Annotated in this window: 55 protein-coding genes, 1 pseudogene and 1 riboswitch (1 of these 57 cut by a window edge); of the genes and pseudogenes, 23 read left to right on the forward strand and 33 right to left on the reverse strand. The window is 70.3% G+C overall.

Translation table 11 applies throughout. The features are described from left to right. A pseudogene (locus AB0M56_RS42225) lies at positions 1-186 on the forward strand (IS630 family transposase); the annotation flags it as partial. 396 nt (positions 187-582) lie between these two features. Here the strand turns inward: AB0M56_RS42225 and AB0M56_RS42230 are convergent. The 4 genes from AB0M56_RS42230 to thiO all read right to left on the reverse strand — a co-directional run bounded on the left by AB0M56_RS42230 (position 583) and on the right by thiO (position 3,729). Continuing rightward, a complete protein-coding gene (locus tag AB0M56_RS42230) occupies positions 583-1,014 on the reverse strand; it encodes a MarR family transcriptional regulator (protein ID WP_220244679.1) in 432 nt (143 codons plus the stop codon). Positions 1,015-1,694: 680 nt separating this feature from the next. After that, complete coding sequence (locus AB0M56_RS42235; protein ID WP_364186823.1) at positions 1,695-2,450, reverse strand: thiazole synthase; 756 nt, start codon at positions 2,448-2,450, stop codon at positions 1,695-1,697. A gap of 2 nt (positions 2,451-2,452) precedes the next feature. Then, positions 2,453-2,653, reverse strand: coding sequence for a sulfur carrier protein ThiS (thiS, locus tag AB0M56_RS42240; RefSeq protein ID WP_285972039.1), 201 nt, complete (start codon positions 2,651-2,653; stop codon positions 2,453-2,455). Continuing rightward, the gene (gene thiO / locus AB0M56_RS42245) at positions 2,653-3,729 is read right to left on the reverse strand and encodes a glycine oxidase ThiO (protein WP_364186825.1); all 1,077 of its coding nucleotides are present in this window, start codon (positions 3,727-3,729) and stop codon (positions 2,653-2,655) included. Before thiO ends, thiS begins: the two co-directional genes overlap by 1 nt. Then, positions 3,723-3,828, reverse strand: a riboswitch (TPP riboswitch). It overlaps the preceding gene by 7 nt. Positions 3,829-3,858: 30 nt before the next feature. On the opposite strand from thiO, the gene thiE reads away from it, so the two are divergent. Continuing rightward, entirely contained in the window at positions 3,859-4,524 is a 666-nt protein-coding gene (thiE, locus tag AB0M56_RS42250) for a thiamine phosphate synthase (RefSeq protein WP_364186828.1), read from the forward strand. Here the strand turns inward: thiE and AB0M56_RS42255 are convergent. After that, the gene (locus AB0M56_RS42255) at positions 4,521-5,312 is read right to left on the reverse strand and encodes a hypothetical protein (RefSeq protein ID WP_364186831.1); all 792 of its coding nucleotides are present in this window, start codon (positions 5,310-5,312) and stop codon (positions 4,521-4,523) included. The genes thiE and AB0M56_RS42255 overlap by 4 nt on opposite strands. 154 nt (positions 5,313-5,466) lie before the next feature. On the opposite strand from AB0M56_RS42255, the gene AB0M56_RS42260 reads away from it, so the two are divergent. The 3 genes from AB0M56_RS42260 to AB0M56_RS42270 all read left to right on the forward strand — a co-directional run bounded on the left by AB0M56_RS42260 (position 5,467) and on the right by AB0M56_RS42270 (position 8,420). Beyond that, on the forward strand, positions 5,467-6,411 hold the full coding sequence (locus AB0M56_RS42260; RefSeq protein WP_364186834.1) for a threonine/serine dehydratase: 945 nt from the start codon (positions 5,467-5,469) through the stop codon (positions 6,409-6,411). A gap of 162 nt (positions 6,412-6,573) precedes the next feature. Next, entirely contained in the window at positions 6,574-7,332 is a 759-nt protein-coding gene (locus AB0M56_RS42265; RefSeq protein ID WP_364186836.1) for an SDR family oxidoreductase, read from the forward strand. A gap of 188 nt (positions 7,333-7,520) precedes the next feature. Next, positions 7,521-8,420, forward strand: a complete 900-nt coding sequence (locus AB0M56_RS42270) for an AraC family transcriptional regulator (protein WP_364186838.1) — start codon at positions 7,521-7,523, stop codon at positions 8,418-8,420. A 157-nt stretch (positions 8,421-8,577) separates the two neighbouring features. On the opposite strand, the gene AB0M56_RS42275 is transcribed toward AB0M56_RS42270, so the two are convergent. Both AB0M56_RS42275 and AB0M56_RS42280 read right to left on the reverse strand, forming a co-directional pair. Beyond that, positions 8,578-10,131 carry an MFS transporter gene (locus tag AB0M56_RS42275; protein WP_364186841.1) on the reverse strand — a complete coding sequence of 518 codons (1,554 nt, stop codon included), beginning with the start codon at positions 10,129-10,131 and terminating at the stop codon, positions 8,578-8,580. A 113-nt stretch (positions 10,132-10,244) separates the two neighbouring features. Continuing rightward, the gene (locus AB0M56_RS42280) at positions 10,245-10,997 is read right to left on the reverse strand and encodes a GntR family transcriptional regulator (protein ID WP_354867163.1); all 753 of its coding nucleotides are present in this window, start codon (positions 10,995-10,997) and stop codon (positions 10,245-10,247) included. 155 nt (positions 10,998-11,152) lie between these two features. On the opposite strand from AB0M56_RS42280, the gene AB0M56_RS42285 reads away from it, so the two are divergent. Further along, a complete protein-coding gene (locus AB0M56_RS42285) occupies positions 11,153-12,196 on the forward strand; it encodes an SIS domain-containing protein (RefSeq protein WP_364186844.1) in 1,044 nt (347 codons plus the stop codon). Next, positions 12,193-13,194: a BadF/BadG/BcrA/BcrD ATPase family protein gene (locus tag AB0M56_RS42290; RefSeq protein ID WP_364186847.1), complete on the forward strand. Its 1,002-nt coding sequence runs from the start codon at positions 12,193-12,195 to the stop codon at positions 13,192-13,194. The genes AB0M56_RS42285 and AB0M56_RS42290 overlap by 4 nt, the downstream gene beginning before the upstream one ends. Positions 13,195-13,301: 107 nt before the next feature. Here the strand turns inward: AB0M56_RS42290 and AB0M56_RS42295 are convergent, their stop codons facing one another. Further along, on the reverse strand, positions 13,302-13,970 hold the full coding sequence (locus AB0M56_RS42295) for a DUF3159 domain-containing protein (protein ID WP_364186850.1): 669 nt from the start codon (positions 13,968-13,970) through the stop codon (positions 13,302-13,304). A gap of 277 nt (positions 13,971-14,247) precedes the next feature. Here AB0M56_RS42295 and AB0M56_RS42300 point away from each other — a divergent pair, with 277 nt between their 5' ends. The 6 genes from AB0M56_RS42300 to AB0M56_RS42325 all read left to right on the forward strand — a co-directional run bounded on the left by AB0M56_RS42300 (position 14,248) and on the right by AB0M56_RS42325 (position 19,030). Next, positions 14,248-15,075 carry an SGNH/GDSL hydrolase family protein gene (locus tag AB0M56_RS42300; protein WP_364186853.1) on the forward strand — a complete coding sequence of 276 codons (828 nt, stop codon included), beginning with the start codon at positions 14,248-14,250 and terminating at the stop codon, positions 15,073-15,075. An 84-nt stretch (positions 15,076-15,159) separates the two neighbouring features. Continuing rightward, entirely contained in the window at positions 15,160-15,900 is a 741-nt protein-coding gene (locus AB0M56_RS42305) for an OmpA family protein (protein ID WP_364186855.1), read from the forward strand. 5 nt (positions 15,901-15,905) lie between these two features. Continuing rightward, positions 15,906-16,352, forward strand: coding sequence for a LapA family protein (locus AB0M56_RS42310; RefSeq protein ID WP_364186858.1), 447 nt, complete (start codon positions 15,906-15,908; stop codon positions 16,350-16,352). 93 nt (positions 16,353-16,445) lie between these two features. Further along, on the forward strand, positions 16,446-16,922 hold the full coding sequence (locus tag AB0M56_RS42315) for a hypothetical protein (protein ID WP_364186861.1): 477 nt from the start codon (positions 16,446-16,448) through the stop codon (positions 16,920-16,922). Next, positions 16,919-17,803: a hypothetical protein gene (locus tag AB0M56_RS42320; protein WP_364186863.1), complete on the forward strand. Its 885-nt coding sequence runs from the start codon at positions 16,919-16,921 to the stop codon at positions 17,801-17,803. Before AB0M56_RS42315 ends, AB0M56_RS42320 begins: the two co-directional genes overlap by 4 nt. A 564-nt stretch (positions 17,804-18,367) precedes the next feature. Next, positions 18,368-19,030, forward strand: a complete 663-nt coding sequence (locus tag AB0M56_RS42325) for a hypothetical protein (protein WP_364186866.1) — start codon at positions 18,368-18,370, stop codon at positions 19,028-19,030. A 456-nt stretch (positions 19,031-19,486) separates the two neighbouring features. Here the strand turns inward: AB0M56_RS42325 and AB0M56_RS42330 are convergent, their stop codons facing one another. From AB0M56_RS42330 to AB0M56_RS42365, 8 genes are all read right to left on the reverse strand, one after another. Further along, positions 19,487-22,258: a BTAD domain-containing putative transcriptional regulator gene (locus AB0M56_RS42330; protein ID WP_364186869.1), complete on the reverse strand. Its 2,772-nt coding sequence runs from the start codon at positions 22,256-22,258 to the stop codon at positions 19,487-19,489. Between the two features lie 477 nt (positions 22,259-22,735). Continuing rightward, entirely contained in the window at positions 22,736-23,638 is a 903-nt protein-coding gene (gene thpD, locus AB0M56_RS42335) for an ectoine hydroxylase (protein ID WP_364186872.1), read from the reverse strand. Positions 23,639-23,702: 64 nt separating this feature from the next. Further along, positions 23,703-24,098, reverse strand: a complete 396-nt coding sequence (locus tag AB0M56_RS42340) for an ectoine synthase (RefSeq protein WP_364186875.1) — start codon at positions 24,096-24,098, stop codon at positions 23,703-23,705. A gap of 27 nt (positions 24,099-24,125) precedes the next feature. Continuing rightward, complete coding sequence (gene ectB, locus AB0M56_RS42345) at positions 24,126-25,376, reverse strand: diaminobutyrate--2-oxoglutarate transaminase (RefSeq protein ID WP_364186878.1); 1,251 nt, start codon at positions 25,374-25,376, stop codon at positions 24,126-24,128. 38 nt (positions 25,377-25,414) lie between these two features. Beyond that, on the reverse strand, positions 25,415-25,918 hold the full coding sequence (gene ectA, locus AB0M56_RS42350) for a diaminobutyrate acetyltransferase (protein WP_364186881.1): 504 nt from the start codon (positions 25,916-25,918) through the stop codon (positions 25,415-25,417). Positions 25,919-26,178: 260 nt separating this feature from the next. Next, a complete protein-coding gene (locus AB0M56_RS42355; protein ID WP_364186883.1) occupies positions 26,179-29,634 on the reverse strand; it encodes a patatin-like protein in 3,456 nt (1,151 codons plus the stop codon). Between the two features lie 49 nt (positions 29,635-29,683). After that, positions 29,684-30,928 carry a DUF445 domain-containing protein gene (locus AB0M56_RS42360; RefSeq protein WP_364186886.1) on the reverse strand — a complete coding sequence of 415 codons (1,245 nt, stop codon included), beginning with the start codon at positions 30,926-30,928 and terminating at the stop codon, positions 29,684-29,686. Position 30,929: 1 nt separating this feature from the next. Next, a complete protein-coding gene (locus AB0M56_RS42365) occupies positions 30,930-31,721 on the reverse strand; it encodes an Abi-alpha family protein (protein ID WP_364186888.1) in 792 nt (263 codons plus the stop codon). Positions 31,722-31,786: 65 nt separating this feature from the next. Here AB0M56_RS42365 and AB0M56_RS42370 point away from each other — a divergent pair, with 65 nt between their 5' ends. Then, the gene (locus AB0M56_RS42370) at positions 31,787-32,635 is read left to right on the forward strand and encodes a maleylpyruvate isomerase family mycothiol-dependent enzyme (protein WP_364186891.1); all 849 of its coding nucleotides are present in this window, start codon (positions 31,787-31,789) and stop codon (positions 32,633-32,635) included. 111 nt (positions 32,636-32,746) lie between these two features. Here the strand turns inward: AB0M56_RS42370 and AB0M56_RS42375 are convergent, their stop codons facing one another. The 4 genes from AB0M56_RS42375 to AB0M56_RS42390 form a co-directional block, all read right to left on the reverse strand. Further along, positions 32,747-33,130 carry a lipopolysaccharide assembly protein LapA domain-containing protein gene (locus AB0M56_RS42375; protein ID WP_364186894.1) on the reverse strand — a complete coding sequence of 128 codons (384 nt, stop codon included), beginning with the start codon at positions 33,128-33,130 and terminating at the stop codon, positions 32,747-32,749. A gap of 68 nt (positions 33,131-33,198) precedes the next feature. Next, a complete protein-coding gene (locus AB0M56_RS42380) occupies positions 33,199-34,335 on the reverse strand; it encodes a dipeptidase (RefSeq protein ID WP_364186897.1) in 1,137 nt (378 codons plus the stop codon). A 13-nt stretch (positions 34,336-34,348) separates the two neighbouring features. Further along, positions 34,349-34,954, reverse strand: a complete 606-nt coding sequence (locus tag AB0M56_RS42385; RefSeq protein WP_364186899.1) for an alpha/beta hydrolase — start codon at positions 34,952-34,954, stop codon at positions 34,349-34,351. Then, positions 34,951-35,916 (reverse strand): ring-cleaving dioxygenase, encoded by a 966-nt coding sequence (locus AB0M56_RS42390; protein WP_364186902.1) that lies wholly within the window; start codon positions 35,914-35,916, stop codon positions 34,951-34,953. The genes AB0M56_RS42385 and AB0M56_RS42390 overlap by 4 nt, the downstream gene beginning before the upstream one ends. Positions 35,917-36,010: 94 nt before the next feature. Between AB0M56_RS42390 and AB0M56_RS42395 the strand changes: the two genes are divergently transcribed. Continuing rightward, positions 36,011-36,463 (forward strand): MarR family transcriptional regulator, encoded by a 453-nt coding sequence (locus AB0M56_RS42395; RefSeq protein WP_364186904.1) that lies wholly within the window; start codon positions 36,011-36,013, stop codon positions 36,461-36,463. Positions 36,464-36,510: 47 nt separating this feature from the next. Then, a complete protein-coding gene (locus tag AB0M56_RS42400; protein WP_364186907.1) occupies positions 36,511-36,891 on the forward strand; it encodes a VOC family protein in 381 nt (126 codons plus the stop codon). 125 nt (positions 36,892-37,016) lie between these two features. Here AB0M56_RS42400 and AB0M56_RS42405 read toward each other — a convergent pair whose 3' ends face one another. The 8 genes from AB0M56_RS42405 to AB0M56_RS42440 all read right to left on the reverse strand — a co-directional run bounded on the left by AB0M56_RS42405 (position 37,017) and on the right by AB0M56_RS42440 (position 45,191). Further along, on the reverse strand, positions 37,017-37,514 hold the full coding sequence (locus AB0M56_RS42405) for a sigma-70 family RNA polymerase sigma factor (protein WP_364186909.1): 498 nt from the start codon (positions 37,512-37,514) through the stop codon (positions 37,017-37,019). A gap of 121 nt (positions 37,515-37,635) precedes the next feature. After that, positions 37,636-38,490, reverse strand: a complete 855-nt coding sequence (locus AB0M56_RS42410; protein WP_364186911.1) for an amidohydrolase family protein — start codon at positions 38,488-38,490, stop codon at positions 37,636-37,638. A 13-nt stretch (positions 38,491-38,503) separates the two neighbouring features. Then, complete coding sequence (locus tag AB0M56_RS42415) at positions 38,504-40,069, reverse strand: benzoate-CoA ligase family protein (RefSeq protein ID WP_364186913.1); 1,566 nt, start codon at positions 40,067-40,069, stop codon at positions 38,504-38,506. Between the two features lie 10 nt (positions 40,070-40,079). After that, positions 40,080-41,501 carry a benzoyl-CoA 2,3-epoxidase subunit BoxB gene (gene boxB / locus AB0M56_RS42420; protein ID WP_364186915.1) on the reverse strand — a complete coding sequence of 474 codons (1,422 nt, stop codon included), beginning with the start codon at positions 41,499-41,501 and terminating at the stop codon, positions 40,080-40,082. Positions 41,502-41,506: 5 nt separating this feature from the next. Then, entirely contained in the window at positions 41,507-43,162 is a 1,656-nt protein-coding gene (gene boxC, locus AB0M56_RS42425) for a 2,3-epoxybenzoyl-CoA dihydrolase (RefSeq protein WP_364186918.1), read from the reverse strand. Between the two features lie 37 nt (positions 43,163-43,199). Continuing rightward, the gene (locus AB0M56_RS42430) at positions 43,200-43,631 is read right to left on the reverse strand and encodes a hypothetical protein (protein WP_364186921.1); all 432 of its coding nucleotides are present in this window, start codon (positions 43,629-43,631) and stop codon (positions 43,200-43,202) included. Positions 43,632-43,691: 60 nt separating this feature from the next. Continuing rightward, positions 43,692-44,594 (reverse strand): GNAT family N-acetyltransferase, encoded by a 903-nt coding sequence (locus AB0M56_RS42435; protein WP_364186924.1) that lies wholly within the window; start codon positions 44,592-44,594, stop codon positions 43,692-43,694. A 153-nt stretch (positions 44,595-44,747) separates the two neighbouring features. Then, entirely contained in the window at positions 44,748-45,191 is a 444-nt protein-coding gene (locus tag AB0M56_RS42440; protein WP_364186927.1) for a MarR family transcriptional regulator, read from the reverse strand. Between the two features lie 48 nt (positions 45,192-45,239). Here AB0M56_RS42440 and AB0M56_RS42445 point away from each other — a divergent pair, with 48 nt between their 5' ends. Next, positions 45,240-45,704 carry a DUF1579 family protein gene (locus AB0M56_RS42445; RefSeq protein ID WP_364186930.1) on the forward strand — a complete coding sequence of 155 codons (465 nt, stop codon included), beginning with the start codon at positions 45,240-45,242 and terminating at the stop codon, positions 45,702-45,704. Positions 45,705-45,814: 110 nt separating this feature from the next. Further along, positions 45,815-46,675, forward strand: coding sequence for an alpha/beta hydrolase (locus AB0M56_RS42450; protein ID WP_364186932.1), 861 nt, complete (start codon positions 45,815-45,817; stop codon positions 46,673-46,675). Position 46,676: 1 nt separating this feature from the next. Here the strand turns inward: AB0M56_RS42450 and AB0M56_RS42455 are convergent, their stop codons facing one another. Next, on the reverse strand, positions 46,677-47,225 hold the full coding sequence (locus AB0M56_RS42455) for an SDR family oxidoreductase (protein ID WP_364186935.1): 549 nt from the start codon (positions 47,223-47,225) through the stop codon (positions 46,677-46,679). Between AB0M56_RS42455 and AB0M56_RS42460 the strand changes: the two genes are divergently transcribed. The 3 genes from AB0M56_RS42460 to AB0M56_RS42470 all read left to right on the forward strand — a co-directional run bounded on the left by AB0M56_RS42460 (position 47,219) and on the right by AB0M56_RS42470 (position 48,795). After that, the gene (locus AB0M56_RS42460) at positions 47,219-47,722 is read left to right on the forward strand and encodes a VOC family protein (RefSeq protein ID WP_364186938.1); all 504 of its coding nucleotides are present in this window, start codon (positions 47,219-47,221) and stop codon (positions 47,720-47,722) included. The genes AB0M56_RS42455 and AB0M56_RS42460 overlap by 7 nt on opposite strands. Before the next feature lie 37 nt (positions 47,723-47,759). Further along, complete coding sequence (locus tag AB0M56_RS42465) at positions 47,760-48,161, forward strand: CoA-binding protein (protein ID WP_220244722.1); 402 nt, start codon at positions 47,760-47,762, stop codon at positions 48,159-48,161. A gap of 76 nt (positions 48,162-48,237) precedes the next feature. After that, positions 48,238-48,795, forward strand: coding sequence for an NUDIX hydrolase (locus AB0M56_RS42470; RefSeq protein ID WP_364186941.1), 558 nt, complete (start codon positions 48,238-48,240; stop codon positions 48,793-48,795). Between the two features lie 6 nt (positions 48,796-48,801). Here the strand turns inward: AB0M56_RS42470 and AB0M56_RS42475 are convergent, their stop codons facing one another. The 4 genes from AB0M56_RS42475 to AB0M56_RS42490 all read right to left on the reverse strand — a co-directional run bounded on the left by AB0M56_RS42475 (position 48,802) and on the right by AB0M56_RS42490 (position 53,454). Further along, positions 48,802-50,202, reverse strand: a complete 1,401-nt coding sequence (locus AB0M56_RS42475) for a phosphocholine-specific phospholipase C (protein WP_364186943.1) — start codon at positions 50,200-50,202, stop codon at positions 48,802-48,804. After that, entirely contained in the window at positions 50,199-51,341 is a 1,143-nt protein-coding gene (locus AB0M56_RS42480; protein ID WP_364186946.1) for an NHL repeat-containing protein, read from the reverse strand. The genes AB0M56_RS42475 and AB0M56_RS42480 overlap by 4 nt, the downstream gene beginning before the upstream one ends. A gap of 68 nt (positions 51,342-51,409) precedes the next feature. After that, positions 51,410-52,078 carry a response regulator transcription factor gene (locus tag AB0M56_RS42485; RefSeq protein WP_364186949.1) on the reverse strand — a complete coding sequence of 223 codons (669 nt, stop codon included), beginning with the start codon at positions 52,076-52,078 and terminating at the stop codon, positions 51,410-51,412. A gap of 2 nt (positions 52,079-52,080) precedes the next feature. Further along, positions 52,081-53,454, reverse strand: coding sequence for a HAMP domain-containing sensor histidine kinase (locus AB0M56_RS42490; protein WP_364186952.1), 1,374 nt, complete (start codon positions 53,452-53,454; stop codon positions 52,081-52,083). A 235-nt stretch (positions 53,455-53,689) separates the two neighbouring features. Between AB0M56_RS42490 and AB0M56_RS42495 the strand changes: the two genes are divergently transcribed. Both AB0M56_RS42495 and AB0M56_RS42500 read left to right on the forward strand, forming a co-directional pair. Next, on the forward strand, positions 53,690-54,463 hold the full coding sequence (locus AB0M56_RS42495; RefSeq protein WP_364186955.1) for an IclR family transcriptional regulator: 774 nt from the start codon (positions 53,690-53,692) through the stop codon (positions 54,461-54,463). 632 nt (positions 54,464-55,095) lie between these two features. Further along, positions 55,096-56,176: the 5' portion of an L-lactate permease gene (locus AB0M56_RS42500; protein ID WP_364186958.1), read on the forward strand. It continues 602 nt past the right edge of the window; only the first 1,081 of its 1,683 coding nucleotides appear in the window; the start codon lies at positions 55,096-55,098; its stop codon lies beyond the right edge, outside the window.

The raw sequence follows: 56,176 nt of genomic DNA on the forward strand, positions 1-56,176 counted from the left end.
TTCGGCATCATCGAACGCCAAACCATCCGCCGCGGCAGCTTCCGCTCCGTCCACGACCTCAACGCCAAGATCCGCGCCTTCATCGACGGCTGGAACGAACGCTGCCACCCCTTCATCTGGACCAAAACCGCCGACGAGATCCTCAAGAAGTCCAACCGTCAGACCACTTCAAACACAGACCACTAGGGCTTTGCCGACTACCACATCGTCGGGCGCGAGTGCCGCCAAACCGCTGATTTGTCCACAGCCCCAACGCCCGTCCCGACGTTGTCCACAGATTCGCCGAACCCCGTTTTCGGGCCGCCGACCTCGGTAGACTGGAACAGGGACGCCCCCCTTGGGAGGGTGGGGGCACGTTGTCTCTCCGGGCGGCGGCGCAGCAGCAGTCCTGCGGGCTGGTGGTCGGTGGTCGGTGGTCGCGACAAGTTGTGTCAGGTGTTTGGCGGACCAGTTCTGGCCGCGGTCGGCCGAGCGCGAGGCGACCGCCCGCGAGGAGGCGCCTGGCGTTGCTCGTGCGCTGACGAGCTCACACCCGCAGTGCCTTCCCGTCCGGAAGTGGTAACCATGGGCGCGCCGCGGCAGCTAGCTGTCGTCGGAGATCAGGGCTTCCAGGGCCGGCAACGCGATCGTGAGGGCCTCGCGGTATTCCGGGCTCAGCTTGTCGAGGCGGCGGTTCAGCTCCTGCACGCGGGTGGACCGCACGCCGGACACGAGCCGCTCGCCCTCCTCCGTCGCTCGGGCGAGCCAGGCTCGGCGGTCGACGGGGTCGGATTCGCGCGTGACGTAGCCCGCCTCGACGAGGGTGGCGATTATGCGCGACATCGTGGCCGCCGCGACGCCCTCCTTCGCGGCGAGGTCACCGAGGCGCAGCTGACCGAAGTGGACGAGCGTGGCAAGGGCCGAGATCGCGCCGTGGCCGGGCCCGGGGACCCCCGCCTGCCGCAACGAGCGCGACAGCCGTCCCACGGCCAAGTACAACCTGCCCGAGACGTCCTGGACCGAGGATAGAGTCACGGCTGGCTCCTCCTACCGCTGTTGCCCGCCGCCTTTGCGCCGGAAAGGTGTCGTCCACCATAAGGCCTGACGGTGCACGTTCAGCGTTAAGCGCGGACGAAATCACCAACCGGGTCGGCAAACGCGGCCCACTTGCACCAGGCGGCTTACCCGCGTTTACCCCGGCAGGGCGAAACGAGCCGCCTACGCACAGCCGCCGAGGCCGGGATGGCATTCCGCCGCCGCGTCCGACGCCGATCGCGACGCGCGGTCCGGCTTGCCGGCCGCCACATCCGCCGCCGACCGGTCCGGCGCCGCCGACGCGGCCGGCAGCCTTCACCGAGAGCGGCCCTCCGCAATCAGCGCCGATTGCACACGTGGGGCGGCTCGCGGCGAACCGGCCCGCGAAGTCGCCGGGTCACCCCAGCACGGACCGCATCCCGTCGGCGAGTGGGCTCCGCCGAGGCACCCAGTTCAGCGTCGTGCCCGTGGCCCACCTGCGCCGGCACCAGCACGGCAGCCGTCAGCGGAGCGGAAGCGCGCAGGCTCCACAGCCGCACCCAACTCGCCATCGCGCCATGGCCCACCTGCACCGCGCACGCACCGCAGCCGCCAGCAGGGCGGAAGCGCGCGAGCTCCACAGCCGCACCCAACTCGCCATCGCGCCGTCGCCCACCTGCACCGCGCACGCGCGGCAGCCGTCAGCGGGGCGGGCTCGATGCGTGCGCCCAGAAGCGCTGCGGTACCCGGCCCGCGTCGCGGGCCAGGCGGCCCGCCTCGACGCCCGCGCGCATGGCCGCGGCCATGCGTTCCGGGTCCTTGGCGCGCGTCACGGCGGTGGACAGCAGGACCGCGTCGCAGCCGAGTTCCATGGCGAGGCAGGCGTCGGAAGCGGTGCCGATGCCCGCGTCGAGAATGACGGGGACCATGGCGCGCGCGACGATGAGCTCGATGTTGTGCGGGTTGCGGATGCCGAGGCCCGTGCCGATGGGGGCGCCGAGCGGCATCACGGCGGCGCAGCCCGCCTCCTCGAGCCGAAGAGCGAGCACGGGGTCGTCGTTGGTGTACGCGAGCACAGTGAAGCCGTCGGCCGCCAGTTGTTCCGCGGCGTCCAAGGTTTCGAACGGGTCGGGTAGCAGGGTGCGGTCGTCGGCGTGGACCTCGAGTTTGATGAGGTCCGTGTCGAGCGCCTCGCGGGCCAGCTGCGCGGTCAGCACGGCCTCCGCGGCGGTGCGGCAGCCTGCGGTGTTGGGCAGAAGCTTGATCCCGAGGCGTCGCACGAGGCCGAGCACACCGGTGCCGCCGTCGGCGTCGGCCTTGCGCATGGCGACCGTCGTCAGCTCGGTGCCCGACGCGACCAGCGCGCGTTCCAGCACCGACAGGTTTCCGGCGCCACCGGTCCCGATGATCAGCCTCGACGACAGCTTGTGGTCGCCGATGACCAGAGCGTCGTCCATCGTCAGCCTCCCTGCACCGCGGTCAGCACGTCGATGTTCGCGCCCTTCGGCACCACCGACGCCTCCCACTCGCCCCGGCGCACGACCTCGCCGTTCACCGCGACGGCCACGCCCTGGCGGGTCACGTCGAGTGCGTCGAGCACCTCGGACACGGTGGCGCCGTCGGGGAACTCGCGCCAGCTCCCGTTGACCTTGATCTCCATCAGACTCGCTCCTTCTGCAGCAAACGGGCGGGCGCGGCCGCCCCGATCTCGTCCGGTGGGGCCTCGCCGGCCAGCCACGCGACCACGGCGTCGGCGGTCACGGGGGCCATCAGCAGACCGTTGCGGTGGTGCCCCGTCGCCGCGTACACGCCTTCGCTGAGCTCCCCGATGTACGGCAGCGCATCGCGGCTCCCCGCGCGCAGCCCGGCCGCGATCTCGACGAGCTCGTACTCCGTGATGCCCGGCAGGATCCGTTCGCCGCCTTCCAGCAGCTCCCGCACGCCACGCGCGGTCACGGTCTCGTCGAAGCCCGCTTCGTACTGCGTCGCACCGAGCACCAGCTCGCCGTCAGCGCGCGGCACGAGGTAGATCGGCCGGCCCTCCACCATCGCGCGCACCGTGTACGGCGGGGGCGGCAGGCAGCCCCGACGCGGCCGCAGTCGCAGGATCTCGCCCTTGAGCGGCCGCACGGCGTCGGCCAGCAGCGGGTGCAGCTTGCCCGTCCACGCGCCGGCAGCGAGAACGACGGGACCGGTCACGTCGTCGAGCGAAGTGATCCGCAACGAAGAGAACTCAACCCCCCGCTTCGCGCACGCGGAGAGCAGCGCCGTCAGCAGCTTCCGGTTGTCGACAGCCAGGTCACCCGGCACGTGCAGCCCGCTGCGCACCGCACCCAGGCCGGGCGCGAGCCGCCGCGCCGCCCGCCCGGTGAGCCGCTCGACGTCCCGGCCCAGGGACGTCAGGTACTCCGCGAGGATGTCGAGGTGCCCGGCGTCGGCGCTGTCGAACGCGACCACGATCGTGCCGTGCGAAGCGAGCCCAGGGTCCGTGCCCTCGGCCGCGAGGTCCCGCGCGAACGCGGGCCAGCGCCGCAGCGACTCCTCGCCCAGGCGGAGCACGTGCTCCTCGCCCGGCCACGCCTCCGTGACCGGCGCGAGCATGCCGCCGGCCAGCCAGGACGCGCCGCGCGCGGGGGCCGGATCGACCACCGTGACGCGATGGCCGCGGGCCGCCGCGCGCCAAGCCGCGGACAGGCCGATGACACCGCCGCCGACGACGGTGAGGGTCTCATTCATGGAATCACGCTCCCTGCGCCGGCATGACCCGGATCAGGTTCCACGGTCGGAGCGGCAGCTCCCTCTCAGCCCGTGCCTCGGGCTCCCGTGCGGACCACCCCACCGTAGCGCGCGGGTAACGTGCCCGCCATGCCCGCCCTGACCGGATCACAGATCCGCACCCGCCTGGCCGATTCGCGGCTGTACCTGTGCACCGACGCCCGCTCGTCGCGCGGCGACCTCGCCGAGTTCATCGACGCGGCGCTGGCCGGCGGCGTCGACATCGTGCAGCTGCGGGACAAGACCAACGGGGCCCCACTCGAGGCCGCGCAGGAGATCGCGGCGCTCGAGGTGCTCGCCGAAGCGTGCGCGCGCCACGGTGCGCTGCTGTCGGTCAACGACCGCGCCGACGTCGCACTCGCCGTGGGAGCCGACGTGCTGCACCTGGGCCAGGACGACATCCCCGTGCCGCTCGCGCGCCGCATTCTGGGCGACGACGTCGTGATCGGCCGCTCCACGCACTCGCCTCAGCAGGCCACGGCGGCCGCAGCAGAGGACGGCGTGGACTACTTCTGCACCGGCCCGTGCTGGCCGACGCCGACCAAACCCGGCCGGTACGCACCGGGCCTGGACCTCGTTCGGGCCAGCGCGAAAACCGGTACCGACCGGCCGTGGTTCGCGATCGGCGGCATCGACACCGAACGGCTGCCGGAGGTGCTGGCGGCCGGCGCGACGCGGATCGTCGTGGTCCGCGCCATCACCGACGCGGAAGACCCGAAGGCGGCGGCGCAGGCGTTGAAGACCCAGCTCGGCTAGGGGCTCGGCGTGCCCGAGGGCGCGCCCTTCGTCTGTGGCGCGCTCGGCGTGGTCGACGGCGCCCCACCCGTGCTCGAAGGCGGCGGGGCGCTGTCCGAGCTGCTTGAAGACGTCGGGCTTTCGCTGGTGGACGTGCTCGAAGACGAGGTCGAGGGCGGCGGGGTGTTCGACTGGGTCTCGCTGGGCGGCGGGCTGTTCTCCGACGTCGCGGGCGGGCTGTCGTCCTGCTTCTGCTGCTGGCTCGTGCCCGAGTTGCCGTGGTAGACGAACCCGCCACCGACGCCGCCCTTGGTGGCCAGTTCGACGCCGACCATCACGGCGATGGCGATAGCGGTGGCGACCACGCTCGTGCCGATGATGATCGGCCAGCGCAGCTTCCGCAGCTTGTCGCCGAAGGATTCCTCGGGCTCGGCCGGCGCGGTCAGCTTCGAGATCCGCACCGTCGGCATCTCCGACGGGTCGAGCGGCAGGAGCACGGTCGGCATCTGCGCCGGGTCGTCCACCGGCGACAGCCCGGGCTTGCTGCCACGGCGCTGCCCCGCCGTGACGAGCGCGGCGCGCGCCTTCACCGCGGCTTCGCGCGTGCGCTGCAGCGAGCGCAGGTACAGCTCGGCGCCGACGGTGGTGATCACGCTCGCCACCCCGGCCCCCACCACGGTGCCCGCCACGCCGAGCGTCGAACCGAGCAACGCGGCCGTGACGGCCGCAAGTGCCGTCGCCACCACCTGCGCGGGGCGGAAGCTCTTCTTCTCACCCTGCTCCGACGTCTTTTCCTGCTGCTGACTCATGATCCCGATCTACTAGTACCCGGCGACTTCCCCCACTGCGTTCAACGAGTAAGGCGCGCGAGGAACTCCCCGCGTTGCCCATCCGTGAGCGAGGACACGTCGACCGTCCACAATGGATGGACTACGGCTCACACTTTCCTGACATACTCGCCACATGCGATTGGTGACGATCTCCGACATCGAGGCCGCGGCGAAGCGCGTGGCCGACCACGCGGTGCGCACGCCGCTCCTGCGCCAGCCCTGGGCCGAAGGACAGCTGTGGCTCAAACCCGAGAGCCTGCAACAGATCGGCGCGTTCAAGATCCGCGGCGCGTACAACGCGATCGCCTCGCTCGACGACGCACAACGTGCGCGCGGCGTGGTCGCGTATTCGAGCGGTAACCACGCGCAGGCGGTCGCCTACTCGGCGAACGCGTTCGGCGTTCCGGCCGTGATCGTGGTGCCGGACGTGGCGCCGCGGCTCAAGGTCGAGGCCACGAAACGCTGGGGTGCCGAGGTGGTGGAGGTCCCGATCGCCGACCAGGAGCCGCGCGCGAGCGAGCTGGCGCGCGAGCGCGGGCTCACGTTCATCCCGCCGTTCGACCACCTCGACGTGATCGCCGGCCAGGGCACCGCGGGCCTGGAAATCGCCATCGACCTGCCGGACGTCGACACCGTGCTCGTGCCGGTGAGCGGCGGCGGGTTCGCCTCCGGCGTCGGCACGGCGATCAAGGCGCTGTGCCCGGGTGCGAAGGTGATCGGCGTCGAGCCCGAGCTGGCGGGCGACACCGCCGAGAGCCTGCGCGCCGGCCGGCGCGTCGAGTGGCCGATGGACCGGCGGGCCCGCACGATCGCCGACGGCCTGCGCGCCCAGCCGTCCGACCTCACGTTCGCGCACTTGCAGAACGTGCTGGACGGCATCGTCACCGTGACCGAGGACGAGATCCGCGACGCCGTGCGCGTGCTGGCCCGCCGGGCCCGGCTCGTGGCCGAGCCCAGCGGCGCCACGGCCACGGCCGCGTTCCTGCACCACGCCGGCGAGCTGCCGGGCGGCAAGACCGTGTCCGTGGTGTCCGGCGGCAACGTCGACCCCGCGATGCTGGCCGACCTGCTCGCCTGAGGTTTCGTCGGATCCGCGTGCGGACCCGCAGCATTGAGGAGGGCAGAATCGGGCAAGAGGCCGGGAGGATTCTTCTTCTCCCGAGGACGGTGACGCGGTTGCCTTGGGGTGTCACACCCCGTACGGAGCCTTCAAGCTCCGGATGTCCAGGAGGCACAACAGATGAAGGTAGCCGTCGTCACCGGCGCCAGTTCCGGCATCGGCCAGAGCGCGGCCGTTCAGGTCGCCAAGCGTGGGGCCGGTGTCATCCTGACCTACAGCTCCAACGAGCAGGGCGCCAAGGACACCGTCCGTGAGATCGAGCAGGCGGGCGGCACCGCCGTGGCGCTGCACCTGGACATCGGCGACACAGCCGGCTTCCCTGCCTTCCACGACGCCGTGGCCGACGCCCTGCGCGAGACCTTCCACCGGGACTCCTTCGACCAGTTGGTCAACAACGCGGGTTTCGCCGGGATGGCGCTGATCGAGCAGGCCACTGAACAGGAATTCGACAAGCTCACCGACGGCCTGTTCAAGGGCCCGTTCTTCCTCACCCAGACCCTGCTCCCACTGCTGGCCGACCGCGGCGCCATCGTCAACCTGACCAGCAACTCCACCCTGCCCCACGTGACCGCGCCCGGCTACTCCGTCTACGCGGCTCTCAAGGGCGCCATCGTGGTCCTCAGCCGGTACATGGCCAAGGAGTTCAGCGCCCGCGGCATCCGCGTCAACTCCGTCGCCCCTGGCGCCACCCGCACGCGCTTCGCCGATGACGCCTTCGCCAAGAACCCGGAGATCATTCCGGACCTGGCGAAGACGTTCGCGCTCGGGCGGATCGGCGAACCCGACGACATCGGCATGGTCATCGCCATGCTGGTCTCCGAGGAAGGGCGCTGGATCACCGGCCAGGACATCGAAGTGTCAGGCGACCAGAACCTCTGACCAGGCACCCCGCGATGAACCACCGCGAGCACGGCCCTCCCCCACGCCGAAGCCATTGCTGCCGCCCGGTGGCACCTCGCGCAGGCCACCGTGCTGCGCTCGCCACACGCTGCCCCAGTACGCGCACATCCTTGCCTGATCCTGCTGCGGCCGAGCACGGTGTGACCGGTCTGCGCAAGACTGAAGGCATGCCTTTGGACGAGCTGCGCGAGCTGGTGAACCGGCATGCTCGCCCCGATCTGACCACAGCGATCGACGGCATCCAGGCATGTCGGTTCGACCAGCGCAGCGCACCTGCGGCGGGCATGTCCGGCACCGTGCTCGCGGTCATCGCCCAGGGCGGCAAGCGCCTCGCCCTGGGCGAGCGCCTGTACGACTACCGACCTGGTCAGTACCTCGTCACCTCGGTCGACCTCCCCGTCACCGGCCACGTCATCGACACCGGGCAGTCCACCCTCGGCTTCGGGATGACCCTCAACCCTGTCGAAATCGCTCAGCTGCTCCTGGAGGCCGACCCCCGCGACCTGCCGGCCCCGACACTCTCCGCACCCGCAGGCATCGCGGTCAGCCAAGCCCCCTCGGAACTGCTGGATGCCATCGTCCGGCTGCTGCGGCTGCTGGAGCGTCCCGCTGACCGCAAGATCCTCGCCCCGCTGGTCAAACGGGAGATTCTCTGGCACCTGCTCCGCGGCGAACAGGGCCCCGCCATCCGCCAGCTCGGCCTGGCGGACAGCGGACTGGCCCACATCAGCCGGGCGGTCCAGCAGATCCGAAAGCACTACGCGGAGTCATTCCGAGTCGAAGATCTCGCACGGACAGCGGGCATGAGCGTGTCCGCGTTCCACCGCAACTTCCAGGCCGTGACCGGAATGAGCCCCATCCAGTTCCAAAAGCGCATCCGCCTGCAGGAAGCCCGGCTGCTCCTGGTCGGCCGGCCATCCGACGTCACCGGCGTCGGCCACACCGTCGGCTACGAAAGCGCCTCACAGTTCAGCCGCGAGTACCGCCGCATGTTCGGCACACCACCCAGCCGGGACGCGGTCGGTCTCCGAGCCGAGCCACCCGTACCCGCCACCGCCCTGCCCTGAGAGTCGGCAGTTCTGATCGGCATCGAAACCCCGGGGCCCGAACCACCCCGATGCGGCATTGGTTGCTCCATCCATGCCCCCGCCACCACCCTCCGCGGAGGCGCTGCGCGCCCATGCCCCATTCCACGCACCCGATGCGGCGCGACGTGAGGTGGGGTCAGGAGTGCGGGGGCCCGGGGCGGACGTGGGTCGGCGGTCCGTCCACCCCGCACGAGAAGCACTCGCCGAGGTGCGGCGACTCGTCGTCCACGGTCCGCTTGGCCTCGGGCCCGGCCGTGCCACCGGAGGTGTCTCCGGAATCGTCCGGCGAACCGAGCACGCCGTTGTGAATCCCCAACGCGATGAGGCCCCCGGCGATCGCCAGGACGGCGCAGATGAGGAGTGCCATACGCCAGCCGGCCGTCAGCGCGACGGGGTCGCGGTAGGCCGAACCGGTGAGCCCGGCCGCCGCGGGGAGCACCGCGACCGCAAGAAGACCACCCGTTCGGGCGATCGCATTGTTTACTCCGGACGCGACACCGGCGAATCGGTCGGGTGCCGCGGCGAGCACCGTCGCGGTCACCGGCGCCACTGTGCAGGCCAATCCGAGGCCGAAGACGACCACCGCGGGGAAGACCGAACCGAGGTACGAGGACCCCGGTCCGACGCGGATCAGCAGCAGCATGCCGACGCCGATCACGATGGGTCCGACCACCAGCTGCAGGCGCGGGCCGATGCGCTGGGCCAGCGCGCCCGAGCGGCCCGAGAGCAGCAGCATGATGATCGTGATCGGCAGACCGGCCAGGCCGGCGAGCGTCGGCGGGTAGTTCAGGGAGACCTGCAGCTGCAGGACCAGCAGCATCATCACGGCGCCGAGGGCGGCGTAGACCACGAAAGTGAGCGCGTTGGAGAGCGTGAACGTCCGGTCGCGGAAGAGGCTGGGCGGCACGAGCGGCTCGTGGGAGTGGTGCTGCAGCCAGAGGAACACACCCATCCCGGCGATGCCGGCGACCAGGGCGATCAGCACGATCGGGTCGCCGATGCCGCGGCCGGGGGCTTCGACCAGCGCTCCGGTGATCCCCGCGAGCCCGATCGCGCCCGTCGCGGCGGCCGTGAAGTCCGGGTGGCCGGTGGCCGTCTCGTCGCGCGACTCGGGCACGAACTTGAGCGCCATCAGCACCACGACGACGGCCAGCGGCAGGTTGATCAGGAACGCCAGCCGCCAGGACCAGACCTGCACCAGCACCCCGCCGATCAGTGGTCCGACCGCGGCGGCCAGACCACCCAGCCCGGACCACGCGCCGATCGCGCGCGCCCGGTCGTTGTGCGCGAACGACGACTGCAGGATCGCCAGCGAGCCCGGCGTCAGCAGCGCGCCGCCGATGCCCTGGATGATCCGGAAGACCACCAGCTCCGTGGTCGAGGTGGCGATCGAGCACAGCCCCGAGGCGACGCCGAACCAGACAACGCCGATCAGGTACACGCGGCGCCGGCCGTAGCGGTCTCCGAGCGAGCCGGCCACGAGGATCAGCGCGGCGAGCGCCAGCATGTAGCCGTCGAGGATCCACTGCAGCCCGGCGACCGTCGCGCCGAGCTCTTCACCGATCCGGGGCAGCGCGACGTTGACGATCGTCCCGTCGAGCATGGCCATGCCCGAGCCGAGGATCGTCGTCCACAGCACCCCGCGCGCAAGCGGGGTGCCCCAGCGGATACCGCTGTCCGTCGTCGTCACGGTGCGCTCACCACGCACGCTCGAAAGTCATGCGCACACGGTGTCGCGACGCCGGTCCGGGCGCAACCACCCGCGCCCGGCCCGGCGACTGCTCGCGGGCCCGCCGGCCCGGCTCACGGCAGCAGCGTCGTGACGAACTTGTAGCGGTCGCCGCGGTACACCGAGCGCGCGAACTCCACCGGCTTGCCGTCGGTGGCGAACGAGTGCCGCGTCAGCATCATCACGGGCATGCCGACGTCCGCGCCGAGCATCTCGGCTTCCTGCGGGCCGGCGAGCGACGTCTCGATCGTCTCCTCGGCGCGCTCGAGCTCGACGCCGTAGTGCTCACGAAGCACTGCGTAGAGCGACCCTCCGGCCGAAATGTGCTTGCGCAGCCCGCGGAAGCGCCCGAGCGGCAGGTGCGTTGTCTCCAGCGCCATGGGCTGGGAATCGGCCAGCCGCAGACGACGAAGGCGAAGAATTTTCGCACCCTGGCGGATCGCGAGCAGTTTCGCGAGTTCGCCCTCCACGGGCAATTCCTCGAGTTCGAGCAGTTTCGACGACGGCTTCAGGCCTTGCTTGCGCATGTCCTCCGTGTACGAGGACAGCTGCAGCCGCTGCGCGAGCTTCGGCTCGGCCGCGAACGTGCCCTTGCCTTGAACGCGGTGCAAGCGGCCCTCGGCCGTCAGGTCCGCCAGTGCCTGCCGCACGGTGGTGCGCGACACGGTGAACTCGCCCGCCAGCGCCCGTTCCGTCGGGATCGGCGAACCCGGCGGCATCGCGTCGAGCAGATCGAGCAGGTGCTGTTTCAGCGCCCAGTACTTGGGTTCGCGCTGTCCGCGCACACCCGCCGTCCCCGCCTCACTCGCGGGGGATGTCTCCAACATGACCGGCTCCCTCAGCTTTCCCTCACTATCGCGCCACTTCCCCGTCAAGAAACGTACCCTTCACCACAAACGCTCCGCCCGGCTAGCATTGGTCTAGACCTGACCGCACGCCGCTCAGCACACCCGGGGCTCCGGTCCCGGCGGAGAGGAAAGTGATGACCCAACAACATCCCGGCGAGCACATGGCCGCGGAAATCTCGGAGCAGCCTGCCGTACTGGCCGGGCTCGTCGAGCGGCAGGGGGAAATAGCCGAAGTAGCTGAAAAGATTTCACAAAAGCCGCCCCGTTTCGCCTTGCTCGCCGCGCGGGGTTCGAGTGACCACGCCGCGTTGTACGCCAAGTACCTGATCGAGGTACTCCTGGGTCTTCCCGCGGGTCTCGTGTCACCGTCCACCGCGACGCTGTACGGCGCACGGCCAGACCTGAAGGACGTGCTCTTCGTCACCGTAAGCCAGAGCGGCGGCTCACCCGACCTCATCGAGGTCACCGAAGCCGCCCGGCGTCAGGGGGCGCTCACGGTGTCGGTCACGAACACGCCGGACTCGCCGCTGCGCGCGGCGGCCGAGCTGGGCGTGGACATCGGCGCCGGTCTGGAGAAGGCGGTCGCCGCGACCAAGACGTACTCCGCGACGCTGCTCGCGCTGTACCTGTTCATCGACGCCGTGCGCGGTGGCAAGGCGGCCGACGCGCAGAAGCTCGGCGACCTCGCCCAGCAGACGCTCGACGGAGCGGCCGAAGGCGTGCAGCGCGCGGTGGACCGCTACCGCTTCGTCGACCGCGTGCTCACGACCGGCCGCGGTTACTCGTACGCGACGGCGCTCGAGGGTTCGCTGAAGCTGGCGGAGACGAGCTACCTCGCCGCCCGCGCGTACAGCGGCGCGGACCTGCTCCACGGCCCGGTCGCGGCCGTCGACGGCGAGACCGCCGTGCTCGCGGTGACGAGCGCGGGCCACGGCGGCGAGGCGATGGGCGAGGTGCTCGACGCCGTCGGCAAGCGCGGCGCCGACGTGCTGGCGGTCGGATCCGCGTCGGCCGACGTGCCCGCGGCGCTGCGGATCCCCGTGGCGCAGACGGCCGAGGAGCTCGCGCCGATCCTGGAGATCCTGCCGATCCAGCGGATCGCGCTCGGGCTTTCGCTCGCGCGCGGCGGTGACCCGGACAGCCCGCGTGGGCTGCTGAAGGTGACCAAGACCCGGTGAGTCTCGTCGTGGGCGTGGACGCCGGTGGCACGTCGACGCGAGCGATCGCGGTCGACGCCACCGGCGCCGTGCTCGGCTCGGCGACGGCCGCCGGCGCCAACCCCAACTCGCACCCGCCGGCAGAGGCGGCCGCGCGCATCGCCTCGGCGATCGAGCGGGCACTGGGCGGGCGCACGGACGTGCGCGCCGCCGTGGTCGGGCTGGCCGGGGTGAGCAAGCTGTCCGACCCCGCCGTCGCGGCGGTGTTCGCCGGGGCGTGGGCACGGATCGGTTTGGACGGTGCGGTTCGGACGGTGGCCGACGCCGAAGTCGCGTACGCGTCGGCGACGTCGGCCCCCGACGGCACCGTGCTCGTGGCGGGCACCGGCTCGATCGCCGGCCGCATCCGCGAACGGCGGATGACCGCCACCGCGGGCGGCTACGGCTGGCTGCTCGGCGACGAAGGCTCGGCGTTCTGGCTCGGGCGAGAGGCGGTGCGATCCACTTTGGAGGCGCTCGGGCGCGGGGCGGAGCTCACCGGGCTGCCGGGCGCCGTGCTCGCCGAGGCGTTCGGACCGTCTCCTGTGGACTCCCGGGACGACGTGGCCACTTCAGACAATCCCAGTTTCCCCAATTCGCTTGTCACGGAAGCGAATCGGTTGACCACCGCGCGTGCGCTCATCACGAAGGTCAACGCCGAAGCGCCCGTCCGGCTCGCCCGGTTCGCACCCCTCGTGAGCGCCGCGGCGGCCGCCGGAGAAGCCTCCGCAACGGAAATCGTGGCCAGGGCAGCCGATCTTCTGGTCGCCACGGCCCTCGCCACGCGCGACCCGGGCGAGAAAACTCCCGTGGTGCTCGTGGGCAGCGTCCTCACGGGAACGGGACCGGTGGGACCGCTCGTGAAGGCCGGGCTGTCCGGCCTCGACGTGCTGACCAGCTCCGACGGAGTGCTCGGCGCCGCGTGGCTGGCCGCCGTCGACGCCTGGGGAGAGGCGGCGGCGCGGCCTTCGGCAAGGTGAATACGACCAAAACCTGGTTCGAAGTGTCCAAACCGTCGACTCAACCCCTCCGGTCCGGGTACCGTAGACAGCGGCCCCCGGACCCTCCCCCCTCGCCGGGGGCCGCCTTATGTCCTGGGTCCGTCTTCCGAACTCGGTTCCGGCGTGAGCCGCAGACCCGGGTGCCCGGCCGGCAGCGCCTTGTACAGCACCCAGCCGCTCACCGCCACGGTCGCCGCGACCAGTGGCCACGAGAGCGCGGTGCGCGCGATGCCGAGAGCCACCACCTGCCCGGCCCACCACAGCAGTCCGTAGACCACCACGCGGATCAAGTACTGCAGCACCCACACCCAGCTCGCCCACGAGTACGCGCGCAGGAGCGCGGGGTCACGGCGCCAGCGCGTCTTCTGTCCGATCAGGAGCCCCACGATCACGCCCAGCAGCGGCCAGCGCACCACGATGCTGGCGGCGAAGAGCAGGGCGCTCGCGGCGTTGGAGAGCAGCTGCAGCAGGAAGAAGTCCTCCGCGCGGCCGGTGTGCAACGCGATGAGCGCGGCGATCACCACGGCCGCGAGGCTCACGACGACGGCACGCGCCTTTTCCCCTCGGATCAGCCGGTAGGCGCCGAGCACCACCGCAACCCCGATGGCGACGATCGCGCCCCACGAGATCGACTGCCCGGTGGCCAGCCAGCCGACCACGAAGGCCACCGGCGGGATGCTGGCGTCGATCGCCCCGCGGCGGCCACCGAGGATCTGCGCGAGCGACTCGCGCGCAGGCGTCGTCTCGTCCGTCACATCCCCAGCCTGCCGGATACCGGGGTGGCAGGCCCGAAGCGGGAGACCTTCGCCACACAGCGTGTCCGATAAGTGCTCAACTGAGCGGTTCATCACCCCGGATCGAGGTGAAGTTCGCGTAATACGGGCGCGCGAGGAGACGACAAGATAAGAGACTGTGTCTTCCGGCTGAATCAGGGGTGGCAGCCGGGAAGGATACGGGGACGTCCGATTGTTAGTTGTGGTGTACAACTTAACGCGGGCGAGGCGCGGTCAGTCCGGGGAAGGGGATCCCAGCGTGTACGGAATCGACAGCTACGTGGCCATCGGTGACAGCTTCACCGAAGGCCTCAACGACGAGCTGCCCGACGGCTCGTTCCGGGGCTGGGCCGATCGGCTCGCCGAGATGCTCGCCGCGGGGCGGCCGGACTTCCAGTACGCCAACTTGTCGCTGCGCGGCAAGATGCTCGACGAGATCATGGACGAGCAGCTGCCGATCGCCCTCGAGATCAAGCCCGACCTGGTCACGCTGTGCGCGGGCGGCAACGACGTGATCGTGCCGGGCGCGGACGTCGACGCCATCGCGGCCCGGTTCGAGGCCGGCGTGGTGAAGCTGCGCGAGGCCGGCATCCCGGTCGTGATCTTCAACGGCCCCGACACCAAGGCGCTCTCGGTGATGAGCGTGCTGCGCGGCAAGATCGGCATCTACAACACGTATCTGTGGGCGATCGCGGCCCGCCACGGCGCGAAGATGGTCGACCTCTGGACCATGGGGCCGCTGCACGACCGCCGTGCCTGGAGCGACGACCGCCTGCACTTCACGCCCGACGCGCACCGCCGCATCGCACTGCTGACCGCCGAGGTGCTCGGCCTGCCCGTGATCGAGGACTGGCGCGAGCCGTACCCGCCGACCACGGAGCCGGCCACGTGGATCACCTCGCGGCGCTCGGACCTCAACTGGACCAAGGCGCACCTGCTGCCGTGGATCCGCCGCCAGCTCAAGGGCGAGTCGATGGGTGACGGGCTGTCACCGAAGCGTCCGCAGCTCTCGCCGCTGGTGCAGGCCGAGGCCGCCGCGCTGGAGCTCGACGTGCGCGACTTCCAGGGCAACGCCACCGCGTCCTGACCCGGTCCCGGTTCGGGTCAGCGCCACCCGAATGGCGCGCCCGACCAGGTCGCCAACGGGCCGTGACCGGCCTATGGTCCCTTTATGTCCGGTGCTCGCGGTTGGCTCCGCCTGATCCCCGTCGCGCTGCTGGTCACGGCTGTGCTCGCCGGGGTGGCCACGTGGGTGCGGGCTGACGGGATCGAAGGCGACCTCGCCGGACGATCACGCTCCGCGCTCGCCGCGGCCGGGATCCGGGGCGGCGACGTGTCGTTCTCGGGCCGGCAGGCGACGTTGTCGGGTTTCGCGGCCGACCAGGCCGGGCGTGCGCTGGGGATCGTGCAGGGCGTCGAAGGGGTCGAGTCCGCGGAGGTTTCCGGTGGGGCTGCGCCGAAGCCGCCGTCCGTGACACCCACGCCGCCGTCGACGACGAGCCCGCCGCCCAGTACCAGCAGTGCGCCGCCGACCACGACTTCGTCCGCGCCGCCGACCGATCGCGCCGGGGTGCAGAAGGAACTGGACGCGCAGCTGGCGGACGCGCCGATCGAGTTCAAGCCGAACACCGCACAACTCACGCCGGCGGGAACGCAGGCGGCGCGCGCCGTCGCGAAGCTGCTGAAGGGCGCGCCCGACGACCTGCGCTATCGGATCACCGGGCACGTCGCCGCGGGTCCGGGCGGGCGCGCGGCGGCGGTCCGGCTTTCGCAAAGCCGGGCGCGAGCGGTGATGCGACTGCTGACGGCCGGCGGAGTGCCGGCCAACCGGGTGCTCGTACGGGGAAGTGGAACGGCCGCGCCGGGCGAAGGTGGGGACCGGCGCGTCGAGATCACAGTCGAAGAGAGGTGATGGGGATGCTCTGGCTCTTCGGGCAGATCTGGCTGTGGCTGCTTGTCGCGTTCCTGCTGGGGGCGCTGGTGATGTGGCTGATCATGCGGGCGGGGCGGCCGAAGCGTTCTCGTGAGCCTGCCGCTGCGGCTGCGGGCGCGGGCTCGACGTCGGGTTCGTTGCCTGCCGTCCCGGAGCCGAGCGACACCGAGCGGACGCAGTACATCCCGGTGCCGAGCTACGACTACGACGAGCAACCCGAACGGGTCTACAACGACTACCCCGCGGTGGACCCGGACGAGCCGTACGCCCCGGACGAGCCCTCCGGCCACCGCATCGGGCGACTGCCGGACCCTGAAGCGCACCTCTCGGGTGACCTGAACTGGCCGGCCGCCGAGGAGCCCACGCACGAGTGGCCGCACAACGACGAGCCCCGCGAGTCCGCGCCGCGCCGACCTGGGCGAGGTGGCTGACACCCACCTGGTAAGTTCGGCTACGCACTGTGAGCAATGGTGTGAGCGGGAGCCGTGGGCCTCTCGTCGAGGTTCGCGAGGTCAGGAGGTCCGATGGCGCTCCCGCACTGGACGCCGCAGAACCTGCTGCCGCCGGGCCGTCACCAGGCCGATCTCGCCGACGTCTACGAGCGGCTCGTGTTCGACGCCCCGCACCAGAACGATCGCGAGATCCTGTTCAGCGCGCTCAACAGCTACCTCGGCGTCGCCCGTCAGGTGATCTCTTCAGGCCGTGCGTGGATCGGCGGCGCGTTCGTGACGCGCACGGGCCACCCGCCGCGCGGCCTCGACGTGGTGCTTCTGCCCGACGAGTGGGGCGCGCTCAAGCGGCTCGACGACGAAGGGCGAACGGCGCTGTACGGCCTGCTCACGCTGCGCGGAGTCATCGTCGGGCAGCCCGCGATGTACCTCGAGCAGGTGCAGCCGGTGGGCGGGATGCTCGACGGGTTCCTGTGCCGTCCCGGCGACGAGGACGTGTGGGAGACCGTGTGGGCCGAAGGCGGCAAGGGGTTCCCGGAGATGGTCTGGTGAGGAACGAGTTCCGGCGCATCGCCGACGAGATCCCCGGCGGCACCTGGCTCGACGACCTCGCGCGCGCGTCGGCGATGGCGGCCAACGCGAAGTTCGAGCGCACGTCGCGCTCGCCGCTGCTGCACGTGTCGGTGATCGGCGAGACGCACATCGATGCGTACACGTTCTCCGACATCAGCCGCGCGCTGCAGGACGCGACGGCGAAGATCGGGCACATCATCCGCAACCCGTCCAACGAGGTCACCTTCGTCCAGCAGGCCGACCGCGACAAGGCGCCGCTGATCCAGAAGGGCCAGGCGGGCAACGCGATCTTCTTCGGCTTCCCCGAGCCGGCGCTCGACGACGCGCTGATCCACGACGGCATCGAGACGCTATCCGAGCGCGCGGTCAAGGAGCTCTGCGATTTCCTGCCCGCCAACGGTTCCGACGACGGCGCGCTCGACGCGGTGCTGCTGCAGCGCGACACCGTGCGCAACGCGGTGAGCGACATCGTCAACGCGGTGAGCAAGCACGCCGGCATCGGCATGGCGCTCACCCCCACCACGGGCGAGCACGTGACGCGCAGCGTGACGACCGAGCAGGCGCGGATCCTGAGGGAAAGCCTGCGCGAGTCGCGCGAGGCCGTGGGCTACGAGACCGTCTCCGGCCGCCTCGACGGCGTCCGCACGCGGCGGCGGATCTTTTATCTGGAGCGCGAGTCCGGCGGCACGATCCAGGGTGCCGTCGCCGAGGATCTGCTCGACCAGATCAAGGAGAACCTCGACCGCCCGGTGACCGCCCGCCTGCGCGTGGTCCGGACGACGACCATCGACGGCCGCCGCGGCCGTCCGGTGCACGAACTGCTCGAGATCACGCCCGAAGTGAGCTTGTTCGACCACTGATTTCGCGCGGTTTGTTCATCAATCACGCCGATAATCTGTATACGCGGCGCATGCTCAATTGTGGTTTCGGTAGGCCGACCAGGTCACCTGCTGGGGCACGGGATAGTAAATGACCGGTGCGCGTTCATCGAGGTGAATAGATGACGTTTTCTGCTATGTAACGATTTCGCCTTCCACTGGTCGGCGTGGGTTAACGTCGTCGCACTTCGACCCGGAAGGCCCCCACGCATGACCTCCCCCGACCCGCGGCACCCGCCCGCCCCCGCGCGCCACGGCCGCTCTTCCGGACGTGCTTCCGCGCCGCCTGGCACCGGTTCCGAAGACCGGGCGCGGGGCGGTTCGCGTGATGCCTCCGGGGGTCATGATTCTGCGGATTCTTCACGGCAGGGCAGGGGATCTGCGGATTCGCGCACTGCCGCTTCACGCGGTGGCGGATCCGGATCTTCCGGCGAAGGTGCCGGCCGTCATGCGGGTGCCCGTGGACCTTCGGATTCCGGCGCGTGGCGAGCCGAACCCGCCGCCTCCGCCCACCGCGGCGGCTCCTCGGACTCCGGCTCCTGGCGGGTGATCCCGCCCGATCCCCGGCTCGCGGCCGCGCCCGGTGGCGTCCTGCCCACGCCGCCGAACCGCACGCCGCCCAAGCCGAAGCCGAACGTGCTCGGCATCGTCGGCCTGGTTCTCGGCCTGGCCGCGATCGCGGCGGCGATCGCGGCGGCGATCGCGGCGGACTACGGCTTCGTCGCGTGGCCGCTCGCGGGCGTCGGGCTGGTGCTGGCGATCGTCGGCACGGTCCAGGCCACGCGCGGCAAAGCGGGCGGCCGGGGCATCGCGGTGACGGCGGTGATCGTCACGGTGATCGCGGCCCTGCTGTCCGCCACGATGGTGCTGTTCCCGTCGGTCTTCGGCACCAGCAGCGCCGGCGACCTCCACATCCCGCCGACCCCGGGCGACGAACACAACGTCGACTTCGTCGTCACCTCCGCCGGCGGCGCCACCGTCCGCTACGGCACGCTCAACGACCAGCGCACCGAGTCGGCCCCCGCGAGCACCGATCAGTGGCACGGCCACGGCTCCTTCAGCGGCGGCACCCCGATCCTCAGCCTGACCGCCGACACCGCCAACGCGAGCGTCGTGAACCAGATCTCCTGCACGATCCTCGTGGACGGCAAGACGGTGGCCGACAGCAGTGGTTCGACAATCGCACTGTGCACGGCGAACGTGGGGTGAGCTCGGGGCGGGCTCGGGCTTCGCACAGCCCACTGGGACGTCCAGTTCGATCGCTGGACCCCGCGCCGCTCGAATGACGCCCCCAGGTGCTCCTCGGGGCCTGGCGGCCGGCCGGCCTACCCCCAAGTCGGCCGGCCAACCGCCACCGAGCCGCTCCTGGCGGCTCTTCCGGACCCGCCGCACGCGACTGCGGATCCGCGGCGCCGGCTTCACAGCCTGCCCCTCCCCTAGGGCTCCGCCAACACCGCCTACGACCCTACGCGGCCCACACCCCCGGACGCTAAGAAACCACTAAGTATGCCCAGCCAGGGTATCCCCGACCTGCACAAATGCGGGTGAACGCTGTGCAAGAAACCTCTTGCGCGGGCCTCGTGGGCCGATCTTCAACCGATCTCGAACCGACCCAAAACCGGCACCCTCAAGCCAGCCGAGCGATCAGCGAATCGGTCGAACCAGTCAAACCGCCCACCCCAGCTCAGCAGCCTCCGCCTGCACCTCCGCGACTTGAGCCGGATTCACCCGCTCATACAGCACCGCCGCCAAGGCGTACTGCTCGCGAGCCGACCCAGCCGTCGCCGGCGAAGCGCGCAAGATCCGTGCCAGAGTCACCCGAAGGATCGCCTCGTGCAGGTCGAACCCCCGGGCGTGCGCGAGATCGATCCCCTCCCACGCATAACGCGACGCAGTGGCCGAGTCCCCCAAGCGCTGCGACAGGTCGGCCAGGTTGTTCAGCGAAACCACCGCGAAGCTGTCGTTCCCCAGCTCCCGGTCGATCGCCAGCGAGGCCAGCTCGTGCGCCACCGCGTCCTCGAAGCGGCCGGCGCGCTTCTCCGTTTCGGCGCAGTTGTTCAGGGCCTGCCCGCGCAGCTCGAGGTCGCCGGTGCGCTCGGTTTCGGCGACGGCGTCCAGCAGGCGGGAGATGGCTTCGTCGTGGCGGGACAGCAGGGACAGCACGCTGCCGAGGTGGATGTTGGCGACCGTGACGGAGCGTTTGTCACCGAGCTGCACGGCGAGGTCCAGGGCGCGTTCGGCGTCGCCGGGGCGGGCCTGGGGCAGCTCGAAGGTCAGGGCGATGGCGCAGCGGGAGATGAGCATCCAGCACTGGCCGAGGATCTCGCCGGAAGCCTCGGCGGCGGCCAGGCCCAGGTCGACGAGGCGGGTCCACTCGTCCAAAAGGGGCCAGACCACTCGGTAGGTGTGCGAGACCCGTGCCAGGCGCCAGACGTCGCCGTACAACGCGGCGGAATACGCGGCGTCCAGCACCACCAGGAGGTTGGGCCACTCGGCCTCGAACCAGTCCTGGGCCTCGTCGAACGTGTGCAGCGCCGGGAGGGCGTCGGCGGGCAGCAGTCTCGTCAGGTCGAGCGGGTCGACGATGCGCAGCATGCGGCGGCGGGCCGTGTCGGAGGCGGCCTGGTAGAAGTGCACGGCGCGGACCAGGACCGCTTCCGTCGAACCACTGTCCAGTTCGGACTCCGCGAGCTCCCTCAGGTAGAGCCGCACCAAGTCGTGGGGTGCGAAGACGTCGCGGGCGGTCTCGGTCAGCAGGTTGTGCGCTGCCAGGGTGCGCAGGGCGCGGCGCGCGCGGTCGACGGGCATGGACGCCACCGCGGCCGCCAGGTGAGGGCCGACGCGGCGGACCGGCAGGACACCGAGCTGCAGCAGGAGGCGCGCCAGGTCCGAAGGGAGGCCGCGGAAGGAGACGTCGAACGCAGCACGCACGCCGTCGTCGGCGCCGTCGACCTCCAGAGCGGCGAGGCGAGTGCGTTCGTTGCCCAGCTCGTCGACGAGGTCCTGAACGGTCCACTGTGGACTGGCGGACAGCCGCGCGCCCGCGATGCGCAGGGCCAGCGGCAGGTAGCCGCACAAGCGCGCCAGGACGTGGTTCAGGTCGAAGTCCGCGGGCCCGGCCAGCTCTTCGATCAGGCGCACCGCGTCGTCGGGCGCCAAAGTGCCCAGAACACGCAGCCGCGCCGCGTTCGACACGGCCAGGCCTTCGAGCTTCGACCGGCTCGTCACCACGGTCATCGACCGCGAACCCGGCGGCAGCAACGGCCGCACCTGCTCGGCGGAACGCGCGTCATCCAGCAGCACCAGCATGCGGCGGCCCGCGATGAGCGACCGGTACAGCGCGACGCGTTCGTGCAGCTGCTCCGGCACGTCACCCGTCGCGACGCCCAGGCCGAGCAGAAACTGCGTGAGCAGCTCCGCAGGCTCCAGGGGCGCGTGCCGCGGGTCGAAACCGTGCAGGGAAGCGAACAACACGCCGTCGGGGAAGCGCGCGGCCGCACGGTGGGCCCACCACACGACCAGCGCGCTCTTGCCGACGCCGGCCGTCCCGGACACCACCGCGACGGTGCTCCCGCCGGTCTCGGCGAGGCCGTCCAGCCACGCCAGCTCGGCGTCGCGGCCGGCGAGCGAAGGCACCGCGGCCGGCAGTTGTGAAGGCGCTTTCACGAGCGCGGACGGTTGGGGGACGGCGACGTCCAGGTTGTCGTTGAGCACACGCTCGTGCAGCCACCGCAGGTCGCCACCCGGTTCGACGCCGAGCGTGCGCAGCGTGGCGCGCGAGACGGTGCGGTAGAGCTCCAGCGCGTCGCCCCGGCGGCCGGCGTAGTAGAGCGCGCGCATGAGCTGCCCGGCCGTGCGCTCGGCCAGCGGGTCGGCGCGCACGAGCGGGCTGAGCTCCACGATCAGCTCGTTGTGGCGGCCCAGCTCCAGGTCGGCGTCCACGCGCGCGCCGTGGATCGCGAGGCGCAGGTCCTCCAGTTCGGGCGCCCGCACCGAATCGGGCACGCCGGACAGCGCAGGCCCTCGCCACAGAGCCAAAGCCGAGCCCAGCAGCGGCGACGCGTGCTCCGGCGGCTCCAGCACGGCGCGATCCAGCAGAGCGCGGGCGTGGTGCACGTCGATGCGCGCCGGATCCACCGCGAGCTGGTAGCCGGGCGGGCTCGTGAGGATCTCCGCGACGGAGTCACCGCCCAGGTCGCGCAGCACGCGGCGCAGGTGCGAGACGTTGCCGTGCACGATCGTCCGCGCGGTGGCGGGCGGGTCGTGGCCCCACAGCGCGTCGATGATCTCCTCGAGCGGCACGACCTTGCCGACCTTCAACGCCAGCAGCGCGAGCAGGCCTTTCACACCGGGACCGCCGATGGAAACTGCACGTGCACCGTCGAGGAGCGTGACGGGGCCGAGCAGCTGCACGTGCGCGCCCGCGTTTTCGGCCATGCTCGCGCGCACCTCCCCGGTTGGTTTCCGGCGTCTCCCCCGCCAGGAGGGACAACCTACCGTGGTGATGAGCTGACAGACACAACTCTTTCGTGAACTCCACACGCCGGACACCCACGTGTCAGTCGCTGTTTCCCCGGCTGTGCGCACGGTTTTCCCGCCCGAGCAGCGGCCGTGGCCCGAATGTCGTAACGGACGCGCCCCCTGACGAAACGAATCCGGCCCCGCACCATCAGTCCCGATCTGATGGTGCGGGGCCGGACTCGGTGACGTCGGCTGGGCCGCCAGGGGGCGCGGTCCACCCGACCTCAATGCTGCCCAGGCGGGACGGGTGGGCTCACCCCGAGCTAGGAACCCGGACTGCCACGGACAGCTCCTCCGCGGCGGACCCACGAGGCCCGTGCGGAGTGGCGACAAAGTAACAGGGTGCACATTCACGGCTACGGGCGACCCGCCGCCGCGCCGTGGTAACCCTCGTCACCGGCGCACCGGGGTGGCGTCGCGGCCGGCGATGAACGACGGCCGGGGACTGGCTGCCGCAAAGGGTTCCTGCAGCGCGTTCTCGACGCTGTTGAACACCAGGAAGATGTTCGAGCGCGGGTACGGCGTGATGTTGTTCGACGACCCGTGCATCACGTTGGAGTCGAACCACAGCGCCGTGCCCGCCGTGCCGGTGAACTGGTCGATGCCGTACTCGGCCGCCATCTTCGTGATGTCGTCCTCGGCCGGCACACCGACGCGCTGGTCCTTGAGCGAGCTCTTGTAGTTGTCGTCCGGCGTCTCGCCCGCGCACTGCACGAACGTGCGGTGCGAGCCCGGCATGACCATGAGCCCACCGTTGTAGGGGTAGTTGTCCGTGAGCGCGATCGAGCAGCTGACGGCCCGCGGCGCCGGCATGCCGTCCTCGGCGTGCCACGTCTCGAAGTCCGAGTGCCAGTAGAACCCCGTGCCCTTGAAGCCCGGCATGTAGTTCACGCGGCTCTGGTGGACGTAGACGTCCGAGCCCAGCATCTGCCGGGCCCGGTCGAGGACCCGCGGGTCGCGCACGAGCTCCGCGATCAGGTCCGAGATCACGTGGACGTCGAAGATGGACCGGACCTCGCCGGTCTTCGACTCGGTGATCACCCGCTCGTCCGCCCGCAGTTCCCGGTCGGAGGACAGCCGCACGAGCTCCTGCCAGTACGTCTGGACCTCACCGGGCGAGAGCAGGCCTTCGTCGACGGTGTAGCCCTTGGCCTCGTGGTTGGCCAGGGTCGCGGCGTCGATGGGACCGTCTGCCTCGGTACCCCACACCGTGGGGTGCACGCGCGGAAGTTGCTCCGGCGTACCGGTGATCCGGGTCGGGTACGCGTCTTCGACCCGGGTGTCCGTCAGCGTCACAGTTGCTCTCCTCCTGGTTCTCGCATTCGTTCGGCGTGGTGGTCGCGGCAGCAGCCGGGAAGGCTCAGGCGGTTTCTTCGACGATGAGTGGGTACACGCCGTTCTCGTCGTGCACTTCGCGGCCGGTGACCGGCGGGTTGAACACGCACACGCACTTGATCTCGGTCTTGGGCCGGACCTGGTGCTTGTCGTGGTCGTTGAGCACGTAGATGGTGCCGGGCGCCAGCGGGAAGACCTCACCGGTCGCCTTGTTCTCCACCTCGCCCTCGCCGGAGGTGATGAACACGGCCTCGATGTGGTTGGCGTACCAGAAGTCGTTCACCGTGCCCGCGTACAGCGTGGTCTCGTGCACCGAGAAGCCCAGACCCTCCTTGGCGAGGATGATGCGCTTGCTGCGCCAGTTGGGCGTCTTGATGTCAGCGTCGGTGTCGGTGACGTCGTTGAGCGTGCGGACCAGCAAAGGTTGCTCCTTACCTGTTGTTCGGGACTACTTGAGGACGGCGGCGATGGAGTCGTTGATGATCGACAGTCCCTGCGTGAGCTCGTCGTCGGTCAGGGTCAGCGGCGGCAGCAGCTTCATGACTTCACCGTCGGGCCCGGACGTCTCCATCAGCAGGCCGCGCTCGAACGCTTCCCTGCACACCGCGCCGGCCAGGTCGCCGTTCGCGAACTCGATGCCGCGCGCGAGGCCGCGGCCCTTCGCCAGCAGGTTGGCGTCCGGGTAGGCCTCCACGATGTCCTTGAAGGCGGCGGCGATGCGCTCGCCCTTGGCCTTCGTGGACTTCTCGAGCTCGTCGTCGCTCCAGTAGAGGTTGATCGCCTCGGTGGCGGTCACGAACGCGGGGCTGATGCCGCGGAACGTGCCGTTGTGCTCACCCGGCTCCCAGACGTCGAGCTCCGGCTTGATGAGCGTGAGCGCCATCGGGATGCCGTAGCCGCCGATGGACTTCGACAGGCAGACGATGTCGGGCTTGATGCCCGCGTCCTCGAAGCTGAAGAACGGGCCGGTGCGGCCGCAGCCCATCTGCACGTCGTCGACGATCAGCAGGATGTCGTGGCTCTCGCACAGGTCCGAGAGGCCCTTGAGCCAGGCGAGGCGCGCGGCGTTGATGCCGCCCTCTCCCTGCACGCCCTCCACGATCACGGCCGCGGGCTCGTTCAGGCCGCTGCCGGAGTCTTCGATCAGCTTCTCGAAGTACAGGAAGTCGGGGATCGTGCCGTCGAAGTAGCGGTCGTACGGCATCGGGGTGGCGTGCACGAGCGGGATACCGGCGCCGCCGCGCTTCATCGAGTTGCCCGTGACCGACAGCGCACCGAGCGTCATGCCGTGGAACGCGTTCGTGAAGTTGATGACCGACTCCTTGCCGGTCACCTTGCGGGCGAGCTTCAGCGCGGCTTCCACCGCGTTGGCGCCACCCGGGCCGGGGAAGACGATCTTGTAATCCAGCTCGCGCGGCGCGAGGATCTTTTCCTGGAACGCCTCCAGGAAATCGCGCTTGGCCACGGTGTACATGTCGAGCGCGTGGGTCACGCCGTCGCGCTGGATGTAGTCGATCAGCGCGGCCTTGAGCTTCGGGTTGTTGTGCCCGTAGTTCAGCGCGCCGGCACCCGCGAAGAAATCGAGGTAGGCCTTGCCGTCCTCGTCGTACAGCCAGCTGCCCTGCGCACGGTCGAAGACGACCGGCCACCCCCGGCTGTAACTGCGAACTTCCGATTCGAGCTCTTCGAAGATGCTCATGACGTTTCTCTGCTCCTACTCGACCCGAAATTGACGGCTTATTGACGGATCAACGGCCCGATGCGGTAAAGGTCTTCGGGCAGGTGCCCGCCTTCGCCATCTTCCGGGAAATCTTCGGCTTCGAACAGCCTGCTGCTCTTCAACCCGGCGTTCCACCGCTTAGCGAACGACGCGAAAAGCCGGATCGAAGCCTCGTTGTCAGGGGTGATCGTGGTTTCGAGAAACCGCACCCCGTCGTCGACCAGGCGGGTGTACAAGGCGTCGAGCAGCTGCCCGGCCAGGCCTTTCCCGCGCTGCGAAGAGTCGACCGCGACCTGCCACACCAGCGCGACGTCGGGCTCGGACGGCCTCCGGTAGGCGATGACGAAACCCACCGCCTCGCCGTCGACGCGAGCGACCACCGAACTCTCCGCGAAATCGCGGCACCACAGCAGGTACGCGTACGGAGTGTTAAGATCAAGCTTCTGCGAATCGCGTGCGATTCGCCAGAGGGCGGCGCCATCGGCCTTGGTCGGGGTTTCGATCAAGTGCTTTCCGGACATACTCAGGAAACGTAACAGAGAATTTTCACGCCGCCAGCGACGCGGGCCACGCCCACCCCGCTCACCTGCGGGGACGTGGATTGTCCGGTGAGGAGCCCCACAAACACGTTTGATCGACAGCGTCTCGGGGCAAGACCTGGGCTTGGACCGCTCGCCGTGGCGAGCGTCCTGTACTCCCCCGACCATGACGCGTCACGCGGTTCGGCGCAAGACGGACGAACGGCCCCCCTGACCAGACGGCGCGTCTCGGCGGTGGTCACTCAGGTGCGGCGGGTGATCTCGGTGCCCTTGACCTGGCGCCGGGTGCTCCGTGTGCGCGTGCGGCGGCGCAGTGCGGCGATCGGCGTCCACACGGCGGGCAGTACGAGCAGCAGCACCACGAGCAGCCACCACACGGGCGCCTCACCGCGGCGCCAGCCCGCGACCACCGTGCCGATCCAGCCGAACAACGGCTGCGCCAGCGGCGGCAGGAACGCCGCGAACAGCAACGCCAACACCACCAGCACGCACAGCAGCGTGAGCACCATGCGCCACGTGCGTTTCAGCGTCAGCAGGCTCACCACGAGGAACACGACCGCGCCCGCGGCCACGGGCGGGCCGACCCACTGCAGAACCTGGCCGCCGTTGCCGCCGAGCACGAGGCCCGCCACGGCCGTCACGGCGGCCGCGATGAGGTTCCACGGGCGGCCGAGCTTCGACGCGCCCTGCGTGACCCACCACGCGCTGCGCCCGGTCGCCTGGGCCACCTTCGCGGCGGGCTGCAGCGACGTCGGCACGCGGGTGGCGCCCGCGGCGGCGTTGAGGCCCGTCGCACCGGCCTTCACGAGCGTTTTGGTGAGCAGCATCGTGCCGCGTTCGCCTTCGAAGCGTTCGGCCGAGACCTGGCAGGCCTGGAACGCGCGTTGCGTCGCGGCGGCGTCCGCGGGCGGCGTGGCCATGATCGTGCGGAAGACCGCGGACGGCTTGCCGTTGCCCTCGGCCGCGTCGTCGGCCGCCTGCTGGGCGACGACCGGCAGCTCCTCGCGCGCGATCTCCAACTGGCGACCGCGCGCGAGCACCATCGACGTCATCGGCAGGCTGGTCGGCAGATCGTCGCTGAACGCCGCGTCGGCCAGCTGCGCGTCGAGGCCCAGGAAGGCGAGCTCCTCGCCGAGCTGCGCGACGAGCGACTGCACGTCCGCGGCCGGCACGTTGTCGGCCACGCTCGGCAGCTGCCAGCCGACCGCGGTGAACGCCTCGCGCACCTGGACGCGGAACGCCTCCGGACCGACGACGTTGCGCAGCACCCGCAGCCGATGCGGGTCGAGCAGGCACTGCACGAGCCAGCCGACGGCGTCGACGCGGCCCCACATCCAGTCGTTCGCGCGCCACGAGGACTTGTAGAACGCGCCGAAGTAGTCGGCCTGCAGGCCGGTGAGCTTGTCCCAGCCGCGCCGGCGGCCGAGGTCGAGCAACGTGCGGGAATCGGCGCTGACCTGCACCAGGTCCACGCGCTGGTCGACCGACGGCGGTTGCGCGAGGAGTCCGCGCGTGGCGACGTGCAGGAGGATCAGGCGTGACATCAGGGTGTGGTCGTTGGCGGAGTGGGCCGGGTCGTTGGACTGCGCTGCAACCTCGGGCTGGTTTGGGTCCTTCTGCCGCCCTGCGACCGCGGGCTGCGCAGCCATCGCGGGCAGCGCCAGGCCCTTGGTCTGCTCTGCGACCGCAGCCTGCGCCGGGTCGTCGTGCTGCACCGCCACCGCAGGCTGCACTGCAACCGCAGGCTGCGCCGCCACCGCGGGCGGTGCTGCCACCGCGTGCAGCGCCGAGTCGCCGGGCTGCGCCGCGACCGCGGCCTGCGCTGGGCCGTCGTGCTGCGCCGCCACCGCGGGCTGCGCCGCGGGCAGTGCTGCCACCGCAGGCTGCACTGCGACCGCCGGCTGCGCTGGATCCTTGGACTGCGCTGGGGCCACAGCCGGATCCTCGGCCAGGCCGAACCAGCCGATCAGCGTCGTGACGGTGTCGACGGCGTCGGCCACCACGTCGGCGAGCTCGGCGTCCAGCCGGGCCCCGTCGGTCCGCGGCGGCGTCTGCCCGTTCATCTTCAGCACCGCCGCCGTCGCCAGCGGGGCGCTCGCCAGCTCCCGGAGCACCGGCGCCGCGGCGCGCAGCGCGCCCATGACCAGGGGCCACGCTTCGCGCAACGCGTCCGACTTGCCCAGCTGGGCCCATTCCCGCGCGAGCTGCCCGATCCAGTCGGCCGCAGAGGTGCCTGCGGCCGGTGGTTCGTGTTTCGCCACCCACGGCGAGATGCGGATGCCCCGCGCGGCTTTGCTGCGCGCCGCGTGCAGGTGTGCGCGGACGTCGTTGAGCGTCGCGGCCTGCTGCCCGTCCGGGCACAGGTGGAACGCGGCGTTGACCAGCTGCAGGCCCGTGGCAACCGAATCGTCGAGCGCCGTGGTGCGGAAGGCGGCGAGGTCCTCGACCTGGCACCCGGCTCCCGGCGCCTTCGCCGGCATGCCGTGCCGGAGACCTTCGGCGGCCACCGAGCGCAGCTCCGTCGACATCCCCGTGGCCCAGCCCGGATCCTTGCTGTCCACAGTAGACAATTCATAGTACCGCGTGGCCGTGCGCACCAGCTCGGCCGCGTCCTCGGCGACGCGCCGGTCGAGGTAGGCCGCCATCACGCGGTGGTCCACGAGCTCGCCGCCGCGAAGTCCCAGCGCGGCAAGGGAAACGCGGGTGTCGCGGGTGGCGACCACTGCGTCGTTGTGCGCAGTGAGCTCCTCCAGGTCGGAGCTGATCGTCTGGTTGATCACCGTCGAGACGACCTTCGCCAGCGCCGCGCCCAGCAGCGGCGGGTTCGCCGGATCCACCGGCACCGCGGCCGCCTCGGGCTCGACGGTGGGCACCACGTAGAGCAGCAGCCGTCGCACGTCCGACGAAGACGGTAGCTCGAAGATCTCCCGCAACACCGGGCGCAGCGGCTTGTTCACGAGCACGCCGCCGTCGGTGAGCCAGTGCGAGCGCGTGAGCTCGGTGTAGTCCGTCATGTCCGGGTGCTGCCGGTCCGCGACCCGGGGGCCGACCGGCAGCCGCGCCAGCTCGAACGCGCCGGGGAACGACGCGGTGGAGCGCGCCGCGAGCGCGAGCGGCGCCGTGACCTGGCTGTTCCACAGTGGACCGACGAAGCGGAACAGCATGCGGTGCTCGGTGTCGCGCACGAGGTTGCCGAGCGCGTCGTCGTAGCGCACGGTCTCGCCGTCGATCATCGTGCCGGGCAGCAGCAGCGTCATGTCCGGCGCCTCGGACGGCGTCGTGCCGCCGGAGACGATCGCGCGGAACGCGCCGTCGAGACAACCCAGGAACTGGTCGCCGTCGAGCAGCGAGCGCGGCCGCGCTTCCTTCGGGTCGCGGATCAGGTTCGCCAGCGAGGCGTCGGCCAGCAGCGCGTCACGCAACGGCGCCGGCGAAGACCGGAACGCCTCCGCCAGCCCGAGCCCCGCCGCGCCGACGCCGCCGGCGCTCGTGCCGGTGAGCACGTCGAGGCGCACCTTCGCGCGCAGCAGGTCGAGCAGCTTCCGGTACCCACCACTCGGCTCGGAAGAGCGCGACGCCTGCAACAGCGCCGACGTCTCGGCGGCCACCCCGCTCATCCACACGGCCAGGCTCGCGCCGCCGACCATGGTCATCGCGAGCCGGATCTCCTGCGGCCACGGAGCCGCTCCCTCGCCCATGCCGCACCCCTCGACGTCCCGTCCCGACGGCAGCACCCTAGCGGCGCGCTCACGAAGCGAGGTGCTCCAGCAGCAGAACTTGGCCCTCCCCTACACAAAACCCGAGTACTGCGCCCGTCGCGATGAGGATCCACTCGTCCTGCTGGAACGCCGGGCGCAGCAGCTGCTCGAACTCCTCGGGCGAGAGCTCCTTCATCTTGGTGACCAGCACGTTGCGGATGTCCATCGCGTCGGTGGCGTAGTCCTCGATGTAGCGCATCGTGTCGGGCAGGCGCGCCATGATCTGCTCGGAGATCGCGAACTTCACGTCCTGGTAGCGGCGGCTGCCGATGGCGAACACCAGCAGCGGCTTCGCGACGTTTGCCGCGCGGCCGATCTCCACGTCGAGCTGGCGCTGGATCAACGCCAGCACCCGGTCGGACAGCGGCCCCTGCAGGATCGCCTGGATCACGTTGTGCGGCGTGATGATCTCCTTGGCGATCAGCGCGCCGTACGCCTCGGCCACCTCCGCGCGCCGCTTCAGGAACAACCCCTGCCACTGCACGCCGAAGTACCGCTTCGGCTCGAGCGGGTAGAAGATCATGCGCAGCGCGAGCCAGTCGGTGAACCAGCCCGTGAACAAACCGAACAACGGCATGATCAGCGGAAACTTGAACAGGACCCACGCCACCATCTGGATCACGCCGATCAGCCCGCCGAACGCGCACCCCGAGCGCGCGATGAACTTGAACTCCTGCTCGCCCGCCTCCTGGAAGATCCGGTTGAGCAGGCGCTTGTCCTTCACCAGGCTGGTGACGACCATGCCCTTGAGGTCGAACACACTGTCCACATCGGACTTGATGAGCTCCAGCACGGCCTTGACCATGTGCGGCGACTCGGTCTGCACGCGCTGGATCACCAGCCGCTGCACGCCCACCGGCAGCGATTCCCACAGCCCCGGCTGGTAGTGGCCCGCGACCTCGCGCACGATGTCCTCGACCGCCGCTTCGAGTGGTTTGGCGATCTCCTGCGCGATCCGGTCGGCGTCGAGGCGCGCGACGACCTCGGCCGGCTTGATCAGCTGCTCGGTCATCGTGTCGCACGCGATGCTCGCCATGCGCGCCGCGCGTTTCGGCACGATGCCCTGCCAGCCGAGGAACGGCTTGATCCCGAGGAACTCCACGGGCTGGAACATCATGCGGATCGCGACGAGCTTCGTGCCGTACCCGATGAGGGCGGCGACGACGGGGATCGAAACGTAGAGCGGCCAGTGGCGGGCGAAGTCGTCGAGCAGGCCCGAGAAGAACGCGCCCACGCTAGCCCAGGCTCGGGTCGCAGGCCTGCCAGAACTGAGCCCCGAGCCGGGAGATGTGCACGGTCCGGCGGATCACCTTCACCCGCTTCACCTGCTTCTCCACCTCACGCACGGTCTCGTCGGTCAGGAGGATCTCGTACTGCGTCTCCAGCGCCGGCACCTCTTCGTCGAGGTCGACCAGCCCCAGCCCGATCAGCCGCGTGAGGTAACCCGGCACCTGGTCGGGCAGCGACACCCCGGCCGCCTTGCCGACGGTCGAGGCGTTGCGCAGCACGATCCGGCCCGCGCTGCCGAGATTCGTGCGCTCGGCGACGTCGACGGTGGGGAACGGCGAACCGTCGGACAGCGCGGCGAGGATGCGCGCCTCGTCGGGCGTGAGCTGGCGCAGGATGATCGCGTAGAAGTACTCGCGGGCCCGCTCGCGGCCGAAGCCGATGGAGTGGTTGAGCAGCTCGGCCATCGCCGCGCGCAGCGGCTCTTCGTGCTCGCGGGCGGGCACCAGCGTCACGGTGGACTCGACCACGCGGCTGCCTCCGCCACCGCGGTTCATGGCCGACGCCGCGGTGAGCGCCGCGTGGTACGGGTCGTCGACCTCGTCGAGGCGACGGCGAAGCTCGCTGAGCAGGCTGCGCTCCACGTGGCGGATCCCGCGCTCGGCCTGGTCGAGCCCGGGCAGCTTGCGCGTGAGCCCGAACCCGGCGCGCGCGGCCCAGCCGGCCAGCTGCCCGGCGCGGCGCGCGACGTTGGCCACGTCCTCGGCCGAGCCCCGGCCGTTCGGTCGCTGGCTGTCCACAGGCGTGCTCCCCTCGTGTTCCGCGCTGATGCTACCTGCGGGTAGCCAGTCTGGCGTGGTGTTGGATGGCGCGCATGACCGCGACGCACTGGGGACCGCCGATCGACGTCCTCCCGCTGTTCGCCCGCGAGGAACAAGCACTGGTCAGCGTGCTCACGGACCTCGACGCCGGGCAGTGGGCGGCGCCGACGGCGTGCCCCGGCTGGACCGTGCACGACGTGGCCGCCCACATCCTGGGCGACAAGCTCGGGCGGCTTTCCCGGGACCGCGACGGCTACCACGTCGAAGAGCCCCGCGAGGGCGAGCCGTTCCCGTCGTTTCTGCACCGGATCAACGACGAGTGGGTGCGCGCGTGCCGCCGGCTCTCGCCCGAGGTCCTGTTCGCGCTGCTCGTGGACAGCACAGCGCAGCTCACCGACATGTGGAAGCGCCACGACCTCGACGCGTTGGGCGGGCCCGTCACGTGGGCCGGCCCGGAACCGGCGCCGATGTGGCTCGACGTGGCGCGCGAGTACACCGAGCTGTGGGTGCACCAGCAGCAGATCCGCGAAGCCGTGGGCGCCCCGCTGCTCGACGATCCCGAGTTCCGGGCGCCGGTCGTGGACACGTTCATGCGCGCCTTGCCGCACACGCTGCGCGACGTCGAAGCGCGTAGCGGCCGTCAGGTCGGCTACACCGTGACGGGCTCGAGCGGTGGCCAGTGGACCGCTCGCGCGTCGGCGAAGGGCTGGACGCTGGACCGCGGCGCACCGACCTCACGCAGCCCGCTGGCTTCGGTGGCCACGGACGCGGACACGTTCTGGCGCCTGTGCACGCGCACGGTCAAGCCCGCCGACGTCGAGGACCGCGTGGCGGTCAAGGGGGACGAGAGCGCGTGCGCGACGGTGCTCGAGATGGTGTCGGTCTTCGCGTAGCCCGACCGCGCAAGCGTTTGCGGTCGGGTTCCGGGCACAGCTCTGTGAGCGGGATGTCGCGACGCCGGCTTTCACAGCCGGCCCGCGACATTCACGACGGGCGGCGCCCGATCACTTCCGGGCGCGCCGGGTCGCCTTCTTCAGCTGCATGATCCGGGCCCCGCCGACCAGGGCGATCACGACCATGCCGCCGAGCGCCGCCAGCAGCATCGCGATGCCGAGGGGCAGGCTGCCCGACATGCCGAGGAAGTGCACCGTGACGCTGTCGAGGTTCTGCAGGATGAACACCAGCAGGAACGCCAGCAGCACGATGGCCACGACCGCCGCGATCCAGGCCCCGCTGACCCGGGTGGGGCGCTTGCCGGCCTTGGTCGGTGGCGAGGTCGTGGTCGGATCGGTCGGAATCGGTTCGGTCCCGGGCACTCCGACGCCCGGCACCTCGGGAGTCCCGGAGCCCGCGGCCCCGGTTGTGTGGTCACTTCGCGCGTGGGACATGCCCTGATTGTCCGCCCGCGGTCAGCCGATCGCCGGTTCTGCGACCCTAACGGGTGAGTACCGGTGTTTCAGTGCTTGAGGTCGACCTCGCGCAGCACCCGCAGCGAGTTGCGGCCGGCGAGCTTCGCGCAGTCCTCGTCGCTCCAGCCGCGTTCCATCAGAGCGGCGAACAGCACCGGGTACTTCGAGACGTCTTCCATCCCTTCCGGGAGCGTGCCGACGCCGTCGTAGTCGCCGCCGAGGCCGATGTGGTCGATACCGGCGACCTCGCGTGCGTGCTCGACGTGCGCGACGACGTCGGCGACGGTCGCCTTCGGCTTGGGCGGCCCGACCCACGCCTCGGCGAAGCGCCCGCGCTGCCCGAGGTCGCGGAACTCCTGGCCGGCGGCGGCCATCGCGGCCTTGAGCTGCTCGTCCCACGCGGAGACGGCCGGGGAGATGAAGGCGGGCACGAAGGTGATCATGGCGACGCCGCCGTTGCCGGGCAGTTGCGCGAGGACGTCGTCGGGAATGTTGCGCGGGTGGTCGTTCACGGCGATGCACGAGGAGTGGCTGAAGATCACCGGCGCGGTGCTGACCTCCAGTGCGGCGCGCATGGTGCTCGGCGCGACGTGCGAAAGGTCGACCAGCATGCCGATCTCGTTCATCGTCCGCACGACCTCGCGGCCGAAGTCGGTGAGGCCGTTGTGCGCCGGTTCGTCCGTGCCGGAATCGGCCCACGAGGTGTTGAAGTTGTGCGTGAGCGTCATGTACCGCACGCCGAGGCGGCGCAGGATCCGCAGCACGCCCAGGGATTCGTTGATGCTGTGACCGCCTTCGGCGCCGAGCAGCGACGCGATCTTGCCGTCGGCGAACGCGGCTTCGGCTTCGTCGGCCGTGGTGACGAGCTCCAGCCGGTCGGGGTAGCGCTGCGCGAGCTGGTGCACGAGCTCGATCTGCTCCAGCACGGCGGTGACGGCGCTGTCGTCCGCGAGCTGGCACGGCACATAGACCGACCAGAACTGCATGCTGAGCTTTCCGTCGGCCAGCTTGGGGAAATCGGTGTGCAGCGACGGCTGGCGCACGGTCAGGTCGAGCGCCGCGGCCGCGGCTGCGGGGTCGGGTCCACCCTGCAGCCGCAGCTCCCACGGCAGGTCGTTGTGACCGTCGGACAGGATCGTGGTGCTCAGCAGGTTCGTCGCACGTTCGAGTGCCCCAGAAGTCATGGGACCGACCCTACTAGCGAGCGAGCCACTCCCGGGCCGCCTGCACACCGTCGAGCGTGATCTGATGCCCGCCGGGCTGGCGGTGGATCGTCACGTCGGCGCCGCGTTCCTTGAGCAGCCGGATGTACTCGTCCGTCGAGGCCAGCGGGGCCATCGGGTCGACCTCGCCGTTGGAGAGGAAGACGCGCGTGTGCGACAGGTCGTGCTTCGGCGGCTCGGGCACCGGGGACATGCCGGAGAACAGCGCGGCTTCGCTGAGGACTTCCGGGCGTAGCAGCGTGAGGGCCCCGGCGATGTTGGCGCCGTTGGAGAAGCCGACGGCGACCAGGCGGCGGTCGGTCAGGCCGTAGTTTTCGATGGCTTCTTGGACGAAATCGGCGAGGTCGTTGGCGCGCTTGACGACGTCCTCGTAGTCGAAGACGCCCTCGGCGAGCCGGCGGAACCAGCGTGCGGCGCCGAACTCCGACACCGGGCCGGCCGGGGCCAGCGTGGCCGAGCCGGGGCTCAGCTCCCGGGCCAGGCCGAGCAGGTCGTCGGGGCCGCCGCCGGTGCCGTGGAGCAGGAGCAGCACGGGCTTGTCCTGCTGGCCTTCCGCGTACTTGTGCTCGAACGCGCTCACTTCTGCTCCGGGTTGTTCTCGCTCGGGAGGTTCAGTTTGGGGAGCATGTGCTCGATCTCGTCGCGGCGCGGTTCCAGCCACGGCGGAAGCTTCAGCGCGCGACCGAGCTCGAGCAGCGGCTCGTCGTAGGTGAAGCCGGGCGCGTCCGTAGCCACTTCGAGCAGCGTGCCGCCGGGCTCGCGGAAGTAGATGGAGCGGAAGTACTGGCGGTCCAAAATGGACGTGACGTTGACGCCCTTGTCCACGAGCTCCTCGCGCCAGGCCGCCTGCGTTGGCTCGTCGGGCGCGCGCCAGGCCACGTGGTGCACGGTGCCGGTGGCGACGAGGCCGCGCGGGGTCTCCGGTGTCACGAGCACGTCGACGAGCGCGCCCGGGCCGCCTTCGCCCGCCTCGAAGCGGAAGCGGTTTCCTTCCTGGCTGTGGAAGGAAAGGCCGAGGCCGTCGGTGAACATGCCGGCTGTCGCGTCCTCTTTGGACACCGACAGCGTGACGGAGTGCAGACCACGGATGGCGTTCTCCGCCGGGACGAGCCTCGTGTCCCATGGGTCGCGCGGGTCGCCCTGCGGGTGTGCGACGAGGGCGATCTGCAGACCGTCGGGGTCGCGGAAGGTCAGGGTTTCCTCGTTGTCGGCGTTGCGGATCTGGCTCGTCTCCACGCCCTGCTCGGTGAGGTGCTTCTGCCACCAGCCGAGCGAGGTCTCCGGCACGGAGAACGCCGTGGTCGTCGCCTGCCCGGTGCCGAGGCGGCCGGCGGGCGCGTCGGACCAGGGGAAGAAGGTGATCAGCGAGCCCGGTTTGCCGGACTGGTCGCCGTAGTAGAGGTGGTAGGTGCCCGGGTCGTCGAAGTTGACCGTCGTCTTCACCAGCCGCAGCCCCAGGGTCCGGAGGTAGAAGTCGACGTTGCGCTGTGGGTTGCCGCCGATGGCGGTGACGTGGTGCAACCCGCTGGTTTTGATGGACATCAGGTCTCCTCGGGTGCTGGTGCCTTACGCTAACCCGCAAAACCTCTCGCGCGCAAGATATATTCCGGTGAGACTGTGCGGTAGCGTGTGCGCCGTGACACCTGATCCGCGCACGGACGACGACGAGATCGTGACCTGGTGGGGCCTCGTGATAGAGGGCTACCTGGCGACACAGGACAAGCTGATGGGCGAGATCGCCGATCGGTTCGGCCTCGCGCCCGCGTCGTTCGACATCCTGATCAGGCTCGTGCGCTCACCCGACCACCGCATGCCGATGACCCGCCTGGCCACCGAGGCCGCCCTGTCGAGCGGCGGCTTCACCAAGGTCGCCGACCGCCTGGTCGCCGCGGACCTCATCTGCCGCGTCCCCAGCCCGGACGACCGCCGCGTCACGTTCGCCTCCCTGACCGAGCACGGCCTCGACGTGGCCCTGAAGGCCCGCTCGGCCTGCGCGGAAATCCTGCGCCACATCGTCCTGACCCCCCTGGGCGACGACGCGGCGGCTCTCGCCGCCGCCATGCGCACCCTGCGCTCGGCCAACGGCTGAAAAACGCGCCCTACCGACGTTTTGCCTGGTCGGCGCATGCTGCTGACATGCTTACCGACTCGACCATCACCACCATGCTCCCGGTGTCCGACGCCACCCGCGCCGCCCACTTCTACGCCGACTCCCTTGGCCTCGCCCCGGTGAACACCGGCGAGGACGGGACGCAGTACTTCGCCGCGGGGGCCGGGACGATCGGGCTTCGGCTGATGCCCGAGGGGGCGCAGAGCCCCAACACCGCGTTGAGCTTCGAGGTCGTCGACCTGCCGGCGGAGATGACGGTGCTGGAGCGGCGCGGGGTGCGGTTCCAGGACGTCGACGTGGAGGGACTGAAGACTGTCGACCATGTGGCCCAGGTGGGACAGGAGAGGGCTGCGTGGTTCTCGGATTCGGAGGGGAACGTTTTGTGCCTGCATGAGATGTTGGATTGATTTTGGGCTGGTGAGCTGCGGTTTGAGGGAGGCTTCGCCGGTGGCTTTTGTGACCGCGATCGACCCTTCGCCGCCTGTACGCGGTCGGCCGATCCGGGCGTCGGCCGCATCCACCGATCCGCAGGTCAGGGGTAGGTGTACCCCTGCGCCGTGAGCCGATACCTCAACACCGCAAGACACCGGCTCCGCACCTTGCCCAGGCTGCTCGGCGAAATCCCCAGCTCAGCCGCCACCTCACGGACTGACAGCTCAGGCCGGTGCGCCAGCAGCCACACCAGCCGTCGATGGCGGTCGGGCAGGCTGTCGACCGTGCGCCACAGGGCGGTGGCCACGTCGTTGTCCAGCGCAGCCGCTTCGGGTGACTCGGCGTCCACCGGCGCGACGGCGGCCTCAACCTCGGCGGCCCGCGCCCGCCGGCCGACGGCGCGGATGGCGTGGCGCCGGGCGACGGTGGCCAGCCAGGCGCCGAGGCGTGCGCGGTCGCGCACTGCGTCCGGGCGCCCGAGGAACTCGGCCCACGCCGCCTGGCAGGCGTCCTCCGCGTCGCCGCGCAGCCCCGGGTCGGCGGCCACCACGCGTACGACAAGCGCCGAAATCCGGCGCAACTCCCCGTCCTCGGCCATGCCCACGTCCTTTCGTCCGCAATGCAGACGACGTGACCACCCCCGCCGGCTCCCGATCACCGGAACGACCGCCAAATCGGGCGACTCCGCGTATCCGCAGGTCGCGCCGGTGCACGTGGCGCTACTTCAACCCCGGCATAAGCTTCAGCGCATTACCCGCCAGCACGTCCCCCAGCGTTTCCTCCGGCAGGCCCAGCCCGGCGATCGACCGGACGTTCACCGCGGTCCCCGGCACGCCCGGCCAGTCCGTGCCGAAGATCCACTTGCGCGCCAGCCGGGGCAGGTCGAAGCGGGCGTAGTAGTCCGGGAGTTTCTTGGGCGGCAGGCCGGCGAGGTCGAGCCAGACGTTGGGGCGCGACTGGGCCATGAAGGCCGCGGTGTCGTACCACCAGCCGCGGCCGCCGTGGGCGAAGACGAAGTTCACGGCAGGGAAGTCTTCCACCACGTCGGACAGCAGGGCGGGGTCGCCGAAGCTCGCGCGGGCGCCCGGGAACACCGAGAGGCCCGAGTGCAGAACGACGGGCACGCCGAGGGATGCGCACAGCTCGTAGACGGGGTACAGCTCCTTGTCCGCGGGCGAAAAACCGCCGTGGACGGGGTGGAGCTTCAGCGCGACCGCGCCCAGGTCCAGCTGGCGGGCCACCTCGTCGCGCAGCGGGTGGTGCAGGTGCGGGTTCACGTTGGCCACCAACCGAAACCGCTCGGGGTTGTACGCGACCAGCGGCAGGTTGTCCTCGATCGGCTGGATGCCGGTGGCGCGCGGGCTGTACTCGCAAAACAGCAGCACGCGGTCGACGCCCTCGGAGTCCATCAGCTCGTCCATCGCGGCGGGAATCACCGAACCCGCGTCGTCGTAGACCGTGCGCCACGGGTACGTGCCGGCGAAGTCGCGGGCCCAGTCCATCCAGGCCGGTTTGAGCGTGGGCAGCCGGGGGGTGTGGACGTGGGCGTCGACCACGAAGCGACCGTCGATCATGCCGGCCAGTCGATCACGGTTTCGCGGGAACCACGAGCAGCGACTCGCGCACCTGGTCGCGGATCACATTGCGGCGAATCTTGCCCGTCGCCGTCTTCGGCAGCTCCGGCAACTCCACGACACCTCGCGGACGCTTGAACGCCGCCAGACCCGCGCGGCAGAAGTCGATCAGCACATCCGGGTCCACGGCGAAACCGGGCGCCGCGACGACGCACGCCACCGGCTTGTCGAGGCCGTCCGCGTCCGGCGCGGCCACCACGGCCACCTCGGCGACGGACGGGTGCTGCAGCAGCCGTTCCTCCACTTCGGACGGTGACACCCAGATCCCGCCCGCCTTCAGCATGTCGCCGAAGCGGCCCAGGCAAGTCAGGGTGCCGTCCTCGTTGCGGACGTAGCTGTCGCCCGTGCGCAACCATTCGCCCTGGAACACGCGCTTGGTGGTCTCGTACCGCGCCCAGTAGCCCATCGCCGTCGACGGGCCCGACACGAACAACTCGCCTGGCTGCCCGGGGCTCTCGATGAGAGCACCGTTCTCGTCGCGGATCTCCACGGCGTAGCCCGGCACGGCGGTGCCCGTGCTGCCCGGCCGGATCGAGCCCGGGCGGTTGGACAGGAATATGTGCAACGCTTCCGTGGAGCCGATCCCGTCGAGGATCTCGACGCCGAAGCGGTCGCGGAAGCGCGTGAAAATGGTGGCGGGCAACGGTTCCCCGGCCGACACCGCGTACCGCACCGAGGCGAACGAGTCGTCCGGCACATCGCTGGCCAGCACGCCGGCGAAGAACGTCGGCACGCCGAAGAACAACGTCGGCCTGTCGGCGCGAGCGCGGGCGGCGAACAACGCCGGCGTCGGCCGCGCCGGTTCCAGCAGCGTCGTGCCACCGGCGGCGAGCGGGAAGAACGCGGAGTTCCCCAAGCCGTAGGCGAAAAACAGCTTCGGCACGGACAGGAACCGGTCACCCGAAGTCGTCGCCAGGACGGAGTGCGCGTACGTCTCGCACACCGCGCGGATGCTCGCGTGCCGGTGCATCGCGCCCTTCGGCTGGCCCGTCGTGCCCGACGTGTACAGCCACAGCGCGGGCGAATCCTCCCACGTGCGAGCGGGTTCCAGGTCCAGATCGTCCACAGTGGTCAATTCGGCCCACGCGTGCGTGGCCACACCCGAGGGGAACGCCGCCGCCTCCGCGCGGTCCAGCACCACGTCGGTGACCTCCGGCGCGGCCGCCAGCGCACCGACGGCCTGCGCGGCGAACTCGCCGGACACGCACAGCACGCGAGCCCGCGAGTCGGCCAGGACCTTGCCCAGCTCGAGGCCTGTGACCATCGTGGACACCGGCACCGCGACGGCGCCGGCCAGCATCGTGCCGAGGATGCCCGTGAGCAGCTCGACGTCGTCGACCATGCAGAACATCACGCGCTCTTCCGGGCGCACGCCCAGGGAACGCAGGCCCGACGCGACCCGGTAGGCCTCGTCGGTCAGCTCGGCGTAGCTCAGGGTTCGCCGCGCGGAGACGACGGCGGGTGCGTCGGGACGCCCCTGGGCCAGCAGGTACTCGGCGGCGTTGAACCCGCTGCTCATGGGGCCCCCTCTAGGTGAGGTGCACGTACTCGTAGTCGAACGGTTTGCCGTTGATGCCCTGCCTCGGCGGCGCGACCCAGCTGGCGATCTTCCCGCGCTCGTACACCGGGTGCATGAGCGAGCGGACGAACGTCAGGTCCTCGGTCGTCGGCAGCCACCGGTGCCGGCTGGCCTCCCACGTGGTCTCGTCGACGATGTTGCCGTCGGGAGTGATGTGGTGGCCGGAGTTTATGCCGACCTCGCGGTTGAAACCAGGGTGCGGCAGCTTGAAGCGGAAGTCGATGTCCGCGTCCGCGAGGATCTTGTTCCAGCGGTTCACGCCGGTCTGGCAGTCGGCCGTGTACTCGCCGCGCAGGTCGAGGTTCAGCAGCAGGATGGCCTGCAGCTCGTCGGAGGTCCACGTGCCGTCGCCGTTGGGGCGGTCGAGGTCGCGGCTGTCCTCGGTGAGCTTGTGGTCGTCCTTGCGGCGCGTCTCCTGCCAGCGGCCCTTGAGGCCCGCGGTGTAGTAGTTCGCGGCGTTCGTGGAGGTCTCACTGCCGAACAGGTCGAGCGACACCGTGTAGTGGAAGTTCAGATACCGCTGGATGATGTCGAGCGGGATACCGCCGTGGGACGCGATGTCGAGCGTGTCGTGCTCGCGGATGAGATCCGCGGAGCGCTGCACCACGCGGTCGACACCCGTGGTGCCGACGAACATGTGGTGCGCCTCTTCCTTCAGCATGAACTCGCACGTGCGCGAGAGCGGGTCGAAAGAAGACTCCTTCAACGTCCCGAGCTGGTACTTCCCGTCGCGGTCGGTGAAGTAGGTGAACATGAAGAAGGCCAGCCAGTCGGCCGTTTCCTCGTTGAACGCGCCCAGGATGCGCGGCGCGTCGGGGCTGCCGGAGTTGCGCAGCAGCAGGCCTTCCGCCTCGTCACGGCCTTCGCGGCCGAAGTAGGCGTGCAGCAGGTAGACCATCGCCCACAGGTGCCGGCCCTCTTCGACGTTGACCTGGAACAGGTTGCGCAAGTCGTACAGGCTCGGCGCGGTCAGGCCCAGCAGCCGCTGCTGCTCGACCGACGCCGGCTCGGTGTCGCCCTGGATCACGATCAGGCGCTGCAGGTCGGCGCGGTACTCGCCGGGCACCTGCTGCCACACGGACTCGCCCTTGTGTTCCCCGAACGCGATGCGCCGGTCGGGATCGCGCTCGGCGAGGAAGATGCCCCAGCGGTAGTCCGGCACGTTCACGTGGTCGAAGTGCGCCCAGCCCTCACGCCCGACGCTCACGGCCGTGCGCAGGTAGACGCCGTGCGTCTGCAGGGTGGGGCCCATCTCGCCCCACCAGTTCATGAACTTCGGCTGCCAGCCTTCCAGCGCCCGCTGCAACCTCCGGTCGTCGGCGAGGTTGACGTTGTTGGGGATCTTGGCGTCGTAGTCGATCCGCTCGGGCATCTCGGTCAGACCCGCTTCCTGTCGAAGATCGCCTTCTGGCCCGTACCGTAGCGGCGCAGCGCGCCTTCGGGACCAGAAGCGTTAGGTCGGGTGAAGATCCAGTTCTGCCACGCGGTGAGGCGGCCGAAGATCTTCGTTTCGATCGTTTCCGGGCCGACGAACCGGTGGTTCGCCTCCATCCCGGTGAGCGCGTCGGGGCTCAGCGAGGCGCGGCCCTCCAGCGCGATCCGGATCTCGTCCTCCCAGTCGAGGTCGTCCGGCGCGTCGGTGACCAGGCCCAGCTCCACGGTCTCGGCCGGCGTCAGCGCGTGGTCGCGCTCGCGCACGAGCCACGCGAGGTGGTCGTCGTCGCCGTAGAACCGCGACTGCAGGCGGGTGAGGCCGTTGCCCATGGGGAACGGGCCGAAGTTGGCTTCCGACAAGGTGATCGACGCGCGTTCTTCACTGTCTTCGTCGTCGATGGGCGGACCGTCCAGGATGTACTGGCGGTCGGCGGCCAGCGCGAGCTCCAGCAGCACGCCGGCGAAGCAGCTGCCCGGCTCGATGAGCGCGATGAGTGTGCGGCTGGTGACGTCGAGGCGCTTGAGGGTGCGCTTGTAGTAGTGCAGGATCTCGTTGCTCAGCCAGTCTTTCGCGCCGAGCACCTGCTGCTCGTGAGCCAAGACGCCGGCCGGGTCGCCTTCGGTGCGCAGGACCCAGGTGCCAAGCTCGGTTTCGTTGGCGCGCAAGCGGAGGATCGCGTCGTCGAGCTCGCGGGTGAGGCGCAGCAGCCAGCCGTCGGCACCCTCGGCGTGCAGGTCACCGGGTTCGCCCTCGGGGCCGCGGACGGTGATCGTCGCGAGCGAGGCGGGGCGGTCGAAGGTGATGTCGACAAAGCGGTACTTGACGCCGTCGTCGGTGACCTCGGGGTTCAGCGGCGTGAGCCGCACACCCTGGTCGCCCGGCAGGCGCTCGGATTCGGCGGCCAGCTCCCGAGCCCTGGCCAGCACGGATTCGCGGAACCCCACGCGGGGCACGAGCTCGTCGACCAGCCGCCAGTCGACGGCGGTCTTGCCCTTCACGCCGTCCGAGCGCGTGGCGAACACGTCGGCGAGGTCGCGGCGCACGCGGCGCTTGTCGACCACGCGCGTGAGGCCGCCGGTGCCGGGCAGCACGCCGAGCAGCGGCACCTCGGGCAGCGCGACCGTCGACGAGTTGTCGTCCACGAGCAGAATCTTCTCGCACGCGAGCGCGATCTCGTAGCCGCCACCCGCGCAGCTCCCGTTGACCGCGGCCAGGTACCGCTGACCGGAGAACTCGGTGGCGTCCTCGATGCCGTTGCGGGTTTCGTTGGTGAACTTGCAGAAGTTCACCTTCCACTCGTGCGCCGACGACGCGAGCATCCGGATGTTGGCCCCGGCACAGAACACCTTGTCCTTGGCGCTCGTCACGATCACGGCTTTGACGCCGGGGTGCTCGAAGCGCAGGCGCTGCGTGGCGTCGTAGAACTCGATGTCCACGCCGAGGTCGTAGGAGTTCAGCTTCAGCTCGTAGCCCGGCACGAGGCCGCCTTGCTCGTCGACGTCCATCTCGAGCCAGGCGACCTCGCCGTCGACGTCTAGCTTCCAATGCCGGTAGGTGTCCGGGTGGCGCTCGAACGTCACAGTCGTGGTGGTGGTCACTCCCCGATTGTCTACATATTACTGACTAGCGTCAATGTTATGTAGACGCTTGATCTCCGATACTCACCCGGTTGAGCTGCGCCGCCGCCCAGGACACGAAGAGCCACAACGCTATCGCGGCCGCTGTGTCGGTGAAGATCGTCGCGAACCAGAACGCCGGGATCTGCGGCACACCCACCAGGAAGTGACCCGCGCTGACCAGGCCACCCAGCGAACAGACCAGCAGGAATCCCAGCGCCCGCCAGTACCGCCCGCGGACGTAGCAGCGGTAGCCGGCCAGCCCGAACCCCGTGAACAGCACCCACCCGAACGCCACGACGATCTGCGCCACGAGCACGGGGATTCCCGGGAGCTGCGGGTAGTCCTGCGCGCGGATCACGTTGTGCGCGTAATGGAAAGTAGTCGTGAGCAGCGTGAACCCGAGGATCACACGCAGCGTTTTCAGACCCAACCCGGCCAGAACGTCCATGGTCGCCCCCTTGCGATTTGATAGATCGCTCTAGCGAGAAGGGTAACGCCGGTCCGCCGCTCACACCAGATCAATGCGGTGGTACTTCACCGGATACCCGGCCTTCGCGAACGCCGCCGCCATGGGTTTGTTCGTGACGTCCGTGGCGGCGGCGATCGTCTCGGCCCCACGCCCGACCAGCTCGTGCGTGGCCTCGACGAGCAGGTCATAGGCGTACCCGCGCCCGCGGTGCTCCGGCACGACACCGACATACGCGACGATCGGGGTGGTCTGGTTGCGCGCCGGGATGGTGAGGCCGACGAGGTGGCCTTCGCGCGTGTACGCGAGGCGCCACCAGTCGCGTGGGCTCGGCAGCCGGCACAGGAGGTCGAGGTCTTCCTGCGCCGCGGCCTCGAGCCCGTGCTCCGCGATGGTGCGCCGCGCGTGCGCGTCGAGGCTGCCCTGGTGGACGCGGCGGAAGACGTCAAGGATCTTGGCGTCGTCGGGTTCTGCTTTGAACTGGAGCCGGTCGGGCTTTTGCCTCAGACCGCTCTCGGGCGTCCACGTGTAGCGGTACCGCTCCACGAGCACCCTCATCCCCGCGGCTTCCGCGGCCTCGATGCGGGTTTCGACTTCTCGTTTGACGGCCGCGTCGTCGCGCCAGTTCGGCGGTGTCGTCAGGGAGAACTCGGTGCGGGTCGGGACTCGCTCGAGGAGTTCGACACCGTCCGCGAAGTCGACGAAGTCGAACCAGTCGAGGACGCGCGGCTGGTCTTCGCCGATGGGCACCCACCACGCCGCCCGCGCCACCACAACGCCGTTTCTCGTGGCGATCCACGTCCACTCGGGACGGTATTCGCCGCGCCGGACCATTTCTTCGTAGTCCGGCCTGCGCAACGCGCTGCCGACGCTGTGGCCCACCTTCAGGCCGGTGAACAGGTGCTCCTCACCCGCGACGAGCGGGCGCACGACCAGATCGGTCATGAGGTTCCTTCCGGGAGTTCCGCGCTCCCGTCAGGCCCTCGGCACCCTCAGCCGGAGGTGGGAACGCGTGATCGAGTAGCCGAACATGGCGTCCACCTCCTTTCTGTTCGTGAGGGTGCTGGGCGATACTCAACCGGGTCGGGGCTGGGGTGGTCAACCGGTTTTCACCTCGGTGAGACGCTCGCGCAGGCGGTGGAGCGTGCGCAGCGTGATTTCGAGGTCTTCGGGTGACAACCCGGCGGCCACGGCGTCGGCCCACCGGACGCGGCGGGTCTCCAGTTCACGCAGGGCCTTCCGCGCGGCCGGGGTCAGGTGGAGCAGCGGGGCGCGGGCATCCGCAGGGTTCGGCGCTCGGGTGAGCATTCCGTTGCGCAGCAGGCGGTTCACCGTTTCCTGCACGCTCTGCCGGCGCAGGCCCCGGCGGCGGGCGAGGTCGGCGGCCGTGGTGGGGCCGTCTTCGAGGAAGCCGAGGACCTGCCACTGGGCGGCGGTGAGGCCGGCCGGGGCGGTGAGGGCGTCGCCGGTGGTGAGCAGGGTGCCGTTGGTCAGGAAGACGTCGTTGACGAGCTGGGTGAGGCGCTGCGCCCGGTCGGTCATGCGTGCTAGCGTCTCATATTGACAGGCACCTGTCGAAAGGGGAACGGCATGGAGATGCCACGAAGAGGCGAAGCGCACGAGGCGCTGGGCGCGCTCGTCGGGGACTGGGCCGGCGTCGAGGAGCTCGCGGCGTCGCCGTGGGCGCCCGCGTCGACGGCGAATGCGAAGGCCGAGTACCGGGCCGCACTGGACGGGTTCGCGGTGGTGCAGGACTACGTCCAGACACGGGAGGACGGCAGCGACTTCCTGGGCCACAACGTTTTCACCGTCGACCCGGCCACGCAGGAAACGCTCTGGTACGGCTTCGACAGCTACGGCTTCCCACCCGGCGAGCCCGGCCGCGGCGGCTGGCGCGAGGGGACCCTTCACCTCGAGAAACGCACCCCGCGTGGCGTCGCGTGGCATCGGCTCCGGCCGGAAGGCGACACGCTCACCCACGAGATCGACGTGAAAATGGGCGACGCCGCGGAGTTCAGCCCGTTCCTCCGCGCCCGCTACACCCGTACACGCTAACTGTGCTGTTCGTTACCAATCCGACCACAGCCACAGCGGGAATTGCCACCAGGCACGGTAGCGTCCGGTTGGGCCCCGCCTGCTTTTGGTCGGATTGGTAAGAAGAAGGCATGAGCGAGTCGACCACCCAGGCCAACGGCATCACCCTCTGCCACGAGGAGTTCGGCGCCGCGACGGCCCCGCCGCTGGTGCTGATCATGGGCCTGGCCGCGCCGATGACCTGGTGGGACGACGACTTCTGCGAGCAGCTCGCCGGCCGCGGCTTCCGCGTGGTCCGCTTCGACAACCGCGACGCCGGGCGCTCGCAGCGCATGTCCGGGCGCGCCGATGTCGTGCGCGCCTACCTGCTGCGCGCGGCACCGTACTCGGTAGCCGACATGGCCGACGACACCGCCGGCCTGCTCGACGCCCTCGGCATCGAGCGCGCACACGTCGTCGGCGCGTCGATGGGCGGCATGATCGCGCAGACGCTCGCCATCCGGCACCCGGGCCGGGTCCGGTCGCTGACGTCGATCATGTCCACCACCGGCAGCCGCCTGATCGGCCACCCGAGCCCGCGCGCGGCCGCGTCGATGCTGGCGCCGCAGCCGCGCAGCCGCGAGGAGTACGTCGAGCTGCTGGTCAAGACGTTCCGCCTCATCGGCTCCCCCGGCTACCCCTTCGACGAGAAACGCATGCGCGAACGCGCCGAACGCACCTTCGACCGCGGCGTCAACCCGGGCGGCGCTGTGCGCCAGCTCGCCGCGATCCTCTCGACCCGCGACCGCACGGCCGCCCTGCGCCGCCTCACCCTCCCGTCCCTCGTCGTCCACGGCGCGCGTGACCCGCTCGTCCACGTCTCCGGCGGCCGCGCCACGGCCCGCGCCCTGCGCGCCGACCTCGACGTCGTCCCGGGCATGGGCCACGACCTGCCGGAACCCGTGTGGCCCCGCGTGTGGGACGGCATCGAGCGGGTGGCGGCACAGGCCTGACTCACTGCGCCACCAACCCACCGTCCACAGCCCACGCCTGCCCCGTCACGAAGGACGCCCGATCGGACAGCAGCCAGGCCACCGCCTCGGCGATTTCCCCCGGCCGGGCGGCCCGGTTGATGGGTTGCATGGCCGCGATCTGCTCTTCGGTGACGACCCCGGTGGCGACCACCTGCTCGTACATGCCGGTGCGCACGGCGCCCGGGCAGACGGCGTTGACGCGGATTCCCTGCGTCGCGTATTCCAAGGCGGCGGCGCGCGTCAGGCCGATGACACCGTGCTTCGCGGCGACGTAAGCGGACAGTCCGATGCCCATTCCGACCAGGCCGCCGGTCGACGAAGTGTTCACAATGGACCCGCCGCCGGACCCGAGCATCCGGCGGAGTTCAGCGCGCAGGCAAAGCCACACGCCTTCGAGGTTCCGGCCAAGGCGTTCGTTCCACTGGACGGCACGCCGAAATCTCTCGCGAAGAAACTTCTTGCGCGCGAGAGATATGGAGAGTAGGTTTTGAAGCATCAGCCCCAGAGAGGACGTGACCGGAAATGGCACCCACCGAGACAGACGTCGCGAAGCTCACCGAAGCCCGTGACCAGCTGCGGGACAAGCACCTCCACCCGGCCGCCGTCCGGCCCACCACCGCGGGCCGCGGCATCCACCACACCGCGCTGCTCTCCAGTGACGTCGAGCGGACGATCACCTTCTACCAGGACGTGCTCGGCTTCCCGCTCACCGAGCTGATCGAGAACCGCGATTACCCAGGCTCCAGCCACTTCTTCTTCGACGTCGGCAACGGCAACGCGGTCGCCTTCTTCGACCTGCCGGGCCTCGACCTCGGCCCGTACGCGGAGGTCCTCGGCGGCCTGCACCACCTCGCGCTCTCACTGACCCCGGAAAACTGGGCCGGCGCGCGCGACCGCCTCGACAAGGCGGGCGTGAAGTACCTGGAGGAGAGCGGCACGTCCATCTACTTCACCGACCCCGACGGCGCGCGCATCGAGCTCATTGCCGACGACCTCGGTGAGATGTACGGCTCGAAGATCGGCTGACGCGGAATCCTCCCCTTTCGAACGGCGTTCAACCCACATGCAACCTGAAGAAATCCTCGCGAACGCCACGACGATCGCGGTGGTCGGCCTGAGCCGCGACCCGGCGAAGGCCGCGCACGGGGTGCCCGCCACGCTGCAGGCCCACGGTTTCCGCATCATCCCCGTGCACCCGTCGGCCACAGAGCTGCTCGGCGAGAAGGTCTACCGGTCCCTGAAGGACATCCCGGAGCCGGTGGACCTCGTCGACGTCTTCCGCCCGGCCGCCGAGGCCCCGGGGATCGCGGCCGACGCCGTCGCCATCGGTGCGAAAGCGCTGTGGCTGCAGCAGGGCATCGTTTCCGCCGAGGCGAAGCGCATCGCGGAGGAGGGCGGGCTCGAATACGTGGAGAACCGCTGCACCGCGGTGGTCCGCGCGGTCGCCGCGATCTCGAAGAACTGATCGCGGCCTGCCTAGGGCATCATCAACGCGTAGCAGCGTCCGCCGGCCGAGGCGCGCTCCTGGCCGGCGAGGCACCGTGACCGACGAACAGCTCCACCACCGCGGCGACCGGGCCGTTTTCGCCGAGGACCTGCGTGCCGACGGCGAACCGGAGGCCGAGTTCAACCCCGGCATCGCCGGGCGGCTGCCCCGCAAGAACGTCGCCGCCGGCGCGCTCGTGCGCGACGGGGAGGGCCGGGTGCTGTTCGTCGACCCGACCTACAAGCCGTTCCTGGAGATCCCCGGCGGCATGGTCGAGGATGACGAGTCCCCGCTCGCGGCCTGCTACCGCGAGGTCCGGGAGGAGCTTGGCCTCGAGCTCACGCTGGGGCGGCTGCTGCTCGTCGACTGGATGCCGACCCACGGCGTCTGGCGCGACAGCCTGCAGCTGATCTTCGACGGCGGCACCCTCAGCCGCGGGCAAATCCGGGCCATCGACCCGGACGGCGACGAACTCGGCGGCTTCGAGTTCCTGAACCTGGACGCCGCCAGGCCCCGGCTGCGGCCGTCCAAGGCCAGGCGCGTCGCACTCGCGCACCAAGCCCTGCTCTCCGGCGAGACCTTCTACGGCGAATTCGGCCGCCCAGCGCGGTAGCGCAGCTCAGTTCGGCATCGACTGCGGCCCCGTCGGGACCGATGGTGCCGGGTTGTCACGGACCTGGACCTGCGCCTGCAGCAGGTCTGCGGTCGTCGCCGGATAGTGCAACGCGCGGTTGTCGCGCGGGTACCGCGAAGGCTGCCGGCCGAACCGGAACGCCGACGTCAGGTCACCGACGGTACGGCGGCGCCAAGCGCTGATGTGCGGCTCCCGCACCCCGAACCGCGCTTCCAGCAGCCGGATCAACGACGTGTGGTCGAACGTCTCCGAGCTCACGTACCCACCGGCCGTCCACGGCGACACCACCACGGTCGGCACGCGGAAACCGAGGCCGATCGGCACGCCGCCGACGAACTCGTCCGGGGTGCCGGCGGGCGGAGTCGGCGGGGCGACGTGATCGAAGTACCCGTCGTTCTCGTCGTAGGTGAAAATGAACGCCGTCTTGGCCCACACGTCCGGGTTGGCGGCGATCGCGTCCAGTTTCGACGCGATGTACTGCGCCCCCGCCGCGGGCATCCAATTCGGGTGCTCGGTCTGCGCCGAGGGCGCCACCAGCCACGAAACGGCGGGCAGGTTGCCGTTGCGGGCGTCGTGCTCGAACCAGCCCGCCGATTTCTTCACCATCGCGTTCTTGTAGAGCGGCGAAGACTTCGGCGCGTCCGCGAACTGGCGGAACCAGGCCAGCGCGTTGTCGTCGTAGTTGTCCTCCTCCTGGTAGATCCGCCAGGAAACGCCGGCCTCGGTGAGCCGCTCCGGGTAGGTCTTCCAGGACAGCACCGGGTTGTCCGACGACATGAAGTTGGTGTTCGCGGGTCCGCCGGCGGTGCCGTGCGGGTCGATCCAGCCGGTCCACATGTAGAGCCGGTTGGGGTTCGTCGGGCCGATCACCGAGCAGTGGTAGTGGTCGCAGACCGTGAACGCCTCGGCGAGCGCGAAGTGGAACGGGATGTCGTCGCGGTCGTAGTAGGCCATGGTCTTGGCGCCCTTGGCCTCGATCCAGCGGTCCATCTTCCCGTTGTTCCACGCGGTGTGCTGGTCGGTCCAGTCGTGCGGGAGGCCGGGCGTGGCCTGCGCGTTCGTCTCACGCGTGTTGTAGCGGAACGGCAGGAGGTAACCGTCGGGGTGGCCGCTGTAGGGCTGCTGGAAGACGGAGTTGCCGCCCGCGAGTTTCATCGCGTGCGGGTCGGCGAAGCCGCGCACACCGTCCATGGTGCCGAAGTAGTGGTCGAACGAGCGGTTCTCCTGCATCAGGATCACGATGTGCTCGATGTCCTCGAGCCGCGCCGGCCGGCGCGCGGGCTCGGCCAGCGCCTTGCGGACGTTCGCCGGCAGCGCGAGCGATCCGGCAGCCGCCGCGGCTGCCGCGGCAGCGCCCAGAACCCGGCGCCGGGTGAACTCGCTCACACTCTCACTCCAAAGTGGACGATACGATCGTTTCCGGTGTCCGCCACGAAGATGCGGCCCTGCGCGTCCACGGCCACGCCGAGCGGGAAGCTCAGCGCGCCGGGACCGTCGGTGCCGAACTCGGCGCGGTACGGGCCCGTGGTGCGGAACTGCGCGACCCAGCCGTAGTCGGGGACGGTCACGTACGCGTCGCCCTGGGTGTTGAGCGCGACGCCCGCGGGGTTGGACAGGCCGCCGAACTCGCTGTTCTGGCCGCCGCCGATCGAGCCGATCGCCTTGCCGTCGCCGGAGTAGTGCACGACCGCGACGCTGCCGCTCGCGGCGCGGCCGTTCTGCACGATCCACGCGCCGCCCGCGCCGTCGCTGACGATGCCCTGCGGCGAGCTGACCTTCTCGGTGATGTCGGTGAGCGCCTTGCCCGTGTGGGTGTCGAAGCGGGCCACGCGCTGGTGGCCGGTGTCCGAGACGAGCAGCCGGCCCGCGGTGTCGATGGCGACGCCGCGCGGGTTGTCGAGCTTGCCGGCGCCGTACTCGCGCGCGAAGCCGCCCCACCAGGAGTACTGGACCACACGGTTGTTGCCGGTGTCGGCCACGTAGACGTTGCCCGCGTGGTCCACGGCCACGGCCTGCGGCGTCTTGAACCGGCCGGCGAGCACGCGCACCAACCGGCCGTCGCGGGTGAAGGCCTGCACGCGGTCGTTGCCGGTGTCGGCGACCCAGATCTGGCCTCGCGCGTCGACCGTGAGGCCGGCCGGGCTGCTGAACTGCGACGGCCCGCGGCCGCTGCGGCCGAACGCGCCCTGGTACACGGGCGGCGGCGTCTGTGGCGTCGGGCGCACAACAAAACGCACGGGTTCGGCGAGCCAGGCGTAGCCGTCGTTCGCGAGGTAGAACGCGAGGTAGTTCCCGGGGCCGAGAGAGCCGGTGGAGAACGAGACGGTGCCGGTCGCGAGCGGGGTGTACTCCCACAGCGTCGACGGGCCGACGTAGGACTGGTCGACGGGACCGCCGCCCGGGTCGGAGTAGAGCCCGACCCAGTTCTTCGGGGTCACCGACGACTGGGGCGTCGTGTAGGTGAAGGTGATCAGCTCGCCCTGCTCCACGGAGGGCGCACTGCTGGCCAGGGTGCCGGTAGCCACGGGCACAGCATCCACTGGCACGGTCGTACCAGGAAAGCCGGGGTGGTGGGTGTTCAGGAAGAGTTCGTTCAGGTGACGAGCCGGTAGCCGACCCCGCGCACGGTCTCGATGGTGTGGGTGCCGAACGGGGCGTCGATCTTGCGCCGGAGGTAGCCGACGTAGACCTCGACCACGTTCTCATCGCCCTCGTAGTGTGCGTCCCACACGTGACCGAGGATCTCGTTCTTCGTCAGCGCCGCGCCCTGGCGGCGGAGCAGGAACTCGAGCAGACCGAACTCGCGGGCGGTCAGGTCGATCCGCCGCTCTCCCCTGTGGACGGTGCGGGCGGCGGGGTCGAGTTTGAGGTCGCCGGCCGCGAGCACGGCGGGGCGCGCAGGGGCGCCTCTGCGCAACAGGGCCCGGAGGCGCGCGACGAGGACGACGAACGAGAAGGGTTTGGACAGGTAGTCGTCGGCGCCGAGGTCGAACGCGTCGGCCTCGTCGTACTCGCCGTCCTTGGCGGTGAGCATGAGGACCGGCGTCCAGTTCTCCTTGGCTCGCAAGCGTTTGAGGACTTCGTAGCCGGAGAGCTCGGGGAGCATGATGTCGAGCACGACGGTGTCGTAGTCGTGCTCCGTGGCCGACCACAGGCCATCGGGTCCGGTGTGGACGACGTCGACGGTGAACCCCTCCGCGACCAGTCCCCGGCGCAGGGTTTCGGCGAGTTCGCGCTCGTCCTCGACGATCAGCAGCCGCACGGTCAGTCCTCCTCGAGGCGGGGCAGTTCGATCCGGAAGTGGGCGCCCGGATAACTGGGGTCGGTGACGTCCGCATAAGACGCGTGGCCGCCGTGCCGAGCGGCGATGCCCGCGACGATCGGGAGGCCGAGGCCGGTGCCGCCGTGGCCGCGCTGGCGCGAGGCGTCGAGCCGGACGAACCGTTCGAAGACGCGCTCGCGGTCTTCGGGCCCGACGCCGGGGCCGTCGTCGCTGACCTCGACCACGGCGGTGTTTTCGTGGACCCAGCTGGCGATGCGGACGCGTTCGCGGGCGTGGCCGCGGGCGTTGTCGACGAGGTTGCGCACGGCCCGTCTCAGCTGTGCTTCGCTGCCGCGGACTTTGGCCGGCCCGGCGCGGACCTCGATCGCGACGGGACCTTCCGCGCGGATGCGGTGTGCCTCGGCGCGGACGATGTCGTCGAGGTCCACTTCGGTCGTGGCGGGGCGGTCGGTGGTGTCGTCGGTGCGGGCGAGCATGAGGAGGTCGTCGACGAGTTCACGCAGGCGCGCGGTTTCCCGGGTGATCACGGGGACGAGCTCACCGGTCGTCTCGGGGTGGCGGCCGGAGACGTCGAGGGCGGTGCTGATCGTCGAGAGTGGACTGCGGAGCTCGTGGCTGGCGTCGGCGACGAACCTGCGTTGCGCGGCTTGGGCGGAGTGGAGCCGGGTCAGCATCTCGTTGAGGGTCACGGCGAGGCGGTGGACCTCGTCGTTGCCGGGTGGCAACGGGACTCGTGCGGCGAGGTCCCTTGTGGACACCTCGGCGACGGTGCGCCGCATGCGTTCCACCGGCCTCAGCGCCGCGCCGACGGATCGGTGGACGGCGAATCCGGCAATGGCGAGGACTGGCAGGGAAATCAGGGCCAGCAGAAGCGTGAGCCGGGTTGAGGCCTCGGTGACGGGCTCTAGTGATCTCGCCGAAATGACGGTGTAGGGCCCACCCGGTCCCCTGACGCCTTGCGAAACGACGCGGTAGTCGGCGCCGTCGCCGTTCAGGTCCAGCGGCAGGGTTTCGACGGTTTCCCGGCCGGGCACGGGCCGGCTCGCGGTGAGGGGCGGGTGGCCGGTGATGGCGGGGTCGCCGGCGATGGGCGTGCCGACCTTGTCGAGCACCTGCGTGACGGCCTCGGTGTCACCGGTGCTGGCGACGTCGCTCGCGGAGAGGTCGCGTGAGCCTTCGCGGACGAGCTGGATGGCGACCTGGCGACCGGTGCTGCGCGCACTCTCCGTCACGCTGCGGTCGAGCGATTCTTCGAGCAGCACGACGACGACCACGCACGCCACCGCGATGGCCAGCGCCAGCACCACCACCGCGACGGCCGTGGTCCGCATCCGGACGCCGATCACCGCTCGCACGAAGGCAGGGTAACGATTTCCGGGCCGGGCGCCGGCGGTTGTCCTATTCGGACTCGTGAATGATTTGTTAGGCGTCCTAACGATCGGAGGTTGAACCATTCAGGGCAACCTTTACCTGCCACAATACGAAAGTAGGTCAAGATCTTCCGTCTATACATCCGAGGTGTTAGCGTCCAACCCCGCTTATCGGAAACACGTGCCGATGAGCGGGAATTTGGGCGAAGGGGCGAACGACGTGACGGAACGAGGGCTGGACCAGAGCGGCACGCTGGAGCGAGGGCTCGCGGTGCTGGAGCACGTGGGGCAGCACCAGGAGATTTCCACCAACGCGATCGCGAGGCAACTGGGGCTCTCGCGAAGCGCGGCGTACCGCATCGTCGGCACCCTCAAGCGGCTCGAATACCTCGAAGCGGACACCGTGACCGGCCGCGTGCGCCTCGGCACGCGCCTCGTCGAGCTCGGCGCCCGCGCGATGGCGGCGACCGACCTGCACCGCTGCGCGCCGCGCTACCTGGCGTCCCTGGCCGAACGCTCGGGCGAGACGACCTACCTGGCCGTGCCCGACAACGACACCATGGTCTACGTCGCCACCGAGCGCAGCGCCAGCGCCGTCACGCTCGCCTGCCGTCTCGGCACGCGCCGCCCCCAGCACGCGACCTCGCTGGGCAAGGCGTGGCTCGCGGCGTTGCCGGAGTTCGACCGGGTGGAGCGCGTGCGCCGCATGAAGCTCGACAGCCTCACCCTCAAGACCATCATCGACCCCGGCCGGCTCCTCGACGACCTCGCCCGCACGAGCCGCCGCGGGTGGGCTATCGACGACGTCGAGAACGAGCCAGACGTGGGTTGCGTCGCCGCCGCCGTCCGCGACCACTCCGGGCGGCCCATCGCGGCGATCAGCGTGGCCGGTCCGGCGCCCCGGGTGCTGCGCCGCGTGGAGGAATTGGGGGCGACCGTGGCGGGGACGGCTGCGGCGCTTTCGCTCCGGCTGGGGTACGTCCGAAGCCGGTAGGGCTCCCCGTCTCGTCCCAGCCCAGCTCCGGCTCGGCTTCGGTCCACCCACGACTGACAGCCCTCGCCCCGGCTGCCACCACCAGCCGATGATCAACGGCTCCGATTCACCTCGGCCGCGGCCATCCCAGCCGGCGACCCCGGCCGGCATCCGCCGCACTCCAAAGCCCCACCTACTCCGGCTCGCGGTGCATGCACCTCGCCGGCACATCGCTTCTCGCGAAAGCCTCAGCACCCAGCTCCGAACCCGCGGTACGGCCAATGAACTCCGGCTCGGCTCGCGCCGCGCTGGCCGCCGCAACCAGCGCAACCCGGCGCGACACCCGCGGCGAAACAACCAACCGAACAGTCCCGGTGGCGACCGACCCGACACACGAGAACGGCCGCCTCCGCAACCCGACCTACCCACCGAGGCCCGGCACTCGCCGGCACCGCCTCGCGTGACAAAGCCGGCCGCAACCGCGGTCGGTAGACCCGACCCACCCCAGGCTCGGCACCAGCCGCAGCCGAAATACCCGCCGCCAGCGTAGGCCGGCTCGGCGTCCGCCGTGGTCGGCAGGAAACGAAAACCTCTGGGTCTCCCGGAACCGCCGCCGTCGGGAGGGCCGGACGGATCAGCGAAGGGGCTGACGCGTGACCTGGATCCAGGATTACCAACCGGCGGGCGGGCTGTGGGTGTCCGCGCTGCTCGCCGCGCTGCCGATCATCGTGTTGCTGGTGGCGCTGGGCGTCGTGAAGCTGTCGGCGCACCTGTCGGCGGCGTTGGCGCTCATCACGGCGCTCGGGGTGGCGCTGCTGCTCTACCGGATGCCGACGGGGCTCGCGCTCGACTCGGCCGTGATGGGCGTGATCTTCGGCGTGTGGTCGGTGGCGTGGATCGCGTTCCACGCCGTGTACTTCCACAACGTCACGGTGACCACGGGCCGCTTCGACAGCATCAAGCGCGTGCTCGCCGGGTTCAGTGAGGACCGGCGACTGCAGGCGTTGCTGATCGCGTTCAGCTTCGGGGCGCTGCTGGAGGGCGTCGCGGGTGGTGGGTCGCCGATCGCGATCACGGCGGCGATGATGGCAGCGCTCGGCTTCCCGCCGGTGAAGGCCGTGGTGCTGGCGTTGCTGGCGAACACCGCGCCGGTGGCGTTCGGCGGGCTCGGCAACCCGTTGATCGTGCTGGGCCGCCTCACCGGGCCGATCATGCACCTCAAGCCGGAAGAGGCGACGGCCGCGTTCTCGTCGATGGTCGGGCGGCAGGTGCCGTTCCTGGCGGTGATCATCCCGGCGTTCCTGATCATCGTGCTGGCCGGCTGGAAGAAGATGCTGGAGGTCTGGCCCGCCGTCGTCACGGCCGGGCTGGCGTTCGCGCTCATGCAGTTCGCGGCGTCGAACTACATCAGCGCGAGCCTCGTCGACGTGCTCGCCGCCCTCGCCGCGATGGCCGCGCTGTACGTGCTCACGCGGTTCTGGCAGCCGAAGACCGTGTGGCGCTTCGAGGGCGAAGAACCCGTCAAGTCGGCGAGCCTGGGCGCGGCGAAGTCCGAACGCGGCGCGCTCTACGCCTGGATGCCGTACGTGATCCTGATCCTCGCGATCTTCCTCTCGCGTATCGGCACGATCTTCGCGCACCTGCCCGTGTGGTTGGACCTCACGAAGCTGCTGCACAAGGCCGACTGGGTGTTCGCGTGGCCGGGGCTGCACAACCACGTGATCCAGCACGCGC

Source organism: Amycolatopsis sp. NPDC051372 (assembly GCF_040682095.1).
Taxonomy (GTDB): domain Bacteria; phylum Actinomycetota; class Actinomycetes; order Mycobacteriales; family Pseudonocardiaceae; genus Amycolatopsis.

What these genes read in the sequence shown, in the direction of transcription:
- AB0M56_RS42235 (WP_364186823.1), bottom strand. Translation starts at nt 2,450, where the DNA reads ATGGACGACGCTCTGGTCATCGGCGACCACAAGCTGTCGTCGAGGCTG.
- AB0M56_RS42310 (WP_364186858.1), top strand. Translation starts at nt 15,906, where the DNA reads ATGCTCTGGCTCTTCGGGCAGATCTGGCTGTGGCTGCTTGTCGCGTTC.
- AB0M56_RS42255 (WP_364186831.1), bottom strand. Translation starts at nt 5,312, where the DNA reads ATGAGTCAGCAGCAGGAAAAGACGTCGGAGCAGGGTGAGAAGAAGAGC.
- AB0M56_RS42375 (WP_364186894.1), bottom strand. Translation starts at nt 33,130, where the DNA reads ATGTCCCACGCGCGAAGTGACCACACAACCGGGGCCGCGGGCTCCGGG.
- AB0M56_RS42380 (WP_364186897.1), bottom strand. Translation starts at nt 34,335, where the DNA reads ATGACTTCTGGGGCACTCGAACGTGCGACGAACCTGCTGAGCACCACG.
- AB0M56_RS42430 (WP_364186921.1), bottom strand. Translation starts at nt 43,631, where the DNA reads ATGGACGTTCTGGCCGGGTTGGGTCTGAAAACGCTGCGTGTGATCCTC.
- thiE (WP_364186828.1), top strand. Translation starts at nt 3,859, where the DNA reads ATGCCCGCCCTGACCGGATCACAGATCCGCACCCGCCTGGCCGATTCG.
- AB0M56_RS42440 (WP_364186927.1), bottom strand. Translation starts at nt 45,191, where the DNA reads ATGACCGACCGGGCGCAGCGCCTCACCCAGCTCGTCAACGACGTCTTC.
- AB0M56_RS42280 (WP_354867163.1), bottom strand. Translation starts at nt 10,997, where the DNA reads ATGTTGGAGACATCCCCCGCGAGTGAGGCGGGGACGGCGGGTGTGCGC.
- ectA (WP_364186881.1), bottom strand. Translation starts at nt 25,918, where the DNA reads ATGTCCGGAAAGCACTTGATCGAAACCCCGACCAAGGCCGATGGCGCC.
- AB0M56_RS42410 (WP_364186911.1), bottom strand. Translation starts at nt 38,490, where the DNA reads ATGATCGACGGTCGCTTCGTGGTCGACGCCCACGTCCACACCCCCCGG.
- AB0M56_RS42460 (WP_364186938.1), top strand. Translation starts at nt 47,219, where the DNA reads ATGGCACCCACCGAGACAGACGTCGCGAAGCTCACCGAAGCCCGTGAC.
- AB0M56_RS42355 (WP_364186883.1), bottom strand. Translation starts at nt 29,634, where the DNA reads ATGGGCGAGGGAGCGGCTCCGTGGCCGCAGGAGATCCGGCTCGCGATG.
- AB0M56_RS42370 (WP_364186891.1), top strand. Translation starts at nt 31,787, where the DNA reads ATGGCGCGCATGACCGCGACGCACTGGGGACCGCCGATCGACGTCCTC.
- AB0M56_RS42270 (WP_364186838.1), top strand. Translation starts at nt 7,521, where the DNA reads ATGCCTTTGGACGAGCTGCGCGAGCTGGTGAACCGGCATGCTCGCCCC.
- AB0M56_RS42260 (WP_364186834.1), top strand. Translation starts at nt 5,467, where the DNA reads ATGCGATTGGTGACGATCTCCGACATCGAGGCCGCGGCGAAGCGCGTG.
- AB0M56_RS42285 (WP_364186844.1), top strand. Translation starts at nt 11,153, where the DNA reads ATGACCCAACAACATCCCGGCGAGCACATGGCCGCGGAAATCTCGGAG.
- AB0M56_RS42305 (WP_364186855.1), top strand. Translation starts at nt 15,160, where the DNA reads ATGTCCGGTGCTCGCGGTTGGCTCCGCCTGATCCCCGTCGCGCTGCTG.
- AB0M56_RS42265 (WP_364186836.1), top strand. Translation starts at nt 6,574, where the DNA reads ATGAAGGTAGCCGTCGTCACCGGCGCCAGTTCCGGCATCGGCCAGAGC.
- AB0M56_RS42465 (WP_220244722.1), top strand. Translation starts at nt 47,760, where the DNA reads ATGCAACCTGAAGAAATCCTCGCGAACGCCACGACGATCGCGGTGGTC.
- AB0M56_RS42315 (WP_364186861.1), top strand. Translation starts at nt 16,446, where the DNA reads ATGGCGCTCCCGCACTGGACGCCGCAGAACCTGCTGCCGCCGGGCCGT.
- AB0M56_RS42390 (WP_364186902.1), bottom strand. Translation starts at nt 35,916, where the DNA reads ATGTCCATCAAAACCAGCGGGTTGCACCACGTCACCGCCATCGGCGGC.
- thiS (WP_285972039.1), bottom strand. Translation starts at nt 2,653, where the DNA reads ATGGAGATCAAGGTCAACGGGAGCTGGCGCGAGTTCCCCGACGGCGCC.
- AB0M56_RS42400 (WP_364186907.1), top strand. Translation starts at nt 36,511, where the DNA reads ATGCTTACCGACTCGACCATCACCACCATGCTCCCGGTGTCCGACGCC.
- AB0M56_RS42330 (WP_364186869.1), bottom strand. Translation starts at nt 22,258, where the DNA reads ATGGCCGAAAACGCGGGCGCGCACGTGCAGCTGCTCGGCCCCGTCACG.
- ectB (WP_364186878.1), bottom strand. Translation starts at nt 25,376, where the DNA reads ATGAGCATCTTCGAAGAGCTCGAATCGGAAGTTCGCAGTTACAGCCGG.
- AB0M56_RS42435 (WP_364186924.1), bottom strand. Translation starts at nt 44,594, where the DNA reads ATGACCGATCTGGTCGTGCGCCCGCTCGTCGCGGGTGAGGAGCACCTG.
- thiO (WP_364186825.1), bottom strand. Translation starts at nt 3,729, where the DNA reads ATGAATGAGACCCTCACCGTCGTCGGCGGCGGTGTCATCGGCCTGTCC.
- AB0M56_RS42450 (WP_364186932.1), top strand. Translation starts at nt 45,815, where the DNA reads ATGAGCGAGTCGACCACCCAGGCCAACGGCATCACCCTCTGCCACGAG.
- AB0M56_RS42415 (WP_364186913.1), bottom strand. Translation starts at nt 40,069, where the DNA reads ATGAGCAGCGGGTTCAACGCCGCCGAGTACCTGCTGGCCCAGGGGCGT.
- AB0M56_RS42445 (WP_364186930.1), top strand. Translation starts at nt 45,240, where the DNA reads ATGGAGATGCCACGAAGAGGCGAAGCGCACGAGGCGCTGGGCGCGCTC.
- AB0M56_RS42405 (WP_364186909.1), bottom strand. Translation starts at nt 37,514, where the DNA reads ATGGCCGAGGACGGGGAGTTGCGCCGGATTTCGGCGCTTGTCGTACGC.
- boxB (WP_364186915.1), bottom strand. Translation starts at nt 41,501, where the DNA reads ATGCCCGAGCGGATCGACTACGACGCCAAGATCCCCAACAACGTCAAC.